The 49,487-nt window shown below is 65.8% G+C and carries 43 protein-coding genes, 1 tRNA gene and 1 pseudogene (1 of these 45 only partly in view); 25 read left to right on the plus strand and 20 right to left on the minus strand.

Translation table 11 applies throughout. The features are described from left to right. The 6 genes from ACFDR9_RS02265 to ACFDR9_RS02290 form a co-directional block, all read left to right on the plus strand. Nucleotides 1-1,142, plus strand: the 3' portion of a protein-coding gene (locus ACFDR9_RS02265; protein WP_409029908.1) for an NCS2 family permease. The gene continues 160 nt to the left of window position 1, outside the view; only the last 1,142 of its 1,302 coding nucleotides appear in the window; the start codon falls outside the window, past its left edge; it ends in the stop codon at nucleotides 1,140-1,142. A 307-nt stretch (nucleotides 1,143-1,449) separates the two neighbouring features. Further along, nucleotides 1,450-2,916 (plus strand): xanthine dehydrogenase small subunit, encoded by a 1,467-nt coding sequence (xdhA, locus tag ACFDR9_RS02270; RefSeq protein ID WP_017874642.1) that lies wholly within the window; start codon nucleotides 1,450-1,452, stop codon nucleotides 2,914-2,916. A 19-nt stretch (nucleotides 2,917-2,935) separates the two neighbouring features. Then, a complete protein-coding gene (gene xdhB, locus ACFDR9_RS02275; protein ID WP_409029909.1) occupies nucleotides 2,936-5,284 on the plus strand; it encodes a xanthine dehydrogenase molybdopterin binding subunit in 2,349 nt (782 codons plus the stop codon). 76 nt (nucleotides 5,285-5,360) lie between these two features. Then, nucleotides 5,361-5,834, plus strand: coding sequence for a heme-degrading domain-containing protein (locus ACFDR9_RS02280; protein ID WP_026132391.1), 474 nt, complete (start codon nucleotides 5,361-5,363; stop codon nucleotides 5,832-5,834). A gap of 618 nt (nucleotides 5,835-6,452) precedes the next feature. Further along, nucleotides 6,453-7,811 (plus strand): uracil-xanthine permease family protein, encoded by a 1,359-nt coding sequence (locus tag ACFDR9_RS02285; protein ID WP_409029910.1) that lies wholly within the window; start codon nucleotides 6,453-6,455, stop codon nucleotides 7,809-7,811. A gap of 114 nt (nucleotides 7,812-7,925) precedes the next feature. Continuing rightward, nucleotides 7,926-9,299: an 8-oxoguanine deaminase gene (locus ACFDR9_RS02290; protein WP_026132392.1), complete on the plus strand. Its 1,374-nt coding sequence runs from the start codon at nucleotides 7,926-7,928 to the stop codon at nucleotides 9,297-9,299. Nucleotides 9,300-9,316: 17 nt separating this feature from the next. Here ACFDR9_RS02290 and ACFDR9_RS02295 read toward each other — a convergent pair whose 3' ends face one another. Continuing rightward, nucleotides 9,317-9,478 carry a hypothetical protein gene (locus tag ACFDR9_RS02295; protein WP_409029911.1) on the minus strand — a complete coding sequence of 54 codons (162 nt, stop codon included), beginning with the start codon at nucleotides 9,476-9,478 and terminating at the stop codon, nucleotides 9,317-9,319. Nucleotides 9,479-9,646: 168 nt separating this feature from the next. Here ACFDR9_RS02295 and ACFDR9_RS02300 point away from each other — a divergent pair, with 168 nt between their 5' ends. The 4 genes from ACFDR9_RS02300 to ACFDR9_RS02315 all read left to right on the plus strand — a co-directional run bounded on the left by ACFDR9_RS02300 (nucleotide 9,647) and on the right by ACFDR9_RS02315 (nucleotide 14,416). Next, a complete protein-coding gene (locus ACFDR9_RS02300) occupies nucleotides 9,647-9,928 on the plus strand; it encodes an AbfB domain-containing protein (RefSeq protein ID WP_409029912.1) in 282 nt (93 codons plus the stop codon). Nucleotides 9,929-9,940: 12 nt separating this feature from the next. Then, the gene (locus ACFDR9_RS02305; protein WP_409029913.1) at nucleotides 9,941-12,193 is read left to right on the plus strand and encodes a family 43 glycosylhydrolase; all 2,253 of its coding nucleotides are present in this window, start codon (nucleotides 9,941-9,943) and stop codon (nucleotides 12,191-12,193) included. 79 nt (nucleotides 12,194-12,272) lie between these two features. After that, nucleotides 12,273-13,760: a family 43 glycosylhydrolase gene (locus ACFDR9_RS02310; RefSeq protein ID WP_409029914.1), complete on the plus strand. Its 1,488-nt coding sequence runs from the start codon at nucleotides 12,273-12,275 to the stop codon at nucleotides 13,758-13,760. Between the two features lie 62 nt (nucleotides 13,761-13,822). Continuing rightward, nucleotides 13,823-14,416 carry a hypothetical protein gene (locus ACFDR9_RS02315; RefSeq protein WP_409029915.1) on the plus strand — a complete coding sequence of 198 codons (594 nt, stop codon included), beginning with the start codon at nucleotides 13,823-13,825 and terminating at the stop codon, nucleotides 14,414-14,416. A 25-nt stretch (nucleotides 14,417-14,441) separates the two neighbouring features. Here ACFDR9_RS02315 and ACFDR9_RS02320 read toward each other — a convergent pair whose 3' ends face one another. The 4 genes from ACFDR9_RS02320 to uraH form a co-directional block, all read right to left on the minus strand. Next, complete coding sequence (locus ACFDR9_RS02320; protein WP_017874651.1) at nucleotides 14,442-15,152, minus strand: GntR family transcriptional regulator; 711 nt, start codon at nucleotides 15,150-15,152, stop codon at nucleotides 14,442-14,444. 138 nt (nucleotides 15,153-15,290) lie between these two features. After that, nucleotides 15,291-16,301, minus strand: coding sequence for a LysR family transcriptional regulator (locus tag ACFDR9_RS02325; protein WP_017874652.1), 1,011 nt, complete (start codon nucleotides 16,299-16,301; stop codon nucleotides 15,291-15,293). Between the two features lie 144 nt (nucleotides 16,302-16,445). Beyond that, nucleotides 16,446-17,744, minus strand: coding sequence for a urate hydroxylase PuuD (locus ACFDR9_RS02330; protein ID WP_409029916.1), 1,299 nt, complete (start codon nucleotides 17,742-17,744; stop codon nucleotides 16,446-16,448). Between the two features lie 49 nt (nucleotides 17,745-17,793). Further along, nucleotides 17,794-18,147, minus strand: a complete 354-nt coding sequence (gene uraH / locus ACFDR9_RS02335) for a hydroxyisourate hydrolase (protein ID WP_409029917.1) — start codon at nucleotides 18,145-18,147, stop codon at nucleotides 17,794-17,796. A gap of 224 nt (nucleotides 18,148-18,371) precedes the next feature. Between uraH and puuE the strand changes: the two genes are divergently transcribed. From puuE to ACFDR9_RS02355, 4 genes and pseudogenes are all read left to right on the plus strand, one after another. After that, entirely contained in the window at nucleotides 18,372-19,319 is a 948-nt protein-coding gene (puuE, locus tag ACFDR9_RS02340; RefSeq protein ID WP_409029918.1) for an allantoinase PuuE, read from the plus strand. Continuing rightward, nucleotides 19,316-19,834 (plus strand): 2-oxo-4-hydroxy-4-carboxy-5-ureidoimidazoline decarboxylase, encoded by a 519-nt coding sequence (gene uraD, locus ACFDR9_RS02345; protein WP_017874656.1) that lies wholly within the window; start codon nucleotides 19,316-19,318, stop codon nucleotides 19,832-19,834. Before puuE ends, uraD begins: the two co-directional genes overlap by 4 nt. 277 nt (nucleotides 19,835-20,111) lie before the next feature. Continuing rightward, nucleotides 20,112-21,310, plus strand: a pseudogene (locus tag ACFDR9_RS02350) (ABC transporter substrate-binding protein). A 363-nt stretch (nucleotides 21,311-21,673) separates the two neighbouring features. Then, complete coding sequence (locus tag ACFDR9_RS02355; RefSeq protein ID WP_409029919.1) at nucleotides 21,674-23,131, plus strand: TonB C-terminal domain-containing protein; 1,458 nt, start codon at nucleotides 21,674-21,676, stop codon at nucleotides 23,129-23,131. An 80-nt stretch (nucleotides 23,132-23,211) separates the two neighbouring features. Here the strand turns inward: ACFDR9_RS02355 and ACFDR9_RS02360 are convergent, their stop codons facing one another. After that, the gene (locus ACFDR9_RS02360) at nucleotides 23,212-23,658 is read right to left on the minus strand and encodes a GNAT family N-acetyltransferase (protein WP_409029920.1); all 447 of its coding nucleotides are present in this window, start codon (nucleotides 23,656-23,658) and stop codon (nucleotides 23,212-23,214) included. A 116-nt stretch (nucleotides 23,659-23,774) separates the two neighbouring features. Between ACFDR9_RS02360 and ACFDR9_RS02365 the strand changes: the two genes are divergently transcribed. After that, on the plus strand, nucleotides 23,775-25,208 hold the full coding sequence (locus tag ACFDR9_RS02365) for a PLP-dependent aminotransferase family protein (protein ID WP_409029921.1): 1,434 nt from the start codon (nucleotides 23,775-23,777) through the stop codon (nucleotides 25,206-25,208). 287 nt (nucleotides 25,209-25,495) lie between these two features. Here ACFDR9_RS02365 and ACFDR9_RS02370 read toward each other — a convergent pair whose 3' ends face one another. The 6 genes from ACFDR9_RS02370 to gcl form a co-directional block, all read right to left on the minus strand. Further along, nucleotides 25,496-26,422, minus strand: a complete 927-nt coding sequence (locus ACFDR9_RS02370) for an urea transporter (RefSeq protein WP_409029922.1) — start codon at nucleotides 26,420-26,422, stop codon at nucleotides 25,496-25,498. Further along, complete coding sequence (gene pyk / locus ACFDR9_RS02375) at nucleotides 26,400-27,851, minus strand: pyruvate kinase (RefSeq protein WP_017874664.1); 1,452 nt, start codon at nucleotides 27,849-27,851, stop codon at nucleotides 26,400-26,402. The genes ACFDR9_RS02370 and pyk overlap by 23 nt, the downstream gene beginning before the upstream one ends. Nucleotides 27,852-27,990: 139 nt before the next feature. Continuing rightward, nucleotides 27,991-29,259, minus strand: coding sequence for a glycerate kinase (locus ACFDR9_RS02380; RefSeq protein WP_409029923.1), 1,269 nt, complete (start codon nucleotides 29,257-29,259; stop codon nucleotides 27,991-27,993). An 88-nt stretch (nucleotides 29,260-29,347) separates the two neighbouring features. Beyond that, nucleotides 29,348-30,235 carry a 2-hydroxy-3-oxopropionate reductase gene (locus ACFDR9_RS02385; RefSeq protein WP_017874666.1) on the minus strand — a complete coding sequence of 296 codons (888 nt, stop codon included), beginning with the start codon at nucleotides 30,233-30,235 and terminating at the stop codon, nucleotides 29,348-29,350. A 41-nt stretch (nucleotides 30,236-30,276) separates the two neighbouring features. Further along, nucleotides 30,277-31,056, minus strand: coding sequence for a hydroxypyruvate isomerase (gene hyi / locus ACFDR9_RS02390; protein ID WP_017874667.1), 780 nt, complete (start codon nucleotides 31,054-31,056; stop codon nucleotides 30,277-30,279). Between the two features lie 14 nt (nucleotides 31,057-31,070). Beyond that, nucleotides 31,071-32,846 carry a glyoxylate carboligase gene (gcl, locus tag ACFDR9_RS02395; RefSeq protein WP_026132393.1) on the minus strand — a complete coding sequence of 592 codons (1,776 nt, stop codon included), beginning with the start codon at nucleotides 32,844-32,846 and terminating at the stop codon, nucleotides 31,071-31,073. A gap of 133 nt (nucleotides 32,847-32,979) precedes the next feature. Here gcl and ACFDR9_RS02400 point away from each other — a divergent pair, with 133 nt between their 5' ends. Further along, the gene (locus ACFDR9_RS02400; protein ID WP_017874669.1) at nucleotides 32,980-33,885 is read left to right on the plus strand and encodes a LysR family transcriptional regulator; all 906 of its coding nucleotides are present in this window, start codon (nucleotides 32,980-32,982) and stop codon (nucleotides 33,883-33,885) included. Nucleotides 33,886-34,034: 149 nt separating this feature from the next. Here ACFDR9_RS02400 and ACFDR9_RS02405 read toward each other — a convergent pair whose 3' ends face one another. Continuing rightward, nucleotides 34,035-34,517, minus strand: coding sequence for a GNAT family N-acetyltransferase (locus tag ACFDR9_RS02405; protein ID WP_409029924.1), 483 nt, complete (start codon nucleotides 34,515-34,517; stop codon nucleotides 34,035-34,037). Between the two features lie 232 nt (nucleotides 34,518-34,749). Between ACFDR9_RS02405 and ACFDR9_RS02410 the strand changes: the two genes are divergently transcribed. Beyond that, nucleotides 34,750-34,825: transfer RNA gene (locus ACFDR9_RS02410), tRNA-Asn, on the plus strand. Between the two features lie 74 nt (nucleotides 34,826-34,899). Here ACFDR9_RS02410 and ACFDR9_RS02415 read toward each other — a convergent pair. From ACFDR9_RS02415 to ACFDR9_RS02425, 3 genes are all read right to left on the minus strand, one after another. Next, nucleotides 34,900-35,289, minus strand: coding sequence for a hypothetical protein (locus ACFDR9_RS02415; RefSeq protein WP_409029925.1), 390 nt, complete (start codon nucleotides 35,287-35,289; stop codon nucleotides 34,900-34,902). Nucleotides 35,290-35,539: 250 nt separating this feature from the next. After that, nucleotides 35,540-36,094 carry a DUF1993 family protein gene (locus ACFDR9_RS02420; RefSeq protein ID WP_409029926.1) on the minus strand — a complete coding sequence of 185 codons (555 nt, stop codon included), beginning with the start codon at nucleotides 36,092-36,094 and terminating at the stop codon, nucleotides 35,540-35,542. A 128-nt stretch (nucleotides 36,095-36,222) separates the two neighbouring features. Continuing rightward, on the minus strand, nucleotides 36,223-36,717 hold the full coding sequence (locus ACFDR9_RS02425) for a hypothetical protein (RefSeq protein WP_409029927.1): 495 nt from the start codon (nucleotides 36,715-36,717) through the stop codon (nucleotides 36,223-36,225). A 525-nt stretch (nucleotides 36,718-37,242) separates the two neighbouring features. On the opposite strand from ACFDR9_RS02425, the gene ACFDR9_RS02430 reads away from it, so the two are divergent. The 8 genes from ACFDR9_RS02430 to ACFDR9_RS02465 all read left to right on the plus strand — a co-directional run bounded on the left by ACFDR9_RS02430 (nucleotide 37,243) and on the right by ACFDR9_RS02465 (nucleotide 43,791). After that, nucleotides 37,243-37,824 (plus strand): hypothetical protein, encoded by a 582-nt coding sequence (locus ACFDR9_RS02430; RefSeq protein WP_409029928.1) that lies wholly within the window; start codon nucleotides 37,243-37,245, stop codon nucleotides 37,822-37,824. Between the two features lie 58 nt (nucleotides 37,825-37,882). Continuing rightward, complete coding sequence (gene tssB / locus ACFDR9_RS02435; protein ID WP_409029929.1) at nucleotides 37,883-38,392, plus strand: type VI secretion system contractile sheath small subunit; 510 nt, start codon at nucleotides 37,883-37,885, stop codon at nucleotides 38,390-38,392. A gap of 1 nt (nucleotide 38,393) precedes the next feature. Beyond that, nucleotides 38,394-39,863 carry a type VI secretion system contractile sheath large subunit gene (tssC, locus tag ACFDR9_RS02440; protein ID WP_409029930.1) on the plus strand — a complete coding sequence of 490 codons (1,470 nt, stop codon included), beginning with the start codon at nucleotides 38,394-38,396 and terminating at the stop codon, nucleotides 39,861-39,863. A 28-nt stretch (nucleotides 39,864-39,891) separates the two neighbouring features. Continuing rightward, nucleotides 39,892-40,383, plus strand: a complete 492-nt coding sequence (locus ACFDR9_RS02445) for a type VI secretion system tube protein Hcp (protein ID WP_017874676.1) — start codon at nucleotides 39,892-39,894, stop codon at nucleotides 40,381-40,383. Nucleotides 40,384-40,532: 149 nt separating this feature from the next. Further along, a complete protein-coding gene (locus ACFDR9_RS02450) occupies nucleotides 40,533-41,300 on the plus strand; it encodes a substrate-binding periplasmic protein (RefSeq protein WP_409029931.1) in 768 nt (255 codons plus the stop codon). An 84-nt stretch (nucleotides 41,301-41,384) separates the two neighbouring features. Continuing rightward, nucleotides 41,385-41,897 carry a lipocalin family protein gene (locus ACFDR9_RS02455; RefSeq protein WP_017874678.1) on the plus strand — a complete coding sequence of 171 codons (513 nt, stop codon included), beginning with the start codon at nucleotides 41,385-41,387 and terminating at the stop codon, nucleotides 41,895-41,897. Between the two features lie 4 nt (nucleotides 41,898-41,901). Next, nucleotides 41,902-42,528, plus strand: coding sequence for a tRNA-uridine aminocarboxypropyltransferase (locus tag ACFDR9_RS02460; protein WP_409029932.1), 627 nt, complete (start codon nucleotides 41,902-41,904; stop codon nucleotides 42,526-42,528). 75 nt (nucleotides 42,529-42,603) lie between these two features. Then, on the plus strand, nucleotides 42,604-43,791 hold the full coding sequence (locus tag ACFDR9_RS02465) for a PA0069 family radical SAM protein (RefSeq protein WP_409029933.1): 1,188 nt from the start codon (nucleotides 42,604-42,606) through the stop codon (nucleotides 43,789-43,791). 176 nt (nucleotides 43,792-43,967) lie between these two features. Here the strand turns inward: ACFDR9_RS02465 and ACFDR9_RS02470 are convergent, their stop codons facing one another. The 4 genes from ACFDR9_RS02470 to ACFDR9_RS02485 all read right to left on the minus strand — a co-directional run. Continuing rightward, nucleotides 43,968-44,582: a gamma-glutamylcyclotransferase gene (locus ACFDR9_RS02470; protein WP_409029934.1), complete on the minus strand. Its 615-nt coding sequence runs from the start codon at nucleotides 44,580-44,582 to the stop codon at nucleotides 43,968-43,970. Between the two features lie 121 nt (nucleotides 44,583-44,703). Continuing rightward, on the minus strand, nucleotides 44,704-46,770 hold the full coding sequence (locus tag ACFDR9_RS02475) for a TonB-dependent receptor (RefSeq protein ID WP_409029935.1): 2,067 nt from the start codon (nucleotides 46,768-46,770) through the stop codon (nucleotides 44,704-44,706). A gap of 199 nt (nucleotides 46,771-46,969) precedes the next feature. Then, complete coding sequence (locus ACFDR9_RS02480; protein WP_409029936.1) at nucleotides 46,970-48,868, minus strand: IucA/IucC family protein; 1,899 nt, start codon at nucleotides 48,866-48,868, stop codon at nucleotides 46,970-46,972. Then, the coding region (locus ACFDR9_RS02485; protein WP_409029937.1) for an MFS transporter at nucleotides 48,865-49,487 on the minus strand (623 nt) is incomplete at its 5' end. The genes ACFDR9_RS02480 and ACFDR9_RS02485, both read right to left, overlap by 4 nt.

Genomic DNA, 49,487 nt, shown 5'->3' on the forward strand with positions numbered 1-49,487 from the left:
TCGCGACCTGCCTGGCGGCGGCGATCGGCACGCTGATCATGGGTCTGTACGCAAACTATCCGATCGCGCTGGCCCCCGGCATGGGCCTGAACGCTTACTTCGCCTACGCGGTCGTCATCGGCATGGGCATTCCGTGGCAGGTTGCGCTGGGTTCCGTGTTCATTTCCGGTTGCCTGTTCATCATCGTCAGCGTCTTCAAGATTCGCGAAATGATCATCGACGCCATCCCGCAATCGTTGCGCACGGCGATCACCGTGGGTATCGGCTTGTATCTGGCGATTATCTCCCTGAAAAGCGCCGGCATCGTCGTCGGCAACCCGTCGACGCTGATCACGCTGGGCAACCTGCACGCCCCGGCGCCGGTATTGGCCATCATCGGCTTCTTCATCATCGTCGCGCTGGACCGCCTGAAAGTGCGCGGCGCGATCCTGATCGGCATCCTGACCGTCACCGTCGCGAGCTTCCTGTTTGGCGGAAACAAATTCATGGGCGTGGTCTCGGCGCCGCCGTCGATCAGCCCAACGCTGTTCCAGCTCGACATCATGGGCGCGCTGTCGATGGGTATTCTGAACGTCGTGCTGGTGTTCTTCCTGGTCGAACTGTTCGACGCCACCGGCACCCTGATGGGCGTGGCCAACCGCGCCGGCTTGCTCAAAGACGGCAAAATGGAGCGCCTCAACAAGTCCTTGCTGGCGGACAGCACCGCGATCGTCGCCGGCTCCTTCCTCGGCACTTCCAGCACCACCGCCTACATCGAAAGCGCGGCCGGCGTGCAAGTGGGCGGGCGCACCGGCTTGACGGCCGTTGCCGTGGCCGTGCTGTTCCTGGCCTGCCTGTTCTTCTCGCCGCTGGCCGGCACCGTGCCGTCCTACGCCACCGCGCCCGCGCTGTTCTACGTGGCCTGCCTGATGTTGCGCGAACTGGTGGAAATCGACTGGGAAGACTCGACCGAAAGCGTGCCGGCGGCCGTTACCGCGCTGATCATGCCGTTCACCTACTCGATCGCCAACGGCGTCGCGTTCGGCTTCATCACCTACGTCGTGCTGAAAGTACTGACTGGCCGCGTCAAGCAAGTGTCGGCGCTGGCCGCCATCATCTCCGGCGTCTTCATGTTCAAGTTCATCTACCTCGCCGGTCACTAAGACCGCGTCAAAGCGGGGCCGTCTCCGTCGGAGCCGGCCCCGCCCATCAAAGCCGGCGTCGCGCCGGCGCAAAAAACAACAACGGCGCAACTACGCGGCTAGCCCCCCGGGGGTCTGGCCGCGTAGTTGCGCCGTTTGTTTAAAACGTGCCCCCTTGTACCCCCGCATTGATACCCAGAATCATAATTCGCATATGGCGCTGCCTGGCGCGGATGGTAATCTGAAAGTGTCAGGAGCTGTAGTGCAAAGGCGCGCCGGGCCGCGCGATATGCAGCAGTCTCTATAAAAAATACACGATGGAGATTTCATGTCAGAACCAATCCGCTTTTTCTACCAAGGCAGCACCCACAGCGTCGAGAACGCCTCGCCCACGCGCACCGTGCTGCAGCATCTGCGCGAGGACTTGCATTGCACCGGCACCAAGGAAGGCTGCGCCGAGGGCGATTGCGGCGCCTGCACGGTCGTCATCGGCGAATTGCAGGACGGCGAAGTGCGCATGAAGTCCGTCAACGCCTGTATCCAGATGCTGCCCACGCTGGACGGCAAGGCGCTGTTCACGGTGGAAGACTTGAAGAACCAGCAAACCCTGCACCCGGTGCAGCAGGCCATCGTCGAGTGCCACGGCTCCCAGTGCGGCTTTTGCACGCCGGGTTTCGTGATGTCGCTGTGGGACCTGTACCTGAAGCACGAAGACGACGACAACATTCCCGAACGTAAGCAAATCGACGAGGCCCTGTCCGGCAATCTGTGCCGCTGCACCGGCTACCGTCCCCTCATCCAGGCGGCGCAACGCATGTGCGAATTACCCAAACAACGCTTCGACCGCGACGCCATGACGTCGGCGCTGCGCGCGATCGAACGCAAGGAATCGTTTTCCTACACCCACGACGGCCAGAGCTTCCACGCGCCGCGCACGCTGGCCGAATTGCTGGCGCTGCGCGCCGCCCGGCCGCAGGCGGTCATCCTGGCCGGCTCGACCGACGTCGGCCTGTGGGTCACCAAGCAAATGCGCGAGCTGGTCGACGTGATCTACCTGGGCCAGGTGGCCGAGCTGAAACGCATGGGCAACATCGACGGCATGCTGGAAGTGGGCGCCGGCGTCAGCCTGAACGACGCCTACGGCGCGATTGCCGCCTTGTACCCGGAGCAATTGACCGACATGTGGAAACGCTTCGCCTCGCTGCCGATCCGCAACGCCGGCACCTTGGGCGGCAACGTCGCCAACGGCTCGCCGATCGGCGATTCGATGCCGTGGTTGATCGCGCTCGGCGCCGAGGTGGTGCTGAACGGCGTGCGCGGGCGCCGCGTGCTGCCGCTGGAAAAACTCTACCTGGCGTACCAGAAAAAAGACATGCAGCCGGACGAGATCGTCGAGGCGGTGCGCGTGCCCCTGCCGGCCGAGCAATTGATTTTCCGCACCTACAAGCTGGCCAAGCGCTTCGACCAGGACATCTCCGCCGTCTGCGCCGCGTTCTCGGCCACGCTGGACGGCAACACGGTGCGCGACGTGCGCATCGCCTTCGGCGGCATGGCCGCCACGCCGAAGCGCGCCGACCACGCCGAGGCGGCGCTGGAGGGCAAGGTCTGGGACGAGGCCGCCGTCGAGGCCGCCATGGAGTTGATGACGCGCGACTACGCGCCGCTGTCCGACATGCGCGCCTCGGGAGAATACCGTATGACGACGGCGCAAAACCTGCTGCGCCGCTTCTGGCTGGAAACCCGGCCGGACGCGCCGTTGCCGGCGTCCGCCACCAACGCCTTTGCCCACGCTTGAGCACGCCAGGAGACATGATATGAACAAACAAACCGAAGCTTTCCTGCTGACGCCGACGGCGCCGATCAACTGGACCGAAGTGGGCAAGTCGCACCCGCACGAGTCGGCCGTGCTGCACGTGCTGGGCGAGGCCACCTACACCGACGACGTGCCCGAATTGCAAGGCACGCTGCACGCGGCGCTGGGCCTGTCGCAAAAGGCGCACGCGCGCATCGTCTCGATGCATTTCGACGCCGTGCTGGCCGCTTCCGGCGTGGTCGCGGTCTACACCGCCGCCGACATCCCCGGCGCCAACGAGTGCGGCCCGATCATCCACGACGACCCGATCCTGGCCGACGGCCTGGTCGAGTACGTCGGCCAGCCGATGTTCATCGTCGTCGCCGCCTCGCACGACCAGGCCCGCCGCGCGGCGCGCAAGGTCGAGGTGGTGTACGAGGAATTGCCGGCCATACTGACGCCGTTGGAGGCGAAGGCGGCGCAGTCCTTCGTGCTGCCGCCGATGTCGCTGAAACGCGGCGACGCCCGCCGCGCCCTCGACGCCGCGCCGCACAAGCTCGCCGGCCAGCTGAACGTCGGCGGCCAGGAGCAGTTTTACCTGGAAGGGCAGATCTCCTACGCCATTCCGAAAGAGGACCAGGGCATGCACGTGCTGTGCTCGACCCAGCACCCGAGCGAGATGCAGCACATCGTCGCGCACACGCTGGGCGTGCATTCGCACAAGGTGCAGGTCGAATGCCGGCGCATGGGCGGCGGCTTCGGCGGCAAGGAGTCGCAGTCCGGCCTGTGGGCCGCTTGCGCGTCCATCGCCGCGGCGGCGCTGAAGCGCCCGGTCAAGCTGCGCGCCGACCGCGACGACGACATGATGGTCACCGGCAAGCGCCACGAATTCCACTACGACTACGAGGTCGGCTACGACGACAACGGCCTGATCCTGGGCGCGAAAGTGGAAATGGTGTCGCGCGCCGGCTTCTCGGCCGACCTGTCCGGCCCGGTGGCGACGCGCGCCGTCTGCCACTTCGACAACACCTACTACCTGTCCGACGTCGATATCAAGGCCATGTGCGGCAAGACCAACACCCAGTCGAACACCGCCTTCCGCGGCTTCGGCGGGCCGCAGGGCGCCATCGCCATCGAATACATCGTCGATGAAATCGCCCGCACGCTGGGCCGCGACGCGCTCGACATCCGCAAGGTGAATTTCTACGGCCGCAACGACGCCGAGGGCCGCAACGTCACGCAATACGGCCAGAAAGTGGTCGACAACGTCATCCACGAACTGGTCGCCGAGCTGGAGGAGAGCGGCCAATACCGCGCCCGCCGCGAGGCCGTCGAGGCCTTCAACGCCACCAGCCCGGTGCTGAAGAAGGGCCTGGCGCTGACGCCGCACAAATTCGGCATCGCCTTCAACGTCACCCATTTGAACCAGGCCGGCGCGCTGGTCCACGTCTACGTCGACGGCTCGGTGCTGGTCAACCACGGCGGCACCGAAATGGGGCAGGGCATCAACACCAAGGTGATGCAGGTGGTCGCGCACGAACTGGGCGTGGCGCTGCATTCGGTGCGCGTCACCGCCACCGACACCAGCAAGGTCGCCAACACCTCGGCCACGGCGGCGTCCACCGGCGCCGACTTGAACGGCAAGGCGGCGCAGGACGCGGCGCGGCAAATCCGCGAGCGCCTGGCGGCGTTCGCCGCCACCACCTACGGCGGCGCGGCCGGCGACGTGGTCTTCACAGACCAGCGCGTCGAGGTCAACGGCGTCACCGTGACCTTCGCCGACCTGGTCGGGAAAGCCTACCTGGCGCGGGTGCAACTGTGGTCCGACGGCTTCTACGCCACGCCGAACCTGCACTGGGACCGCGACACCATGACCGGCAACCCGTTCTCCTACTTCGCCTACGGCGCGGCGGTGTCCGAGGTCATCGTCGACACGCTGACGGGCGAATGGCGCCTGCTGCGCGCCGACGCGCTGTACGACGCCGGCAACTCGCTCAACCCGGCCATCGACGTCGGCCAGGTAGAGGGCGCGTTCATCCAGGGCATGGGCTGGCTGACCACCGAGGAACTGTGGTGGAACAAGGCCGGCAAGCTGATGACGCACGCGCCGTCGACCTACAAGATCCCGGCCATTTCGGACTGCCCGGAGGACTTCCGCGTCAAGCTGTTCAAGAACCGCAACGTCGCCGACAGCATCCACCGCTCGAAGGCGGTGGGCGAGCCGCCGCTGCTGCTGCCGTTCTCGGTGTTCTTCGCCATCCGCGACGCGGTCGCCAGCGTCGCCGGCGGCAAGGTCAACCCGCCGCTGCAGGCGCCCGCCACCAGCGAGGCGATCCTCAAGGCCGTGCGCGCGCTGACGCATCCACGTTAAGCCCCCCCGGGCCAGCGGCTTCGCGCTTTTCTTTATTCGGTACAATGCCCTTTTGGGCGGCGAATCGGAGAAGTGAATGGGCATGGACTACGACAAGCTGCTGGCAAGCTTGCTGGAACACGAGGAAAGATTGCAGTTCGACAGCTTCAGCAACGACAGCGCGCTGGACATTGGCACGCGCCTGGTTGCGGCGGTACGGGGCAGGGGACAAGCCGTTGCGGTTGACATTAGCCGCAACGGCCAGCAGTTGTTCCAGCACGCGATGGACGGGACGACGCCGGACAACGCGGACTGGATACGCCGCAAGAACAACGTGGTCCAGCGCTTCGCCCACAGCTCCTTCTATATGGGCAACTACTATCTGAGCCGGGGCCTGAGCTTCAGCGCCCACACCGGCCTCGACCCCTTGCACTACGCCGCCCACGGCGGCGCCTTCCCCTTGCTACTCAGGGGAACCGGCATGGTCGGCACCATCAGCATTTCCGGCCTGCCGCAGGCCGAGGACCACGAGATCGTCACGACGGTGCTGGCGGGCTTTCTTTTCCGCTGACCCGGCGCCGCAAATGCCGTTAAATTGGCGGGCCGATACGTCCAAAAAACCACGGGCAATGAGCCGGGGTCCGACCTCCAGGTCCGCCCCCAGGATTGCGCCCGTGGTTTGCGCGCGCATGCGCCGTTGAGCCGGCACCTCTCCCCGCCGCCGCCGCGGCGCGCATTCCATACTTTTAATACGCAAATGCTGTATACAAAATCGGTTGACAATCCATTGCTGAATGGGCATCATCGTTCGTGTTGGAACCAAGTTTTTCCGGTTCGGCAATACTAACGACGTCGACGCCAGAAGCGACGCAGCAGTGCTCACACTCACTTGGAGAGAGACTATATGCGTCCCATGCTAGCCATCGCCGTGCCTGCAACGCCTGCTTCGCGCCCCGCGCCGGACCACGTCCGCGAGGCGCCGCCTCCGCACTATCCATCATCCCTTCTTACCGCTCTGCAGCGTGACACCGTGCGGCCATCCACCGCGCGCGCCCATGCACAACGTCGACAAGCAATCCTTGCCGCGCAGTCTTAACACCATCCCGATTTGCGCGCGGCCTGGGCAAGCCGAGCGAGTAGTTCAGTAGTAAGCGCCGCCTAAATACAATAAAAGATGGAGACAATTAACATGAATAACTTGCTGTTCCAGGTCGAGGATCGTCCTCCACTGCTGACCTCCCTCCTGTTGGCCGCCCAGCACATGCTGGCCGCCCTCGGTGGCATCATCGCCGTGCCGCTGGTCGTGGGCGCCGCCCTCAAACTGCCGGCCGATCAAATCATCGCCCTGATCAACGCCGCGCTGCTCGGCTCGGGCGTGGTCACCTTCCTGCAGTGCAAAGGCGTCGGCCCGGTCGGCATCCGCCTGCCGTGCGTGATGGGTACCAGCTTCGCCTTCGTCGGCGCGGCCATCAGCGTCGGCATCGAACACGGCGTGCCGGGTATTATGGGATCGTCGCTGGCCGGCTCGCTGGTCATGATCATCGGTAGCCGCTTCATGCCGGTGATCCGCAAACTGTTCCCGCACGCCGTCACCGGCGTCGTCGTGACGATGATCGGCCTGTCGTTGACGCCGGTGGCGATCGACTGGGCGGCCGGCGGCGTGCCGCGCGGCAGCGTCGGCTACGGCTCCCCCGCCAGCCTGGGCGTTGCGCTGTTCGTCCTCGTGACGGTGATCGCGCTGGTGCAATTCGGCAAGGGCATCATTTCCGCCGCCGCCGTGGTGATCGGCATGTCGATCGGCTACGCCGTCTGCCTGGCCATGGGCCTGGTCAATTTCGCGCCGGTGCACAGTGCGCAGATCTTCGCCGTGCCGCAGCCGCTGGCCTACGGCATGAGCTTCCCGATTGGCGGCATCGTCGCCATGGGCATCGCCTTCCTGGTGACGATGGTCGAAACCACCGGCGCCTTCATGGCGCTGGGCGCGGCCACCAACACCAAAATCCGCGGCAGCAGCCTGGCCCGCGGTATCCTGTGCGACGGCGTCGGTTCGGCCTTCACCGCCGTGATGTCGAGCCCTCCGGTGTCGACCTTCGCGCAAAACGTCGGCATCATTTCGCTGACCGGCGTGGCCAGCCGCCATGTCGTCGCCCTGACCGGCGTCATGTTGTTCATGGCCGGCCTGTTTCCGGTGCTGGGCGCGGTCGTCGTGACGATTCCGAAGCCTGTCATCGGCGGCGCCGGCTTGATGATGTTCGCGATGATCATCTCGGCCGGCATCCAGTTGCTCAGCAACGTAGAGCACAACAAGCGCAACGGCATCATCATCGCCGTCTCGATCGGTTGCGGCCTGGCCGTGTCGGTGCGCCCTGAACTGCTGGGCCAACTGCCGGCCTTCGTCAAGGAGATCTTCGGTTCCGGCATTACCGTCGGCGCCCTGGTCGCCATTGCCTTGAACCTGGTGCTGCCGGAGCGTCCGGTCGAAGCCGTCGAAGAGGACGAGGACGCGCCGCCGCAAGCGTTTGTGACCAAGGAGCTGGAGACGGTGTAAACTAGCGGCAACCGCGGCGCGGATCTTTCCCGCCGCGGTTTTTTTCACATTGTTTCCGCAGTGCGCGTGCATTGTTTCCGCAGTGTTTTTTCATTCTTTACCATCTACACAAAAATGACTAAAACTCTCTTGATCAAAAACGCGCGCGTGCTTGTCACCATGGACGACGAGCGCCGCGAAATCGTCGACGGCGCCGTCTTCATCCAAGGCAACGTGATCGCGCAGGTGGGCGCCTCCGCCGACCTGCCGCGAGAGGCCGACGAGGTCATCGACGCGCGCAACCACGTCGTCATGCCGGGCCTGATCAACACCCACCACCATATGTACCAGAGCCTGACGCGGGTGATTCCAACGGCGCAAAACGGTGAATTGTTCAATTGGCTGAGCAACCTGTATCCGATCTGGGCCAACCTCAGCGCCGACATGGTGCGCGTTTCCAGCCTGACCGCGATGTCGGAGCTGATCCTGTCGGGCTGCACCACCAGCAGCGACCACCTGTACATTTACCCGAACGACTGCACGCTGGACGACAGTATCGCGGCGGCGCGGCAGATCGGCATGCGCTTCCACGCGGCGCGCGGCTCGATGAGCGTGGGCCAGTCGAAGGGCGGCCTGCCGCCGGACTGCGTGGTCGAGGAGGAGGGCGCGATCTTACGCGACACCCAGCGCCTGATCGAGACCTACCACGACGCCGGCCGCTACGCCATGCAACGCATCGTGGTGGCGCCGTGCTCGCCGTTTTCGGTCTCGCGCGACTTGATGAAGGAGTCGGCGGCGATGGCGCGCAGCTTTGGCGTGTCGCTGCACACGCACTTGGCGGAGAACGCCAACGACATCGCCTACAGCCGCGAAAAATTCAAGATGACGCCGGCCGAATACGCCGAGGACTGCGGCTGGGTCGGCCACGACGTCTGGCACGCCCACTGCGTCCAGCTCGACGACGACGGCATCTACATGTTCGGCCGCACCGGCACCGGCATCGCCCACTGCCCGTGCTCGAACATGCGGCTGGCCTCCGGCATCGCGCCGATCCGCAAGATGCTCGACCTGGGCGTGTCGGTCGGCTTGGGGGTGGACGGCTGCGCCTCGAACGACTCCGGCCATATGCTCGGCGAAGTGCGCCAGGCGATGCTGCTGCAGCGGGTCGGCTTCGGGCCGGACGCGATGACGGCGCGCCAGGCGCTGGAAGTGGCCACGCTGGGCGGCGCCAAGGTGCTCAACCGCGACGACATCGGCGCGCTCAAGCCGGGCATGGCGGCCGACATCGTCATGTTCAAACTGGACCAGATCGGCTTCGCCGGCGCGCTGCACGACCCGGTGGCGGCGCTGGTGTTCTGCACGCCGTCGAACGTCTCGTACAGCATCATCAACGGCAAAGTGGTGGTGCGCGACGGCGTGCTGGGCACCGTCGACCTGCCGCTCGTCATCGAGCGCCACAACGAACTGGCGCGCGAACTGGCGCTGGCCGCCGGCGTCAAACCCAGCTAACACGGCGCGGCGTTCGCTCAAGACTGCCGCCGCAATAAAAAACCGGATGCGTAAGTCCGGGTCGACCTCCAACGGTCCGGCCCCGGCTTCACGCCGCCGGTTTTTTTTGTTTTCGGCGCGCGCACGCCGAAACCGATATGCAAATAGGCATCGGCCTGTCCAAATAATTGATTGGCCATATTTTCCTGTAAAAGTTAGCATCGTCCACCATTGAGATCTTGTGGGGACGGGTCAAGTTAGCTTGAAAAAGAATCCATCACTTCCCATAATTACTTAATGGTGCGCGGCAATAATTCATACTAATAATAAATAATGAATTTGACTGTTCATTAAGCATGGAGACGAAGATGAGGCAAGCGGTAGCAAAAGTTCTGCCATGGGTATGCGCATCCATATCCGCCTGTGTCGCCAATTCAAGTTGGGCGCGTGGGCCCCTGCGCCATTCCAACTTCAACCTAGTGCTGAACAAAAACGACGCCACCAGCGGATTCAAGGCGGACGCCACCTTCCACAAAGTGGCTGGCCTGGCCGACGGGGCGTGGAGTTCGTTCAAGTCGTATGACTTTCCGAACTGGTACATCCGCCATGCAAACCAGGCGCTGTGCATGGCCCGGCATATCCACCCATAACGGAGACTTTCCATGACAATTTTTACACTCGCCCGGCGGGCGGTGGCCCTTCTTTTGCCCGTCACTTTGTTGTGGGGCGCGTCTGCGGGCGTTCAGGCCGAAATTCAGGGGCCGGCCAATGCCCTGGGCTTTCGCAATGCCAACCTGCTGCACCGCGCCGACCCCTGGGTCTACAAACACACCGACGGCTATTACTATTACATGTCGACGGTGCCGGAATTCGACCGGCTCGAATTGCGCAAGTCGCGCACGCTGAGCGGCGTCGGTAGCGCCGCGCCGCTGGTGATCTGGAACAAGCACGCCAGTGGCATCATGGGCGCCAATATCTGGGCGCCGGAAATCCATTTCATCAACAACAAGTGGTACGTGTATTTCACGGCGGGTGAATCGGGCAACGCCTTTAACGTGCGCTTGTATGCGCTGGAAAACAGTTCCGCCGACCCAAGCGCCGGCGCCTGGACCGAGGCCGGGCGCATTCACACCGCGTGGGACAGTTTTACGCTCGACGCGACCAGCTTCATGCACAACAACCTGCAATACCTGGTGTTTGCGCAAAAAGACCCCAACATCGCCGGCAACTCGAACCTGTATATCGCCCGCATGACCGACCCGCTGCACGTCGACACCGGCACCCAGGTCATGCTGACCAAGCCGGTGCTGAGCTGGGAGCAACAAGGGCCGTGGGTCAACGAAGCCCCGGAGGTCATCAAGCGCAACGGCAAGGTCTTCATTGCCTATTCCGCCAGCTCGTGCGACCCGCGCTACGTGATGGGCATGCTGAGCGCCGCCGATACCAGTAACTTGCTGTCGGCCGCCTCCTGGTCCAAGTCGGCGACGCCGGTGTTCCAGTCCAATCCGACGGCGAACGCCTACGGCCCCGGCCACAACGCCTTCGCGCAGTCGCCGGACGGTAGCGAAGACTACATCATTTACCACGCCTATTCCGACGCCACGGTGAATACCTGTTTCGGCGACCAGCGCAGCATGCGCATGCAGAAAATCGGCTGGAACACCGACGGTTCGCCCAACCTCGGCAAGCCGGTCTCGGCCGGCACCGTCCTGCCGCCGCCCTCGGGCGACAACCGCTTCGAAGCCGAGTATGCGGCACTCGGCGGCCAGGCCACTGTGATGTCGTACGCGAATGCGTCGCGGGGCAAGGATGTCGGCAACCTCAACGACGCCAACAGCTATGTGCGCTTCGACAACGTGAACGTGCCGGTGGCCGGCGCCTATGCCGTGTCGATGCGTTACGCCACCGGCGCCGGCGCGGCGGCCTCGCACAAGCTCAGCGTCAACGGCGGCGCCGCCACCGTCGTCAACTATCCGGCCAGCGCCGGCTGGGGCAGCTTTGCCACGGCGGTGGCCCATGTCAACCTGAACGCCGGCGCCAACGCGCTCACGCTGAGCTTTAACGCCGGCGTCGCCGAAGTCGATTACGTCCAGGTCGATCCGATCCGCTATGAAGCCGAGGCGGCAAGCATCGTCAACGGCGGCGCGGTGAACGAGGCGTCGGCGTCGAACGGGGCGAAGGTTGGCAACCTCAACCTCGCCGGCAGCTATGTACAGTTCAACGTCAACGTTCCCACGGCCGGCACCTACACGCTGGCGGCGCGCTACGACAACGGCTCGGCGGCCAACAGCACCCATGCGGTCACGCTGAACGGCGGCGCGACGGCCTACACGCTGAATTATCCGTATTACGCCGGCGACACCTGGGCCAGCTACCGCACCACCTCGGTCGACGTGCCGCTCAACGCCGGCAACAACGCGGTGCGCGTGGCCAAGGGAATCGGCTTTGCCGAACTGGACCGGATCGAAGTGCGGGCAACGCTTCGCCACAACACCAAGTACCGCCTGACCAACCGCAGCAGCGGCAAGGTGCTCGACAACGCCGACTTCGGTACGGCCGACGGCAACAACGTCCAGCAGTGGGAGGACCTGGGCAATACCGCACAGCGCTGGTTTGCCTACGACGTAGGCAATGGCTACTGGGAACTGGTCAACCAGGCCGGCGCCAAGGCGCTTCAGGTGGCCGGCAACGCGACGGCCGACGGCGCCAACGTCGACATTGCCACCTACACCGGAGCGGCGAACCAGCAATGGAAACCCGTGTATGTCGGCGATGGCAGCTACAAGTTGATCGCCCGCCACAGCGGCAAGGCGCTGGACCTGGAGTCGGCGCTGCCGGCCAACGGCACGAATGTGCGGCAGTGGCCGGATAACGGCTTGGATGCGCAAAAATGGGTGTTGGAACAGGCGCCTTAAGCGCTAAAAGTCATATCGGACAGTTTGTTAAATAGGGCCGTGCGTCACGCAGGCGGCCCAGCATAAAGGAGACGTAACCATGGCTGTTTCTGTTGTTCGCAAAGGTTTTCTGGCGTTGTCGGCGCTCGCTTGCCTGTTCCCGATAGCGCCGCTGGCACAGGCCGCGTCGAGCACCTTCATCAATCCCGTCGGACCGGCGGGCGCGTCGTCGGCCGACCCCTTCTTGATGCGCCACACCGATGGCGCTTACTATTATGTCTTTACCTCGTGGGACAAATTGGAGATCACCAAGGCGTCGTCGCTGAGCGGTATCGGCGCCGGCAAGCGGGTCACGGCTTGGACGCCGCCGGCCGGCCCTTGCTATGGCATAAACTGTAATACGCAGTGGATCTGGGCGCCCGAGCTGAACTTCATTAACGGCAAGTGGTATCTGTATTTTTCCGCGGGCGACAACAACCATGTGAACCACCGGATCTGGGTGATTTCCAACGCCAGCGCCGATCCCACCACCGGCACCTGGAGCGCGCCGGTCAAGGTGGCCGACGCCAACGACAAATGGGCGATCGACCAGACGGTAATGAACATTAACGGCCAGCTGTACATGGCCTGGTCCGGCATGGGCGGGGCGAACGACGCCGCGCCGCAAGTGATCCGTATTGCCAAGATGGGCAGCCCGACCTCGCTCATCGGCGCCGGTACGGTGGTCAGCACGCCGACCTATGGCTGGGAAACCTCCGGCGCCCCCGTCAACGAGGGGCCGCAATTCCTCCTCCACGGCGGCAAGGTGCTGATGAGTTTTTCCGCCAGCTACTGCAATACCGATGACTACAAGCTGGGCACGCTGAGCGCCAACCTCGGCGCCGACCTGACGCTGGCGTCCAACTGGAGCAAGTCCGCCACGCCGATTCTGGAAAAGGGCGCCGGGGCGTTCGGTCCCGGCCACAACAGTTTTGTGAAGTCGCCGGACGGCACCGAGGACTGGGTCGTCTACCACGCCAACCCGGCGACGGGGCAGGGATGCGGCTTGTCGCGCACCACGCGGATTCAAAAGATCACCTGGAATGGCGACACGCCGGTAATCGGCGCGCCGAGCGTGCCCGGTACGCCGGTCGCGCGTCCCGCCGGGGAAGGCAACGCGACGATTCTTTATCGCCTGCGTAACGAGGCCAGCGGCAAGGTCATGAGTATCGACCGTTTGGCCAACCCGGCGAACGGCGCGGCGATCTGGCAGTGGGCCAATTTGAACAATTCGGATCAACTCTGGACGCTCGACCCGGCCGGAAGTGGATTCGTACAGTTCACGTCTAGCTTCAACGGCAATGTCGCCGATGTCTATAACTTCGGCACCGCGCCGGGCGTGCCCGTCAAATCCTATCCAGCCATCGGCGCCAGCAACCAGCAATGGCAGTTGCTACCAACGACGTCGGAGTATTTTTCCGTCAAAAACCGCCATAGCGGGCTGATGCTGGATAACAAGGACGGCAGCACCGCCGATGGTGGCGTGATCCAGCAATGGACCGGCAACGGCCTGGCTCCCCAACGTTGGTTGCTTGAACGCGCGAACTAAAACAGTATGGCGCGGCTTGTCTTTCGGCGAAGACAAGCCGCGTATCAGCCGGGAGGGTTGGGATGTCTATGATTAAATGCGGGTGGGCCGGAGTGGCGGCGATCGCCGCGGTCGTGCTGGGCTATTACACCGTCGGTGAAACCAGTGCGCCCTCAAGCGTCGCTGCGGCGCCAGCCGCCATGGCGCAAACGGTCAACTTCGGGGACGGCGGCCAGGCCGGCTGCGCCGCAGTTATACATGCGAGCCCGTTTGCGCGCGACAAAGCCAACTGCATCGCCGACGCCGCGCCGGCGCTGGTGGCGGAAAACGGCGACGCCAGGGAGTTGCACGCCAAAGTGAACCAGCTGCCGTCTTGCCAGGGACCTCAGCAAATAAACAATTTAACGCCGGCGTGCGTCAAGTTGAACGCCGGCGCGGCAAGCCTTGTCAGGCAGCTCGAAGCGCTGGTCGAGCAGGGCGACGCGGAGGCGAGGATGGCATTGTCCGACGTGGTGCGGCGCCAGCTAGGCACAAGGACGGCAAGCGGCGAGTATCTCGATGAGATTGAACGCGCCGAGGCGGTCTTGTTACGCATCGCCGCCAGCGGCGGTGTCGAATCCGAGAAGCGGATTGCCCGTCCCGGAAGCGCCGCGGCTGGACCGCGCTTCGCGAACTAGCGCGCCGGCCGGACCGGCGCCGTCCTTACATCAGCAGCGCCGACACCAAGTCTTTTTTGCCTTCGCTGGCGCGGCCGTCGAACTGCAGCGCCGCCTCGACGTGGCTCAGGTGGTGCAGCATCAGGTGCGCCGCCTTGTCGGCGTCGCCGGCCTTGGCCGCTTCGAGGAAGTCGGTGTGCTCGTCGGACGAGCAGACCGCGTCGCGGTCCGACTGGTACAGCATGGTGATCAGCGAGCTGCGTCCGACCAGTTCGCGTACGATTTCCTTTAGCACCTGGTTGCCGACGACGTCGGCCAGCAGCACGTGGAAGTCGCCCAGCAGCTGCGAACGCACCTTCGTGCTATCGCTGGAGAGCGCATTGCGTTCGGCCTTCAGGTGCCGTTCCAGCATCTTGTAGTCGGCCGGCTTGGCCTTGGCGACGAATTCGCGCGCCAGCGCCGTTTCAATAATGCGCCGCGCGGCGAAGATGTCGCGCGACTCGGTTTCGCTGGGCTGGCTGACGAAGGCGCCCTTGTCGGGGATGATGTTGATCAGCTTGTCTTTCGACAGGATCAGCAACGCCGCGCGGATCTTGGTCCGGCTGACCGAGTACAAGCGGCACAGCGCCTCTTCGCGCAGCTTGGTGCCGGGCGGCAGCTTGCGCGCCGCGATGGCCTCGGCGATGTCGTGGGCGATCTCGTTCGAACTGTCGCCTGTGCTCTGCTTTTCTTCGCTTGCTGCGTTGATGTTGGCCATAGAAATAGGACGATAAACCTTTGATGGATGGGCTGCCTCGGCTGACTGCTGTTTCCCAGCCGGCGCGGAACCCGGAAACGATGTCGTCATGATACATGGGCAACCATATATTTACTATGCCGCCGCCCGGCGCGCCGCTTAGCGTGGCACCGTTACATCGTTGGCCGTGCCGCCCAGCACCTCGTACGGGTTCTTGCCCATCACTTCGCGCGAGGCGTCGGCCACCAGCTTGCGCAACCACTGCACCTCGGGCGCGCTGTGCGAGCGTTCGTGCCACAGCATGAAAAAGCGCATTTTCGGCATCGGCATGGGCATCGGCAGCACCGCGATCGGCCACTGGCGGCCGAAGTGCATGGCGAAGCAGTGGCTGGTGGTGAAGATCAGGTCGGTTTTCGCCAGCACGTAGGGCACCATGCCGAAGTAGGGAATGGTCATCTTGATCTGCCGCTTCATGCCTTGCTCGGCCAGCGCGCTGTCGATGATGCTGCGGTGGCCCATCATGTAGGGAGTCGGCGCCAGGTGCGCCATGTCCAGGTAGTACTTCAGCGACAGGCCCTTCTTGACGACCGGGTGCTCGCTGTTGAGCATGCACACCAGTTCGTCCTCGAACAGGTGCGCCAGGTGCAGGTGCTGCGGCTGCTCGGGCCAGTTGCCGATGACGATGTCGAGTTCGCCGCTTTCCAGCGCCGACGAGTAGTCGAAGCCGGCGTTGAGCGAGTGGATCACCAGGCCGGCGTGCGGCGCGCGCGCGCGCACCGTTTCCATGATCAGCGGGATCAGCAGCACGCTCAGGTAGTCCGGCGCGCCCAGGTGGAACACGCGCTGGGTCAGCGCCGGCGTGAAGTCGGGCGCCGGGTTGGCGATGCTTTCCATCACGCCCAGGCCCTGTTTGGCCAGCAGCAGCAATTCCTCGCCGCGCTCGGTCGGCGTCATGCCGCTTTTGCCGCCGACCAGGATCGGGTCGCCGGTGATGTCGCGCAGGCGGCGCAGCATGTTGCTCACCGCCGGCTGCGACTTGCCCAGCTTGAGCGCGGTGCGCGTGACGCTGCGTTCGGTCAGCAGCGTGTGCAGCACCCGCAGCAGGTTGGTGTCGAGGTGGTCGTTCTGGCGCGGGGCGGTAGAGCGTTGGGGGGAGGGCAGGATAGGCATGGATGCTTTCGGCGGGCCGTATGGGTGAGGCGGGGTGGCGCAGGCTTTGCAACAAAACCAAGGGCGTAAGCCCGGGGTCGGACCGGAAGGTCCGACCCCGGTTTGGCGCCGCCGGTGTGCTGTCAGCCGGCGGCGCGCGGGCGTTTACTTCGAGCCGGCGTCATGCCATTTGGCGATGATGTCGCGTTCCTGGTCCGTGATCTTGGTCAGGTTGCCGAGCGGCATGGCCTTTTGCAGCACCACCTGCTGGTAGATCAGCTGGGCGCTGGCCTTGGTCTGCTCCGCGGTCTCGAACATCAGACCCTTGGCGGCGGTCGGCATCAAGGTCGGCTTGGCGGAGTGGCACTGGATGCAGCGCGCCGTCATGACTTGCTGCACCGCGTCGATGCCGCCGGCCGGCGCGTCGGCCACGACCACGGCGCCGGCCTCGGTCGGGGTCGACGCTTCGGTCGCGGCCGCGCTCGACGCGTTGGCGGCGGCGGTTGGCGCTGCCACGGCGGCGGCCGGGGCGGCGTGCTGCTCGGCCGGCACGACGACGCCGGGCGGCGCGATCCAGGCGATCACGGCCACCAGCAGGGCGATCGCGGCGGTCGGGAACACCAGGTTGTTGACGCCCTTGTGGCGCATGATGAAGAACTGGCGGATCAGTACGCCGGCCACCATGATCGCCACCAGCACCGCCCAGTTGTACTTGTGGCTGTAGGTCATGCTGTAGTGGTTCGACAGCATCGCCAGCAGCACCGGCAGGGTGAAATAGGTGTTGTGCACGCTGCGCTGTTTGGCGCGCTGGCCGTGGATCGGGTCGACCGGCTCGCCGGCTTTCATCGAGGCGACGGTGGTGCGCTGGCCGGGAATGATCCAGAAAAACACGTTGGCGCTCATGATGCTGGCGACCATGGCGCCGACGATCAGGAAGGCGGCGCGGCCGGAGAACAGGTGGCAGGCCGCGTACGCCGCGCCGACCACCAGCAGCACCACCAGCACCGCCAGCAGTTTTTCCTGTTTGCGCAGGACGCGGCAGGCGCTGTCATACACCAGCCAGCCGCCGACCAGGAAGGCCAGCGCCAGGCTCACGGCGGTGGCCGGGCTGAGGTCGGCCACGCTCGGGTCGATCAGGAATACCTTCGGGTTGAACAGGTAGAGCACCGAGAACAGCGCAAAGCCCGACAGCCAGGTGCTGTACGACTCCCAGTAAAACCAGTGCAGGTCGTTGGGCAGGTCACGCGGCGCGCCCAGGTATTTTTGCGGGTTGTAGAAGCCGCCGCCGTGGACGGCCCACAGCTCGCCGCCAACGCCTTTTTCCTTCAGTTCCGCGTCTTTCGGCGCGCGCAGGCTGTTGTCCAGCCAGACGAAGTAAAACGATGATCCAATCCACGCGATGGCGACGATCACATGTAACCAACGCAGCAGCAGGTTGGCCCAATCCAGTAAATAACCTTCCATTTGTCTCTCTCTATTCTATGTGTTGTGTAAAAACGGTGCGCCGGGCGTCTCAGCTGCCGCGGTAGGTCGAGTAGCTCCACGGGCTGACGGTCAGCGGCACGTGGTAGTGGGCGCCGGCGTCGGCCACGCCGAAGCGCAGCGTAATGACGTCGAGGAAGTTCGGCTGCGGCAGCTCGACGCCGAGGGCGGCGAAGTAGGGGCCGATGTGGAACTCCAGCTCGTAGACGCCCACTTGCAGCGCGTCGCCCTCGAGCAGCGGACCGCCGCAACGGCCGTCCTGGTTGGTTTTGGTGCTGCACAGCTGCGTGCGGACGTTGTCGTTGATACGGTGCAGGTAAATCTGCACGTCGCTGCCCGGCCTGCCGTGCGCAGTGTCCAGAACGTGGGTGGTTAAACGGCCCATATGGTCTCCAAGGTGAGGGAGGCGCGTGACGCCTCGAAGTGGGAAGCCGCGCGGCGCCGGAAAGACCGGTTGCCGACAGCTCCTATATTCAATAGTTGTATACAATAAGTGTTGACAATATTAGGCGGCGTAGGCATCCTTGTCAACCTGGAATTGAGAGTTTCAATCAGGACGGCGCGGAAAATCCCGCCTTCAACCACACGGCAGCGAGCGACCTTCACCCCATGCAGAATTCACCGATTTATCCGCGCGACCTGGTCGGCTACGGCCGCGACGTCCCGCACGCCCGCTGGCCGGGCCAGGCCCGCATCGCGGTCCAGTTTGTCCTTAACTACGAGGAGGGCGGCGAAAGCTGCGTGCTGCACGGCGACGCCGGCTCCGAGCAATTCCTCTCCGAGATCGTCGGCGCCGCCGCGTACGAGGCGCGCCACATGTCGATGGAGTCGATGTACGAATACGGCTCGCGCGCCGGGGTCTGGCGCATCCTGCGCGAGTTCGAGCGGCGCGCCCTGCCGTTGACGGTGTTCGGCGTGGCGATGGCCTTGCAGCGCCACCCGGAGCTGACGGCGGCCTTCGTCGAGCTGGGCCACGAAATCGCCTGCCACGGCTGGCGCTGGATCCACTACCAGAACATGGACCGCGCCACCGAGCGCGAACACCTGCGCGCCGCCGTCGAGATTTTGCGCGACCTGACCGGCAGCGCGCCGTTGGGCTGGTACACCGGGCGCGATTCGCCGAACACGCGCGAACTGGTCGTCGAGCACGGCGGCTTCGCCTACGACTCCGACTACTACGGCGACGACCTGCCGTTCTGGACCGAGGTGGCGACGCCGCATGGCGCGGCGCAGGCGCACCTGGTGGTGCCGTACACGCTGGACTGCAACGACATGCGCTTCGCCACCGCGCAGGGCTTCAACACCGGCGAGCATTTTTACCAATATTTGAAGGACAGCTTCGACGTGCTGTACGCCGAGGGCGACCCGCGGGGGCAGGACGCGCCGAAGATGCTGTCGGTCGGCATGCACTGCCGGCTGCTGGGGCGGCCCGGCCGCTTCCGCGCGCTGCAGCGCTTCCTCGACTACGTGCAGGCGCACGACAAGGTGTGGATTTGCCGCCGCGTCGACATCGCCCAGCACTGGATTACCCACCACCCTCACCGGAAACCAGCATGACGACAAACTACTCCATGGCCGCGCTCAACAACATGAGCGTCGACGAATTCACCGCCGCGCTGGGCGCGATCTACGAGCACTCGCCGTGGGTGGCGCGGCGCGCCGCCGCGCAGCGCCCGTTCGCCGACCTGGGCGTGCTGCGCGATACGATGGCCGGCGTGGTGCGCAGCGCCACCGAGGCCGAGCGCCTGAAACTGATCCAGGCCCACCCGGAGTTGGCGGGGCAGGCGGCGGTGCGCGGCGAGTTGACGGAGGAGTCGACCCGCGAGCAAAAGGGCGCCGGGCTGGACCTGTGCAACGCCGACGAATACGACCGGCTGCACACGCTGAACCGGCGGTACAACGAGAAGTTCGGCTTTCCCTTCGTGGTCGCCGTCAAGGGCCACGACCGCCACAGCATCCTGGCGCTGTTCGCCGCGCGCCTGGAGAACGCGCCCGCCGACGAGGCGCGCGAGTGCATCGACCAGATCGTCAAGATCGGCGGCTTCCGCCTGGCCGCGACGGTGGCCTGCTAATACCGCCAGTTCAGCGTTCGTCGGTCGGATTAGCGTAACGTGTAAGCCGACGCCGGGCCGCCGCCGACGCCAGTCGGGTTACGCCCTGGTGGGCTAACCCGACTACGAAAATCCTCCATTTAGAGGATTTAGGGGAATTGAGGGGATTCATTCGGTTTTTTCGTATTTTTGAGTCTGTCAGACTCAAAACGGATAATTTTACTAGTCCATAAGGCACTGTAATTTCTTGCGCCGCGCAGCATACTGTTCGCACCCTTTAGCTCTGCTGCGAACACCCATGCTGACCATTTATAGCGACAAGCACCGCCTCCACCATGGCACCGAACTGAAAGACGGCGTCCTCCAACCCAGCGTCGAAATGCCGCGCCGGGCCGACACCGTGCTGGCGCGCATCGGCGCGGTCGGCCTTGGCGCCGTGGTCGGGCCGGCCGACTACGCGTCGTCCCTGTACAGCCCGGCGCACACGCCGCGTTACATTCGTTTCCTGGAAAACGCCTGGGCCGACTGGCTGGCCGTCGGGCGCAGGCACGACGCGCTGCCGCTGATCTGGCCGGTGCGCGACTTGCGCGCCGACGTCGAACCCGAGCACATCGACGGCAAGCCGGGCTTCTATTCGATGGGCGCCGGCGTGCCGATCACCGGCGGCACCTGGGAGGCGGTGCGCAGCAGCGCCAACCTGGCGCTGACCGGCGCGCGGGCGCTGGCCGACGGCGCGCGCGGCGCCTTCGCGCTGTGCCGCCCGCCGGGCCACCACGCCGCCGCCGAATACATGGGCGGCTACTGCTATCTGAACAACGCGGCGATTGCCGCGCAGGACCTGGTCCGCCGCGGCGCCAAACGGGTGGCCGTCATCGACGAGCGCACCGCCTACGGCCAGGGCGTGGCCGACGAGTTCAGCAAGAGCGCCAAGGGCGCCGGCGTGAAGGTGGTCGCGACCCAGTTCACCAACGACAAGGCGACCAACTTCAACGCCATCCAGCGATCAAGGCGAAAAAGCCGGACCTGGTGTTCGTCGGCGGCATGGACGCCGTCGCCGGGCCGATGCTGCGGCAAATGAAGCAACTCGGCATGAATCTGCCGTTCATGGGCGGCGACGGCATTTGTTCGGAGGGCATGGCGGCGCTGGCCGGCGAGGCGATGGCCAACGACCTGCTCATTTGCGCCGAGGCCGGCGGCGTCGAGGATGCCGGCCGCAAGGGCATCGACGACTTCAACGAGGCGTACAAGAAGAAATACGGCATCGAGGCGCAGACCTATTCGCCGTACGCCTACGACGCCGTGATGACGATGGTCGAGGCGATGCAAAAAGCCGGCTCCTGGCAAGCGGAGAAATACCTGCCCGAGCTGGCGAAAATCCACCGCAAGGGCGTGACCGGCGACATCGCCTTCGACGCCAGGGGCGACATGCAACAGGGCACGTTGACGCTGTACACCTACAAACAGGGCAAGCGCCAATTGCTGGCCGTCACAAAATAGGCGTCGCCAGTATTGCCCGGCGCGCCGCCGGGCAGCCTTAGCCGGGCACCGGCAGCCGGCTCGACGACTTTGTTGCAGCAGGCGCAGGACGGTGCGGTCGGTGTCGTCCAGCTCGGGTTTGTGTTTTTTTTCCACTCATTATTTTTCACTGTCTGGTTGCGTGCTCGCCGCGGCGGCCCGCCGATCTGATCATCGAAGCGCGCGGCGCTGGGGCGGTGTCGATGCTTGAACTTTCGTCGCCCGCCGCTCCGGCCGGTTTGATATTTGGCAGGGAGGAGCGGGGCGATTCCAGCTACGCTTCGATAGCGCCAACGCCGTAGTGGGGGGCGCATTCCGTGTGCACCACCGATAGGGGAAACGCCCATGCCGAGCGCGATCGACTTTCCGCGCCGCCTCCACCTGGAGGACGGCATCGACGCGCGCGCGGTCCGGCGCGCGCTCAGGCGCGCCTATGCGCGCGAGCTGAAACTGATCGGCCACGACAACGCCGTTGCCGAATTCCACCAATTGCGCGAAGCCTACGACGCGGCCATGCTGTGGGTCGAACAGTACCGCGCCGCGCCGCCACCGCCGCCGTTTGGCGCCGGGCTTGCCGGCCTCGATCCGCGGCAAGCCGGCGCCGCCGTGCTGGAGCAATTGCTGTCCGCCGGCGGCGCGATTGCCGCCTGGGCCACGCCGGACGACGCCGGCTTGTGGCAGGCCGAGTTGCGGCGTAGCCTGGCCGACGAGCGCCTGTTGAACATTCACGCGCGCACCTTGTTTGAAAGCTTGCTCGCCGACTTGCTGGCCGCCGGCTGGCGGCCGGGCCACGAGGGCCTGTTCAACGCGGCCACTTTGGATTTCGGATGGCAGCACGACCGCCGCAGGCTGGCGGCGCTGGGCGACGCCGGCGTCTTGCTGAACCGGGCCATCGATGAAAAATACCTGTTCGACTTCCAGGCGGAGCCGGTGCGCGAGGCGCAGCGCGTTGTGCTGGCGCGGCTGCGCGGCGAGACGGCGCCGAGCCACGCCGAACTGGTGCGCTACCTGCCCGGCGCGGAAACCCTGGCGTTGCGCTTTCCGCATTGGCTGCGATTGCTTGCGCCGACGTCGGCGCTGCCGCGGTGGCGCTTGCTGGAGCGGCAGGTGCCGTCGTGGAAGCGCTGGTGTTATCGGCGGCTGTACCGCCTGACCGGAACGGAGGGCGTGCCGGCGCAGCGCGCCAGGGCGTCGTTTCCGGCGCTGTACGTGGTCGTCGCCATTGCCATTCTGGTCAGCGCGCTGGACGCGACCTTGCCGCCGCGCGCGGTGCCGACCGTGGCGTTTCCGCGCCACGGTCCGGTACAGTCGCCGCGCTACACGTCGCCGCCGTTTGTACCGCTCAGCGGCGAGCTGCTCGGCCGCATCAAGGACAAGATTCGCTACGCGCCGCCGGCGAACGCGCCCGGCACCGGCGTCGTCGCGTATGAAGTGGATTTAAAACTGGACGGTACCCTGTTCCGCCTGCGCAAAACGCAGGCTTCGCGCTACCTCGCCTTCGACCACGCGGTCGCCGCCGCGATCCGCGCGGCGCAGCCGTTCCCGGCCGAAGCCGAGCGCCGCCTGTCGGGTAAGTTCTGGTGGGGCAGGGCCCCCGACGCGGTGCGCCGGACATCCGCGCCCGGGCGCAAAAGCGCGCCGCCGCCCGCCGCCAGTGCGCCCGCGCCGTCAGGCGAGCTGGCGCAGGCGGCCGGCGTCGTGCTGGTGCCGGAAGCGGCCATCGCCATGCCGGCGCCGGAAGCGGCCGCCGTCGTGCCGATGCCGCGGGCGCCCGTCGACGCCGGTCCGCTTGAGGGGCGTTAAAGCCGCGCTCGTATCTACCGCGCCGCCGCCGCGGCGACAGCGTAATCCGACCGACGAAAATGGGTTGCCGCCGGCGCGTCCTAGAAAACCTTGCGGTAGTGGACGAACCCGGTTTTTTCGCCGATCTGGTTGTACAAGGTCATCGCGGTGTGGTTGGTTTCATGCGTTAGCCAGTACACCTTGGCGCAGCCCAGCTCGCGCGCTTCGCGGTAGACGTGTTCGATGAGCGCTTCGCCGACGCGCTGGCGCCGTGCCGACGGGCTCACGAACAGGTCTTGCAGATACATGGTGTTGGCCGTGGACCAAGAGGTGCGGTGCTCGATGAAATGCACCAGGCCGACCGCGACGCCGTCGATTTCGGCCAGCGCCGCGTGCATCGGTTCGTTTCCGTCCAGCAGGCGGCGGAAGGTCGTTTGCGTCGTCTCGTCGGGCAAGCTGGCTTCGTAGAAAACCAGGTAGCCGTCCCACAGCGTTTTCCAGCTGGCGTAATCGGCGGCGGTGAGGGCGCGAACGGTTGTTGCAGTCATCAAGTGTGCTCCTGTTGTGGCGTAATTGGTCGTGGATGGATGAAACGCCCCCAGTATTACCGTGCAGTGGCCCTGTTACAATATCCAATTGATGGAATTTTTGGATATCCAATTACATGTTGCCGGTTCCCGAGCTTGACTTTGCCCTGTTGCTGCAGCGCGACAGCGATACGACGCTGACGGCGCAACTGATCGCCGAGCTGCGCGGCCGGGCCATGGCCGGCGCGCTGGTGGCCGGCCTGCGCTTGCCGTCCAGTCGGCGCCTGGCCGAGCAACTGGGCGTGTCGCGCACGGTGACGCAGGCGGCCTACGAACAGTTGGCGGCGGAGGGCTTGCTGGAATCGGTGCGCGGCGCCGGCAGCTTTATCGCCAACGACCTGGTGGCCAAGCGGGCGCAGCCCCCGGGCGCGCCGGCCCGGTGGCGCGCCGGCGGCGCCGCGCCGGCGCCGGCCCCGATCGATTTCAAACCGGGCAACACGGACATCGGCTTCCTCCAGGGCGACGCCTGGCGGCGCTGCTGGCGCCAGGCCTTGCGCGCCGGGATGAGCGGCAAGTACGCCGATCCGCGCGGCGACATCGCCTTGCGCGGCGCCATTTGCGCCTACCTGGCGCGCTCGCGCGGCTTTGCCTGCGACGCCGGCGACGTCTTCATCACCGGCAGTTCGGCCGACGCCCTGGACCTCGTTTGCGGCGCCGTGATGGCCCGCGGCGGCGCGGCGATGATGGAGGAGCCGGGCTATCCGCGCGCCCGCGCCGTCGTCGCCAGCCACGGGCTGCGGCTGTGCGACGTCGGCGTCGACCGCGACGGCCTGCGCGTGGACGGTCTGCCGCGGGCGGCCGGCTCGCCGTGCATGGTGTACGTCACGCCGTCGCACCAATACCCGCTGGGCCACCGCATGTCGCTGGGCCGGCGCCAGGCGCTGCTCGATTGGGCCGGCCCGGCGGGTGGTTACGTCGTCGAGGACGACTACGACAGCGAGTTCCGCTTCGACGCGCTGCCGCTGCCGGCGCTGCGCAGCCTGGACGCGCAGCGCGTCATTTACATCGGCACCTTTTCCAAGGTGCTGACGCCGGAGATGCGGCTGGCCTACGTGGTGGTGCCGGCGGCGTTGCGCGAGCAGTTCATGGCGCGCCGGCTGATCCGCGGCGACCAGCCGGCGGCGATGCTGCAGGCGGCGGTGGCCGCCTTCGTCGACGCCGGCGAGCTGGAAAAGCACATCTGGCGCATGCGCCGCGTCTACGCCGGCAAGCGCGCGGCGTTGATGGCGAACCTGCGGCGCTTCGGCCTGCACGCCGACGTGCTCGGCACGGAGGCGGGCCTGCACACGGTGCTGGGCCTGGCCGACGGCGACGACGTGCCGGCCATCGTCGCCGCCTTGGCCGGCAAGGGCGTCCGCGTGGTGCCGCTGTCGCACTACTGCCGGGGCGCGCGCAAGCTGCCCGGCCTGGTGCTGGGCTATGGCGCCCTGAGCGTGGCCGAGATCGAGGCCGGCGTCAACCACATCGCCGCCGTCCTGCGGCAATGCCGGCAAGCCCGCATTCCAGGGTGACCAGGCCGAACACCGTGAGCCGCGTTCCCGCCTTGTTCCCCGGCGCGCCGGCCCTGGCCGGCGTCTTCAGGGCGGCGTATTCGGCGGCCAATATGGCGTCCTAGTCGTTCACCGGGGCGCCGGTGTTGACGCCGGCTGCGGCGGCGCCGCTGCGAGGCTGCGCCAGTAGTCGCGCTCTATCCTGACCAGGTCGACCTCCCGGGCCGCCTCGTCGAAGGCCCGCCGCCGCCTCAAGCCCTCCGCCGTGTGCCGGAAGCAAACGTGCACCGCGCGTTCCCCGAACAGATCTACGCAGGCTTCACTGTGATTTTTGTAGATGTTCGCGGCCGGGACAAGTACAGCGTGACCCAGGTCGCCAGCACGAAGGGCAGCGTGAAGTAGGGCAGGCCGAGCTTGCCAAGCGCGAGGCTGAAGGCGATTGCGCCCAGGCCGCCGAGCACGCGCGCGGCCCGGCCGCGCCGCTGCGCGCGCAGGCCCAGCACGGCCAGTACGCAGTTCACGCCCATGCCGGTGGCCTGCGCGGCGCTGCCGGCCTGCGGCCACAATTGGCCCAGCGTGAGCAGATACCAGGCCAGCGCGGCCGCCGCCATGGCCCAGGCGCCGTAGCGCCAGTCGTGCTGGCTGAGCGCCGCCAGCAGCAGCGCGCCGAGCGCAAGCGAGTCGATGAAGTTGATCTGGCCGATGACGCAGAAGGCGTAGCCGGCCAAGCCGCGGCCGCCGCCGCAACCAGCGCCGGCGGGCTGCGCCTGCAAGCCGGCGGCCGGGCCGAGCGCGGCCGCCGCCAGCATCAGCAGCACGAAGGGGGCGGTCAGCGCCGGCGCGCCGCCGCGGCGCAGGAACAGGTGGGTCGCGGCGGCGGTGGCGACGGCGCCGCCGGCGATCCACGCCAGCAGCGCCGGCGTCGGCTGGTACAGCGCGGCCAGCGCCGCGCCGCCGAGGGCGCCGTTGTAGGAGTACAGGCCTTGTTCGATGTCGGCGCCGGGCCGGCGCGCCGCGCAGGCGGCGGCGATGGCGCCGGCCGCGCCCAGCAGGCAGCCGAGCGCCATCGCCGGGCTGCTCAGCCACAGGCACAGCATCAGCGCGGCACCGCTCAGCGGCGCCTGCTGGAAGTAGACCTGGGCGACGCTGGCCAGCAGCGCCGTCGGCAGGCGCGGCGCCGCCGCGGGCGCGGCGCCGGCCCGCGCCAGGCTGTTAGCCCCAGTGCGCAGGGACATTCGCGCCCTCTTGCGGCCAGACTTCGGCGATGCGCAGCAGGTTGGTGGTGCCGGGTTGGCCGAACGGCATGCCGGCGGCGATGGCGACCTGGTCGCCGGCCTTGGCGAAGGCTTCCTTGAGCGCGGTGCGGCAGGCAACCGAGACCATTTCGTCGACGTTGTGGACGTCGCTGCCGACGGTCGAGTGGACGCCCCAGACCAGCGCCAGGCGGCGCGCGGTGGCGATTTTCGGCGTGATGCTGAGGATCGGCGCGGACGGCCGCTCGCGCGCGGCGCGCAGGCTGGTGTGGCCCGAGGTGGTGTAGGTGACGGTGGCGACCGCGCCGACGATCTGCGTCACGCTGCGCAGCGCCGCGCAGATGGCGTCGCCCTTGTTCGACAGCGGCGGCACGTGCTGGGCGTCGATGATGTCGCGGTAGAGCGGGTCTTTTTCGACTTCGTTGATGATGCGGTTCATCATCGTCACCGCCTCCACCGGGTAGGCGCCGCTGGCCGATTCGGCCGACAGCATGACGGCGTCGGCGCCGTCGTAGATGGCGCTGGCGACGTCGGACGCCTCGGCGCGGGTCGGCACCGGCGCGGTGATCATCGATTCGAGCATCTGCGTGGCGATGACGACCGGCACGCCGTGCGCGCGGCAGCTGCGCAGGATGCGCTTTTGCGCGCCCGGCACCTGCTCCGGCGGCAGTTCCACCCCGAGGTCGCCGCGCGCGACCATGACCGCGTCGGAGGCTTGCACGATGGCGTCGAGTTGCAGCAGCGCCGCCGGTTTTTCCAGCTTCGAGAGCACGCCGGCGCGCTGGCCGATCAGCGCGCGCGCCTCGATCACGTCTTCCGGGCGCTGGACGAACGACAGCGCGATCCAGTCGGCGCCCATGTCGAGCGCGAAGGCCAGGTCGCGCCGGTCTTTCACCGTCAGCGCCGGGATCGGCAGCACCGCGTCGGGCACGTTGACGCCCTTGCGGTCGGACAGTACGCCGCCGTTGACGACGCGGGTGCGGATGCTGCCGGCGTCGCTGTCGAGCACTTGCAGGCGCAGCTTGCCGTCGTCCAGCAGCAGCGACTGGCCGGCCGTGATGACGGCGAACAGTTCCGGGTGCGGCAGGCAGATGCGCTGCTGGTTGCCGGGCGCGGGGTCGTTGTCGAGGGTGAACTCGTCGTCCGTCTTCAGGGTGATTTTGCCGTCCTCGAACTGGCCGATGCGCAGTTTCGGACCCTGCATGTCGGCCAGCACGGCGATCGGCCGGCCGACCGCGCGTTCGATGTCGCGCACGATGTTGTAGCGGGCCTGGTGGTCGGCGTGGGTGCCGTGGCTGAAATTGAAACGGAAGACGTCGGCACCGGCTTCGAACAGGGCCAGGATGGTGGCGCGGTCGGAACTGGCGGGGCCTAGGGTGGCGACGATTTTTGCTTGGCGGAGACGGCGCATGGTGGTTTTTCGATCTTGAAGAGGGTGGGGCGGGGTGCTAAGTTGGCGCGATGTCGTAGGTCGGGTAAGCCGGCACGCGCCGCTACGGACCAGGTCGGATTACGCTAGGCTCATCCGACCTACGACACGCCAAGGCGATTTACAAAATCAGGATGGCGCGGAAGTCGTTGACGTTGGTGCGGGTCGGGCCGCTGACGATCAGGTCGTCGAGCGCCAGGAAGAAGCCGTAGCCGTCGTTGTTCTCCAGCATATTTTTGGCGCGGATGCCCTGGCGTTCGGCGCGCTGCACCGAGTCCGGGCCGTACAGCGCGCCGGCGTTGTCTTCGGAGCCGTCGATGCCGTCGGTGTCGCAGGCCAGCGCGTAGATGTCCGGGTGGCCGTCCAGCGCCACCGCGAGGCTGAGCAGGAACTCGGCGTTGCGTCCGCCGCGGCCGCTGCCGCGCACGGTGACGGTGGTCTCGCCGCCCGACAGCACCAGGCAGGGCCGCGTGAACGGCTGGCCGCGGCCGTGGATTTGTTTGGCCAGCGCGGCGTGCACGATGGCGACGTCGCGTGCTTCGCCTTCGATGCCGTCGGACAGGATGTGGGCGGTGACGCCGGCCGCGCGCGCGGTCTGCGCGGCCGCCTCCAGCGCGTCCTGGGCGATGGCGATGATGTGCTGCTCGTTGCGGGCGAAGCGCGGGTCGTCGGAACCCGGGGTGGCGCCGGCGTCGCTCTTCAGGTGTTCTTCGATGTTGGCGGGCACCGCGATGGCGTATTTGTTGAGGATCGCCAGCGCCTGCTCGCAGGTGGTGTCGTCGGGCAGCGTCGGACCGCTGGCGATGGTGCCGGCGTCGTCGCCCGGCACGTCGGAGATCAGCAGCGTGACCACGCGGGCCGGCGCGCACGCCAGGCCGAGGCGGCCGCCCTTGATGGCCGACAGGTGCTTGCGCACGCAATTCATTTCGCTGATGGCGGCGCCGCTTTTCAGCAGCGCCTTGTTGATCGCCTGCTTCTGCGCCAGCGTGATGCCGGGCGCCGGCAGCGCCAGCAGCGAGGAGCCGCCGCCGGTGATCAGGCAGATCACCAGGTCGTTTTCGCTCAGGCCCTGGACCATGTCGAGGATGCGCTGCGCGGCCGCCTGGCCGGCTTCGTCCGGCACCGGATGGGACGCCTCGACCACCTCGATGCGCTTGCAGTCGGCGCCGTGGCCGTAGCGCGTTACGACCAGGCCGCTCAATTCGCCCTGCCAGTTGTCCTCGACAACCTTGGCCATGGCGGCCGCGCCCTTGCCGGCGCCGATGACCAGCGTGCGGCCGTTGACCGGCGGTGTTGGCAGGAAGGCGGGCAGGCACTTGGCGGCGCTGACGGCGTCGACGGCGCTGTCGTAGACGCTGCGTAAAAATTGTTTTGGATTGGTGGGTGTCATTGGATGTCTCTCGGTTCTGGTTGCGCACGGGGCGCGGGTCGGGTTGGACCGCGGGTCGTCGCCCGACCCGCGGTTCTACCCTCTGCCGTTACGCTTCGGCGATTTGGTGGTTCGACATGATTTCGATCGCCCGGCACAGCGCCGAGTGGTCCATGCCGCCCAGGCCGTGGGCGGCGCAGGAGTTCATCAGTTCCTGCGCGGTGGCGGTGTTCGGCAGCGAGATGCCGAGCGTCTTGGCGCCTTGCAGGGCCAGGTTCAAATCCTTCTGGTGCAGCTCGATGCGGAAGCCCGGGTTGAAGGTGCGCTTGACCATGCGCTCGCCGTGCACTTCCAGGATGCGCGAGGCGGCGAAACCGCCCATCAGCGCCTGGCGCACCTTGGCCGGGTCGGCGCCGGCCTTGGAGGCGAACAGCAGCGCTTCGGCGACGGCCTGGATGTTCAGCGCGACGATGATCTGGTTGGCCACCTTGGTGGTCTGGCCGTCGCCGTTGGCGCCGACCAGGGTGATGTTCTTGCCCATCAGTTCGAACAGCGGCAGCGCCTTGTCGAACGCCGCCTGCGGGCCGCCGACCATGATCGTCAGCGAGGCCGCCTTGGCGCCCACTTCGCCGCCGGAAACCGGGGCGTCGAGGTAGTCGCATTTGAGGGCGTTGATGCGCTTGGCGAATTCCTTGGTGGCCATCGGCGAGATCGAGCTCATGTCGATGACGATCTTGCCTTCGGTGAGGCCGGCGGCGACGCCGTTCTCGCCGAACAGCACGGCGTCGACGTGCGGCGTGTCGGGCACCATGACGATGATGATGTCGGCGCGTTTCGCCACTTCGGCGCCGGAGGTGCAGACGGTGGCGCCGCCTTCGATCAGGCTGAAGGGCGGGTTCTTCTGGTCGAACAGGTACAGTTTATGGTCGCCGCGCTGCAGGTTTTCCGCCATTGGGGCGCCCATGATGCCGAGACCGATAAAGCCAATTTTTGCCATGATAATTCTCCTGAATATTGATGTGAAATTAAACGCCGCGTTTAGAGACCGTGCGCGGCGCGCCAGCCCAGACCGTCGACGGTGCCGGCGCGCGGTTTGTATTCGCAGCCGATCCAGCCCTGGTAGCCGATCTCGTCGAGCAGCGTGAACAGGAAGCGGTAGTTGATTTCGCCGGTGCCCGGTTCGAAGCGGCCCGGATTGTCGGCCAGTTGCACGTGGCCGATGCTGGCCAGGTTGGCCTTGATCGTGTTGGCCAGTTCGCCCTCCATCCTTTGCATGTGGTAGATGTCGTACTGCACAAAGATGTTGTCCGAACCGGTGGCGGCGATCAGCTCCAGCGCCTGCGCCGTGCCCGACAGGAAGAAGCCGGGGATGTCGAAGGTGTTGATCGGCTCGACCAGCAGGCGGATGCCGGCCTGCTTCAGTTTGCCGGCGGCGTAGGCCAGGTTGGCGACCAGGGTCGCCTGCGCCTGTTCGCGGCTGACGCCCGGCGGCAGGATGCCGACCAGGCAGTTGACCTGCTTGACGCGCAGCGCGGTGGCGTAGGCGATCGCGCTGTCGACGCCTTCCTTGAATTCCTCGACCCGGTCCGGGTGGCAGGCGATGCCGCGCTCGCCGCGTTCCCAGTTGCCGGCCGGCAGGTTGTGCAGCACCAGCTCGAGGCGGTGGGTTTCCAGCTGGGCGGCGATGTCCGCGGCCGGATAAGCGTAGGGGAAGAGGAACTCCACGCCCTTGAAGCCGGCTTTCGCGGCCGCCTCGAAGCGCTCCATGAAGGGCACTTCGTTGAACAGCATGGTCAGATTGGCTGCCAGTTTTGTCATGACGCTTCCTTCAATTAATCGAGCAGGGAGATGGCGGTGGGGGCGTCCAGCTTGTCCTTGGCCAGGTCTTCGAATTCGTTGATGTTGTTGATCTCGGTGCCCATCGAGATATTCGTCACGCGTTCCAGGATGATCTCGACGATCACCGGCACGCTGTGCAGCTTGGCCAGGGCGCGCGCCTCTTGCAGCGCCGGCAGGATGCCTTCCGGCGTGGTCACGCGGATCGCCTTGCAACCGAGGCCTTCGGCGACGGCGACGTGGTCGACGCCATAGCCGTTCAACTCGGGCGCGTTGATGTTCTCGAACGCCAGTTGCACGCAGAAGTCCATGTCGAAGCCGCGCTGCGACTGGCGGATCAGGCCCAGGTAGGAGTTGTTGACGACCACCTGGATGTACGGCAGCTTGAATTGCGCGCCGACGGCCAGTTCCTCGATCATGAACTGGAAGTCGTAGTCGCCCGAAATGCCGACCACTTCGCGGCTCGGATCGGCGGCGACGACGCCCAGCGCGGCGGGAATGGTCCAGCCCAGCGGGCCGGCCTGGCCGCAGTTGATCCAGTTGCGCGGCTCGTAGACGTGCAGGAACTGCGCGGCGGCGATCTGCGACAGGCCGATGGTGGTGACGTAGCGGGTGCTGCGGCCGAACACCTTGTTCATTTCCTCGTAGACGCGCTGCGGTTTGACCGGCACGTTTTCAAAGTGGGTGCGGCGTTGCAGCGTGCGCTTGCGTTCCTGGCATTCGGCGACCCAGGCGCTGCGGTCCTTCAGCTTGCCGGCGGCCTTCCATTCCTTGGCCACTTCGATGAACAGTTTCAGCGCCAAGCCGGCGTCGGAGACGATGCCGTAGTCGGGGCCGAAGACGCGGCCGATCTGCGTCGGTTCGATGTCGATGTGGACGAACTTGCGGTCCTTGGTGAACACTTCGACCGAGCCGGTGTGGCGGTTGGCCCAGCGGTTGCCGATGCCCATCGCGAAGTCGGACGCCAGCATCGTGGCGTTGCCGTAGCGGTGGCTGGTTTGCAGGCCGACCATGCCGACCATCAAAGGGTGGTCGTCGGGGATCGTGCCCCAGCCCATCAGCGTCGGGATCACCGGCACGCCGGTGAGTTCGGCGAATTCAACCAGGTATTCGGAGGCGTTGGCGTTGATGATGCCGCCGCCGGCGGTCAGCAATGGACGCTCGGCCTCGTTCAGCATCGTCAGGGCTTTTTCGATCTGGGCGCGGCTGGCGGCCGGCTTGTAGATCGGCAGCGGTTCGTAGGTGTCCGGGTCGAATTCGATTTCGCCCATCTGCACGTCGAACGGCAGGTCGATCAGCACCGGGCCGGGACGGCCGGAGCGCATCAGGTGGCAGGCTTGCTGGAACACGCGCGGCACCAGCGCCGGTTCGCGCACGGTGACGGCCCATTTGGTGACCGGCTTGGCGATCGACTCGATGTCGACGGCCTGGAAATCCTCTTTGTACAGACGGGCGCGCGGCGCCTGGCCGGTGATGCAAAGGATAGGGATGGAATCGGCCTGGGCCGAGTACAGGCCGGTGATCATGTCGGTGCCGGCCGGGCCGGAGGTGCCGATGCAGATGCCGATATTGCCGGCGGCGGCGCGGGTGTAACCCTCGGCCATGTGGGCGGCGCCTTCGACGTGGCGCGCCAGGATGTGCTTCAGGGTGCCGCGTTTTTTCATCGCCGCGTAGAACGGGTTGATCGCCGCGCCCGGAATGCCGAACGCCTGGGTCATGCCTTCTTTTTCAAGGACGTAAATTGCTGCTTCTGCCGCCGTCATTTTTGCCATGGTGGTATCTCCTGTTGTGAATGCTTTTCGATGAAATACATCGTAAGGCGAAACTTATAGTTTGATAAGGGGACAAAAAATCGTATTATTCGATACCTGATGTATTGAATGGAAATGCGGGGAGCGCCGGAAAATGGACAAACTAAAGCAGATAGAAGCCTTCGTCGACGTGATCGAGCACGGCAGCCTGGCGCGCGCGGCGCTGGGGCAAAACATCACGCCGGTAATGCTGGGGCGGCGCATCGACGCGCTGGAAAAGCGCCTCGGCGTGAAGCTGATGCACCGCACCACGCGGCACCTGCGGCTGACCGAGGAGGGCACGGTGTTCCTCGACCACTGCAAGACTTTGCTGAGCGATTTGGACAGCGCCGAGAAGATTATTTCCGAGGGGCGGCACAAGGCCACCGGGCATTTGGTGGTGTCGGCGCCGGCCGCGTACGGGCGCGCGCACGTGGCGCCGCACGCGCCGGCGTTCCTGGCCGAACATCCGGACGTGAAGATTTCGTTCAACCTGACCGACCGGGTGGTCGACCTGGTGCGCGAGGGTTACGACGTGAGCATCCGCATCGGCGGCGCGATCGACCCCAGCTTCGTCGCCATCAAGCTGGCGACCAACCGGCGGGTGGTGTGCGCGACGCCGGACTACCTGCGCCGCAAGGGCATTCCGCAGACGCTGGACGACCTGGAACAGCACAACTGCCTGGCCTTCAACCTGCAGGGCGGGCAGCAGCGCGGCTGGTACTTCCAGCAGAACGGCAAGCCGGTGACGATGCGGGTCGAGGGCGACCTCGATTGCAACGACGGCGAGTTGCTGCACCGCTGGGCCAGCGAGGGCCTGGGCCTGGCGTGGCGCTCGACCTGGGAGATCCAGTCGCAACTGGCGTCGGGCGAGTTGATCACCGTGCTCGACGACTTCGCGCTGCCCGACTACAACATCATGGCGGTGTACCCGCAGCAGCGCCACCTGCCGGCCAAGGTGCGCTTTTTCGTCGAGCGGCTAAAGATGATTTATGCGCGGCCGGGGTATTGGATACGCTGATTGCTTGCGCCGGCAGTTGATCTTCACCCATCCAATTCGCTTGGTGGCCTGGCCGATGTGGACTGGACTGGACGAGCTGGGAGGACAAAGCGCAGCGCCGGTTGCGAGCGCGCCGGCTCACCCGTGCTTAGCTTAAACCGCTGCGGCGCCTACGCGGCGCTCCAGCTCATCTCTTGCTGGACTTCATCGGCGGCGCCGGCCTGGAAGCCCAGCGCCAAATACAGGCGGCGCGCGCGCTGGTTGGCTTTGCTGACGTTGAGCAGCAGCGGCAATTGCCGTGCGGCGGCCCACGCTTGCAGCGCCGACAACACGGTTTTCCCCACTCCCTGGTTTTGCGCCGCCGGCCAGATGGCGATGTCGACGATGCGCGCGCTGCGGCTATCGCGCTCCAGGACCAGGCGGCCGATGCGCTCGCCGTGCCGCTCCAGCACCATGTATTCGGCTTCAGGGTGCATATTGCGGAAGCCGTGCGCCTGCATTTGTTGCTGCATTTTGATCAATTGCCCGACGAACTCGGGGTCGGTATCCTTTTGCTTCAGGTCGCCCCGGGTGGAGTCGTACAGCGCGTCGAGGAAGGCGTGGTCGTCTTCGCGCACGGGGCGCAGCAAAAGTGGGGCGGGCAGTGGATACACGGGGCCTCCGGACAAAAAGGTTGGCTGAACGCCATTTTGGCGGTTTTGGTATGCTGCCTCGGTTTCGCCCGACTTGCAATCAAATTCATCGGGAAGCGCGCGATCGGTTTTGCTCTTGAGATATCGTGCGCTGTTTTCCTCGGGCGCGGCGGCGGACGGACGGCGGCTATATTTCGTTGCATCAACATGGTCTGGACAAGTCAACTATCGACGTATATAATATGGCCTCTTTTCCCTGATAGCTCAGTTGGTAGAGCGACGGACTGTTAATCCGCAGGTCCCTGGTTCGAGTCCAGGTCGGGGAGCCAGAACACGTAGCAAGAAAAAAGCACCCGCGAGAAATCGGGGTGCTTTTTTTTTCGTCCCTACGCCGCGTCAACGCTCAGGGATCGACGAAGACGTCGAAGCGCACGTTCAGCGGGCTGCTCCATGAAATATCGACCCAGGCGAAGAAGCCGCCGTTGAACGGGGCGACGTTGTAGACCGCCATGCGGGCCGCGCCGATGAAGCGGTGCTGCGCGTCGGTGCTGTACTCGCTGATGTTGAGCAACACGCGCGAATTGGCGAGGACCCTGGTGTTGTTGAAGCGCACCGCGCGATGCACGCCGTTCGCCCGCCAGGTGTAGTAGGTGGTGAAGGCCGCGCCGCTCAGCTCGAGCGATTGCTCGCCCGCGCCTTCCACCATGGCGTCCGGCCCCTTCATGATCAGCGGCAGGTCGGTGACGATTTCGGCCAGGTTGCTCCCGGTCCGATGCTCTTTTTTCATGTCCATGATATTGCCTCCCTGTGGTGCGGCCCGCGTGTCGTCGGATGCCTGACGCCCCATCCTGGTCGCGTGGCCGATGGGGCTTGCCATACTTCGAATTAACAAAGTAATAATTTATTCTAGGGCGGGAAACGGCGAATAGACAGGCTGGACGGCGGGATTGTTGCCGCTGGTTTGTGCTAAAGCAAACTCGGCTTACACTAACTTTCCGGCGGTAATCGAATGCCGCCGCAATGGTTGCGGCGGCCGTGCGCCGTCAGGCGCGCGGATAGTCGTGGAAGCCGTCGAAGTCCTGCTTGCCGAGCCTGGCGCCGAGATGGCGCAGGATGGCGTAGGCGCTCGTCAGGTGGAAGAAGAAGTTCGGCAGCGCATAGTGTTGCAGGAAGGTCTGGCCGTCCAGCTCCAGCATGGCCTGGCCGGCCTGCGAGTGCAGGATGCGCGTTTCGCTGCCCTCGAACAGGGCTGGCGCCAGCGCCCGCAGGTGCGCCTCGCTGCGGGCGATGCGGGCGCGCAGGCCGGTGAAACCGGTTTCGTCCGGGCCGTGGTCGAGCTTGGCGGTGCCGCTGAGCAGCGCGCAGGTGCGCAGCGCGAAATCGTCCGTTGTCTGCACTTGGCTGAGAAAATGGTTCATGTCCGGCGCCAGGCGGGTGTGCAGCAGCGTTGCCGGGCCGGTGTCGGCGGCCGCGGCGTGGTCGGCCGCCAGTTGCACCAGCGCCGACAATTGGCGCAGGTAGCGCGTGAAAACCGGAACGCTGGATTGGTACATGGAGAGCGGCATAGGAAGGTCGTCGTTGGGGTTGGAATGCCGCATTGTACATTCTTGCACATTCGCCAACGTGGCAGGCGCGGCGGCGGCGCTGGCGCTGCCGCCACGCGATCGCGGACGACGCCATGGCCGGCTAATCGTTGCACGGCGGCAGTCGTTGCGCTAAACCGCGGTCAGTCGTCCTGGCCTTTGACGTGGGCGAGCAGGGCGGCCAGCAAGGTCACGTCCCTGTCGGTTTCCGGCGCGGCGCCTGGCCGCGGCGACTTCGCCGTGTACGCCGGCGCGGCGGCCTCGGCGTTGGCGGCGAGCGCGCGCGGCACTGCTATCGGCGCCGGCATCGGCACAACGAGGTCATTGATGGTCGCCGCCATCGCCGGCACGTGCGGCGCCTCCGCTGGCAGCAGCGGGGCCGGCGCGGCGGCGATGTGCGGCGCGTCGGCGCTCGCCGGCACGCCGGCGGGGTGATAGGCCAGCCATCCCAGCAGGCCCAGCAGCATTACGGCGGCAAGTGCCAGCGCCCCGCCGCGGCCATGGTCGCGCGCGGCGACGGCGGCGGTATGCACGAAGCCATGCTCCATGCTGGCCAAAATCCGGCAGTAGTCGGCCGGGTCCGGCGCCGCTTTGCCGAGCAGGTTCGGTGGGCGGGATGTCGATTTGGTCGGTTGCAAAATATCACCTCCAGATGTGATCTAGCGTTTCACGCGGACGCGCCGCAGACCCGGCGCGTCATGAGCGCAACGCCGCCTTGTGCTGGTTGCCGCGCGGCGCGACACGCTGGCCCCAGCCGCGCTGGCGGCCTTGCCGGGGGCGCAGATAGTGGCCTCCGCCCCGCACTACCTTCGGTGGTACACCCATAGTTACTCCGTCAAAAACGTCATGCGCTTGTGGAAACGCTGCGCGGTGCTGTCATTTAAACGGAGTTGTCCACGGCGTTACTTGCGAATGCGCAAGTTTATTCTTGTCGATAGGAATCATTGCGAGGCTTGCGCGCACGCAGTCTGCGCTGCGTCAGCTTAACTGATGAAAACCGCTGAGTATTGGCGGAACTACTGCATTGCTGATTCACCGCAACGGGCCGCCTAACGCCACGGTTAAGATTGCTTTCAACATGCAAATGTTTCCACGAGGCAGTTTTACTGCGCCGCTGGATGCTTGGTTTTGATCTGCCTTTTCCACCACATGGGATATCCAATATGAAACTCCACACCCTGTTACCCGGCTTGGCCAGCATGCTGTTGCTGGCGGCCTGCGCCGCCACCGACGGCGCGCGCCCGGCGCCGGCGGCGACGCTTGAACACACGCTGGGCGAGGCCGACGCGGCCGCCAAATCGGGCCAGTACGACAAGGCGCAGGCGCTGCTGAAAGGTGCCGGCAACACCTTCCCGGCCGACAAGGGGCCGTGGTTGCAACTGGCCCAGATGAAGTTCGAACGTACCAACTACGGCGACGCGATCAGCAACGCCCTCGAGGCGCTGCAACGCGATCCGGAGGACAAGCTGGCCAACAGCATTGTCGCCGCCAGCGGGCTGCGCCTGTCGACCAAGGCGCTGACCGACCTGACCCGGCAGAACAACCTGAACGGCTCGCTGCGCTCCGAGGCGCAGGAGTTGTCCAAGCTGCTGCGCACCAGCCTGGGCGAGGACGTGCAGGCGCCGCAGCTGGGTAGCGGCACGGCGGGCCGGCGCCAGGCTGCGGTTAAGAGGGCGGGTGCCGCAGCGGCCAAGTCGTCGGCGCAGGGCAGCGGCGTTGACCCGTTCGGCGGCCTGGGCAAATAGCCCCGGCAAGCGCCCGGCTGGCGGTGGGCAAACTACATACGTTATGAATGGAGATGTCATGGCAAAAGGTGAAAGTGTGCAGAAGCGGCTGCAACAGGTGCGCCCGCCGCGGGTGCAGATGACGTACGACGTGGAGGTGGGCGACACCACCGAAAACAAGGAGCTGCCCTTCGTGGTCGGGGTGGTCGGCGACTTCGGCGGCAATCCCGCGCTGGAGAGGAAGCGCCTGCGGGAGCGCGGCTTCGTCGCCGTCGACCAAGACAATTTCGACGAGGTGTTGGCCGCGGTCGCGCCGGCGGCCGCCTTCCGGGTGGCGAATCTGCTCGGCGCCGGCGACGGCGGCGTCGAGGTCGACCTGCGCTTCCGGGCGATGGCCGATTTCCGCCCCGAGGCGGTGGTGCGCCAGGTCGCGCCGCTGCGCAAACTGCAAGAGGCGCGCACCAAGCTGGCCGACCTGCGCAACAAGCTGGCCGGCAACGACAAGCTCGAGGACCTGCTCGGCGAGGTCTTGGGCAACACCGCCAGCCTGGCCGCGCTACAGGCGAACTCAGCGAAACGGGAGGATTGATATGTCGGCCCAAGCGAACACGGCGGTGGCGGCGCCGGACTTGCTCGACCACGTCGTCGAGCAGAGCAAGGTGGCCAGGTCGGGCGTCGAGCACGCCCGCGCCAAGGACATCATTTCCGAACTGGTCAGCCAGGTCATGGACGGCACCGTGGTGGTGTCGGACAACTTGGCCGCGAGCATCGACGCCCGCATGGCCGAGCTGGACCGCCTGATCTCCAGCCAGCTCAGCGCCATCATGCACGCGCCCGAGTTCCAGACGCTGGAAAGCAGTTGGACCGGCCTGCATTACCTGGTGAAGAACACGCCGACCGGCCAGAACCTGAAGATCAAGATGCTCAACGCCACCAAGAAGGAGCTCGTCAAGGACTTCCAGAGCGCGCTGGAGTTCGACCAGTCGACCATGTTCAAGCAAGTCTACGAGGAGGAGTTCGGCACCTTCGGCGGCGCCCCGTTCGGCGCGCTGCTGGGCGACTTCGAGATCACCCGCCAGCCCGAAGACATGTATTTCATCGAGCAAATGTCGCACGTCGCGGCCGCCTCGCACGCGCCGTTCATTACGTCGGCGGCGCCGGAGTTGTTCGGCCTGGAGACGTATAGCGACCTGGGCAAGCCGCGCGACTTGGCGAAGGTGTTCGACACCGTCGAGTACGGCAAGTGGAAAGCCTTCCGCCAGTCCGAGGATTCACGCTATGTCGGCTTGACGCTGCCGCGCTTCCTCGGCCGCCTGCCGTTCAACCCGAAGGACGGCGCCACCACCGAGGGCTTCAACTTCGTCGAGGACGTCGACGGCAGCGACCACCACAAATACCTGTGGTGCAACGCCGCCTACGCCTTCGGCACCCGGCTGACGCGCGCCTTCGACGACTTCGGCTGGTGCGCGGCGATCCGCGGCGTCGAAGGCGGCGGCCTGGTCGACGACCTGCCAACCCACACCTTCAAGACCGACGAGGGCGAGGTGGCGCTGAAGTGTCCGACCGAGGTGGCCATCACCGACCGCCGCGAGAAGGAATTGAGCGACCTCGGCTTCATTTCGCTGGTGCACTGCAAAAACACCTCCTACGCGGCGTTTTTCGGCGCGCAGTCGGCCCAGAAGGCGAAGAAATACAGTTCCGAATCGGCCAACGCCAACGCCGTGCTGTCGTCGCAACTGCAATACATCTTCGCCGTCTCGCGCATCGCCCACTACATGAAGGCGATGATGCGCGACAAGATCGGCAGCTTCACCGCCGCCTCGAACGTCGAAGACTTCCTGAACCGCTGGCTGACGCAGTACGTGCTGCTCGACGACAACGCCAGCCAGCAGCAGAAGGCCCAGTTCCCGCTGCGCGAAGCCTCGGTGCAAGTGTCGGAAGTGCCGGGCCGCCCCGGCGTGTACCGCGCCGTGTCCTTCCTGCGCCCGCATTTCCAGCTCGACGAACTCTCCGTTTCCCTCCGTTTGGTCGCGGAGTTGCCGCAGTCGACCAAGACCTAACTTCTTTAACATCTACCGAGGAACTATTATGGCAATTGACGTCTACCTGCAAATCGATGGCATCAAAGGCGAATCCACCGACGCCACCCACAAAGACTGGATCGAGTGCCAGTCGGTGGCGTGGAAAGTGTCGCAGCCGAAGTCGGCCACCGCGTCGACCGGCGGCGGCCACACCGCCGAGCGTTGCGAACACAGCGACATTTCGTTCGACAAGCTATCCGACCTGGCTTCGCCCATGCTGCTACAGACCTGTTCGGCCGGCAAGACGATCCCGCGCGCGCGCTTCGAGTTCATGCGCGCCGACGGCCAGGGCGAGCGCATCAAATACTTTGAGATCGAGATCGAAAACGTGCTGATCGGCTCGATCAGTCCAAGCGTCAGCGAGGGCGACATCCTGTCCGAGAGCGTCGGCATCAAGTTTTCCATGGTGAAGTGGAAGTACACGCAGCAAAAAGTAACCGGCGGCGCCGGCGGCAACACCTCGGGCGGTTGGAACCTGGCCACCAACAGGGTCGCCTAAGCGAACGGACCGTCGTTGTCGCATGCCCCGTCGGCGCGCAGTCGTGCTACCCTAGGGCCATGAAGACTTGCTCATCGACAGCGATCGTCCGCTCCACGCCCGTTGTGGCGCGCCCTGCGCGCCGGCTTTGGCCGGCGCTGTGGCTGCTGTTGGGCGCGCTCGCGTGGCGCCCGGCGGCGGCCACGCCGGTCGGCCTGGCCATCTACGCCGACGACAACTATCCGCCTTACTCCTACGTTGAAAACGGCCAGCTGACCGGCGTCTACACGCTGATCGTGCAAAAGGCGCTGGCCCACCTGCCCGAGTACCAGGTGCAACTGGTGCCGGTGCCATGGAAGCGCGGCGTGCTGATGCTGGAAAAGGGCGAGGCCTTCGCGCTGTACCCGCCGTATTTCCGGCCCGAGGAACGGCGCAACGTGAAGTACTCGGAGCCTATATTGACCGAGCAACTAGCGGTGTTTTGCAACGCCGACGTGGTCGCCAAACGCAGCCTGAAAAACTGGCCGGCCGACTACTTCGGGCTGCGCATCGGCCTGAACGCCGGCTTCCTGATCGGCGGCAAGCCCTTCGACGACGCCGTCAAGGCCGGCCAGCTGCGCGTTGACGCCGCCCAGGGCAGCCGCGCCAACCTGCTCAAGCTGATGCTCGGGCGCACCGACTGCTATGTCAACGACCGCCTGTCGATCCAGTGGGAAGTCGAGCGCATCAAGAAGGCCGGCCTGATGACGCCGTCCTCGCTGGCTTTGAGCGAAACGGCCGAACTGAGCGCCGAGCAGGGTTATCTCGGCTATACCACACTCGAACCGGCACAATACCCGTACCGCGACGACTTCATCGCGAAATTCAACACGGTCATCCGCGAGATGAAACGCAACGGCGAGATCAAGGAGCTGGTCGCGCGCTTCCTGCTGAAATAAGGCGGCCGCGCAGCGGCGCCGCGCGCGCCTGCGCTACAATGCGCGTCGCCAGTTCCGGCCGTGACCGTTCGCAAGGGATGCACAATGAAGAAAATGCTGCCGCTTCTGGCGCTGCTGCTGACGGGTTGCGTCGGCCGGCCCGACAATATCTATCCGGTTGGCCAGTTCGACAGCGCCAGATACCTGGGTAAATGGTATGAAATCGCGCGCCTGGACCACTCGTTCGAACGCGGACTGAGCCAGGTCAGCGCCGAATACAGCCTGCGCGACGACGGCGGCTTGAAAGTCGTCAATCGCGGCTACAAGGGCGCCGATAAGCAATGGAAAGAGGCCGTCGGCAAAGCTTATTTCGTCGGCGCGCCGGACCAGGGCTACCTGAAGGTGTCGTTCTTCGGGCCGTTCTACGGTTCCTACATCGTTTTCGACCTCGACGAGAAAGACTACCGCTATTCGATGATCAGCGGGCCGGACAAATCCTACTTCTGGTTGCTCTCGCGCAGCCCGACCATGGACCCGGCCACCCAAGCCCGCTTGCTGGCCAAGGCCCAGGCGCTCGGTTTCGATACGAGCAAATTGATCCACGTCGCGCACAACTGACGCGATGAGCACCGACACCGGCACCGGCGCCAGGCGTCCCAGCTGCGCCGTCTGCCTGCGCCCGCAACAAACCTGCATCTGCCGGTGGATCGCCCCGGTGCCGCACGCGCTCGAGGTGCTGATCCTGCAACATCCGCTGGAAGTGGCGAACGCCAAGGGCAGCGCGCGCCTGCTGCATCTGAGCCTGCCGGGCAGCAAACTGATCGTCGGCGAAACCTTCGCGCCGGCCGCACTGGCGCCGCTGCTGGAGGGCAAACGCAGTGTGCTGCTGTATCCCGACACCGCCGGCGACCATTCGCTGGGGATCCCGGCGCCGCCGCCGTTCGACCCCGGCTGGGCGGACCAGGCGGCGTCGCTGTGCCTGGTGGTGCTCGACGGCACCTGGCGCAAAAGCCGCAAGATGCTCTACCTCAACCCTCTGCTGCAACAACTGCCGCGCCTGCCCCTGCGCGACACGCCGCCGTCGCACTACCTGATCCGCAAGGCGCACGCGCCGGACCAGCTGTCGACGTTGGAAGCGACCTGCTACGCCTTGATGCAACTGGAAGACGACCGGCGCCGTTTCCAGCCGCTGATCGACGCCTTCGACGGCTTTGTGGCCCAGCAATTGCGCTACGTCACGACAGCGTGAAGTGAACGCGAGGCTTGATATTGTGCCGTCACTGGCATAATATACTGTATAAATATACAGCATCAAGGGCGCGCAATGCCAGACCACAATGAACAGGAAGAAGGGCAGGTCATGCTGCCGCCGCAGCCGCTGAAAGCCAAAAAAGGGCGCGGCGCGGTGTCGAACCTGCAGGGACGCTACGAAGTGCACGGGCGCGAGGATTTCGACGACGGCTGGAGCGACGGCGACGAGGACGGCGGTGAGGACGCCGACGGCGCCGCGCCGGCGTGGAAAACCCACGTTACCGACGAGCAGGCCAGAACCATCCTCAGCCGCAACGCCTCGCCCGACATCCCGTTCAACGTCTCGCTCAACCCCTACCGGGGCTGCGAACACGGTTGCATCTATTGCTTCGCCCGCCCGACCCACAGCTACCTGGGCCTGTCGCCGGGACTCGACTTCGAAAGCAAAATCTTCGCCAAAGTAAACGCGCCCGAACTGCTGCGGCGCGAACTGGCCAAGGCGTCCTACGTGCCCGAACCGATTGCGCTGGGCGTCAACACCGACGCCTACCAGCCCTGCGAGCGCGAGCTTAAGCTGACCCGGCGCGTGCTGGAAGTGCTGCACGAATGCGAACACCCGGTGGCGCTGATCACCAAATCGGCGCTGATCGAGCGCGACATCGACCTGCTGGCGGCGATGGCGGCGAAGCGCCAGGCGGCGGTCGCCATCACCGTGACCACGCTCGACCCGGCCATCGCGCGCACGCTCGAGCCGCGCGCGGCGGCGCCGGCGCGGCGCCTGCGCACCATCCGCGCGCTGACCGAGGCCGGCATTCCGGTCGGCGTCAGTATCGCCCCGGTGATTCCCTTCGTCACCGAGCCGGAGATCGAACGCCTGCTCGAAGCGGTCTGCGAGGCCGGCGCGCTGCACGCCCACTACGTGGTGCTGCGCCTGCCGTGGGAAGTGAACCCCTTGTTCCAGCAGTGGCTACAGGCGCACTTTCCGGACCGGGCCCAGCGCGTGATGAACCGCGTGCGCGACATGCGCGGCGGCAAGGACTACGACAGCAGCTTCGCCAGCCGCATGCACGGCGAGGGCGTGTGGGCGGACCTGATCCGGCAGCGCTTCGAGAAGGCGGTCAAGCGGCTCGGCCTGAACAGCGCCAGGGGCAGCCGCTTCAAGCTGCTCGACGCCTCGCAATTCAAGCGCCCGCTGGCGGTGCCGCCGCTGGGCGCCAGGGCCAAGGGGAAGTCGGAAGGGCAGCTCGACCTGTTCGGCTAAACAACACCGTGCGCAACCGCCCCGGAGCGAACCTGCGGTTCAGCAATGGTATCGTTGCCGGATAAAACAGAAGGGTGGCTCCTGGCCGAAGGCGGCCAGTGAGCAGTATTGCGCGGGACTCCATGGCATATGGCAGTCACGTGCGGCGTTGACCGCGGCGGTGACGCGGTGTCGGCCTATACAGTCTTCATATCGCTGGCATCGGATGCGGCCAACTGCGCCAGATGTTCCTCGATGGCGAACACGTGCGGATCGTCCTTGCCCAGCTCGCGCAGCGCCATGGCCAGGTGGATCAGATACTCGCTGTTCGGGCCGCTCGGTCCGCTTGAGCGGGCAATGTGGTGGGCGATGTCGAGTTCGGAGGCGGCGCCGAGGAAAGCCTCGTTGTCATCGGTGGCGATGTAGACCAGGCCCTCGACTTGGCCGCCCTCCTCGAAGGCGATGGCGGTGGTCAGGCGCAAATAGCCGTTCTTTTCGCGGTAGTCGAGATGGACGAACACCTCCGGCGCGACCAGATAGGCCATGCCGTGGCACACGGCGCCGTCCGCCGGCACGATGGTGGCGACCCGGCCCGGCGCCGCCTCGGTGCCGCGGTGGTCGTGCGAGCCTTGCCAGAAGCGCCGCGTCCAGTTGGCGATGCTGGCGGGGCGCCGCTCGATGAAGGGGAAGTCGGCCTTGTAGATCAGCGAGCCGTAGCCGAACAGCCACACGCTGTGGTGGCCGTCGAACTGGTCCATCAGTTTGTTGGCGGCGATGGTGTTGGCGCCGACGCGGGTTTTGTTGCTGCTCATGGTGTGCGCATGGTTTAACTGCCCCGCTACAGTAGCGGTGGGGCAATTATATAGTGCGACTGGGGAATCGGCGCCGCTTGGACGCCGCGGGCCAGGCCCGCGGCATGCGCTGGCGCAATGCTTAGAAGCGGCTGGTCAAGGTCAGGTTGACGCTGCGCGGCGCGCCCGGTTGGATCTGCACGTTGTTGTTCGCCGATTCGTAGTAGCGGGTGTTGCCGATGTTGCTCACCTTGAGCTTCAGGTCGTAGCTTTTCTGGTGGTAGTTGAACGCGGCGTCAAGCCGCGCGTGGCCCGGCAGGCGCACGGCGTTGTCGGTCAGCGCATATTGGTCGCCGCTGGCGAGCACGCCGACGCCGACGCTGTACACGTCCGTCAGCGCCTGGTCGAGCCAGACGCTGGCGCGGTTGCGCGGCGTCATTTCGGCGCGGTTGCCGCTTTTCACGTCGTGCGAAGCGACGATGCGCGCGTCGTTGTAGGTGTACGAGGCATTCACGCGGCCGCCTTGCCACAGCGTGCCCTGCAATTCCACTTCCACGCCCTGGTTGCGCTGCTTGCCCACCTGCAGCCGGCGCAGGCCGGCGGGATCGCTCGGGTCCAACGTCAACTGGTTGCGCTGTTCGATGCGGAACAGCGCGACGGTGGTGAACAGGCGCTTGCCCATCCAGTCGCGCTTGTAGCCGATTTCCTGCAGGTCGGTTTGCAGGGGTTTCACCTGCGCCAGCGGCGTATTGCCCGAGTATAAAAGATCGCCGCCGCCCGGTTGGAAGGAGCGGCTCAGGTTGACATACCAGGACTGGTTTTCCTGCGGCTGATACACCAGGCCGAGGCGCGGCGACGACACCTTGTCGTCGCGTTCGGCCACCGCGTTGTTCTTCAGGCGGTTAGTTTGTTCTTGCTGGAAGCGGTCGAAACGCACGCCGAGCAGGGCCTTCCACTGCGCGCCGAGGTTGATCTGGTCTTGCAGGTACAACGCTTGCGTCTTGGCGACAAACAGGTTGTTGAACGCCACCGGCAGGCTCTTGAAGTCCGGCGCCGCCAGCAGTTGTTGCGGCGCGTACTGGTTGACCGGGTAGCCGATGCCGGTCTGGCCGGTGAAGACGTCGCGCTCTTGCTTTGCCAGTTCGAGTCCGGCCAGTATCGTGTGGTTCTGCAGCGCGATGGTCAGCTCGGTCTGGTTGATCAGATTGCGCTGTTCCTGCGGGAAGTAGGTGACCTGGCGCGACACGGTGCCGTTGGCGTTGACGCGGCGGTTGCGGGTGTTGACGCCTTCGAGGTCGGCGTGGCTGTACTGCAAGGTGTTGCTCAGCTTGATCGTATCGTTGACGCGGTGCTCCAGCGCGGCCTTGACCATTTCGGTATCGGTTTTGGTGTAGTCGAATTTTTCGCCGTAGAAAGTGTTCGGCGCCACGTTCAGCGGGCGCCCGTTGAGCGAGGGCACGCCGCGGTCCGGCGTGCGGTCTTCGCGCTGCACCTCCGCCTGCAGCAACAGGTTGCTGCCCGAGCCGAGCTTGAAGGCGAGCGACGGCGCGATCAGCTTGCGCTCGTGGCGCACCACGTCGCGGTAACTGTCGCCGGCGTCGTAGACGCCGATCAGGCGCGCGTTGACGCCGTCGGCGAGGGCGCCGCCGACGTCGACGCTGACGCGGCGTTCGCGCTCCGAACCCAGCGTCGCGCTCACTTCGCTGTCCTGCCTGGCTTGCGGCTTCTTGCTGACGCGGTTGACCAGGCCGCCGGCCGAGCCGCGCCCGTACAGGGCCGCCGCCGCGCCCTTGATCACTTCGATCTGCTCGGTCGTGGCCAGGTCGCGCGTAGACAGGTTGTCGTCGCGCACGCCGTCCAGGCTGGCGTCGCGCAGCGAGTAGAAACCACGGATGTAGAATTCGTCGCGCCGGCCTTCGCCTTGCCCGGCCACCACGCTACTGACATATTCAAGCGCGTCCTTGCTGCTCAGGGCGCCGCGCCGGCGCAGCGCGTCCTGGGTGACGACGCTGACCGACTGCGGCGTTTCCAGCAGGCTGGTGTTGGTCTTGGTCGCGCCTTTGACCAGCGCGTCGCCGCCCTCGGCCTGCGCCTTGACCTCGACTTGCGGCATGGTCTGCGGCGCTTCGGCGTGGGCCGCGGCGGTGAAAAAGAACAGCGCGGAAATCAGCGCTGGCATGGTTTTGAGCTGGAGGCAATGATTCGTCATGGATGGCTTGAAAAGGCTGAGTTTTTGAAGTGGCGATGTGAAATAAAGCGGAGGCTGGCAAAGCCACCTCCGTCGGGTTTTTATTGCTGGAAAATGGTAATTGGCCGATGCCGAGTATAACCGCGGCGCCGGTGAATATCAATGATAATGATAATGATTCGCAATAATTGTTTCGCCGTGACACATGGCGCCGCTGTTGTCAGTTCGCCGCGGCCGGTGCGCCGTTGACCACGCCAAGCGGATGGTACAGCGGCAGATAACTGGCTTGGCGATCGGCCTGGCGCAGGAAGCGCGTCAGCAGATTGCCTTTGGCCGGCAGCGGCTCGCCCGCCAACAAACCCTGGATGCGGCGGTTGGCCTCGGGACTTGGAAATTGCAACAGGTAGTTTTGCAAGGTGTGGCGCAGCACTCCCCACAGTTCCAGATACAGCGCGTGGTTGCCGTTGGAAATGGTGGCGACGACCTCGCACAGGTTGTTGACGAACAGGCAGTAGCCGATCCGCGTCCAGGCCCGCTCGTCGCTGCAGCACAGCTGCTCCAGCGTGGCGGGATCGAGGCCCAAGGCGCGCGCAAGCGCGTGCGCCTTGGGCGCCAGCCGGGTCAGTTCCAGGTCGCGCAGCACGATATGGCTGGGCGCGCCGTCGGGGTCCAGTCCGACCACGGTGTTTTGCATGTGCGGCTCGAAAGCGACGCCTTTTTCAAACAGCAGGTACAGGATCGGATAGACGGCCGCGTCGGCATAGCGGGCGAACCACAGGCGGGCGGCGCGCTCCAGCGGGTGGCCGTGGTGCAGCGCGAAACGCTCGATCAGGGCGAACACCTGCTGCCGGCCGTGTTCGCCGTTGCCAAACAGCGCCGCGCACATGACGGGGTTGACGCCGTCGCGTATCAGCTTGCCCAGGCCTTCGCGCACCACCAGCCCGAAACCGTTTTCCAGCTCCCTGTGCCGTTCGCCGTGGCCGCCCGGAATGGCCACGGTCAGGAAGGCGCGCTCCTCGAGTACGTGGAAGCGCGGGAAATGGCCCTGCATCTCGGCCTTCATGGCGCGGTACAGGCGGGTGCCGGTCAGGGCGCTCTCGAGCTCGTGGCGCGCATTGGTGCGCACGCAATTGGTGATGCGCATGCTCAGCGACAGTTTCAGGAAACAGTCGGCGCTTTCGGCCAGCAGCGTGCGGATCGACGCGGTCGGATGGAAGGGCAGGCCGTGGGCGCCGAGGTCGCGCACCAGCCCGTCGCGCATGGCGGCGGCGATGGTGTCCTGCCGCGCCAGCCAATCGGCCTGCCAGGGGTGCAGCGGCACGATCACGCAGCCGGCGTCGGCGTGTAGGCCGTGCGCGCTCAACTGGTCCAGCAGTTCGCTCGCCGGCACCTGGTCCAGGCTGTCGCTGACGATCCACTCGCGCGGAACCTGGAAGTGGCGCAGCGTCAGGCGCGCCTGGTGCTCGGGCGAGTAATGGCGTTGTTCGTCGGGCGACCAGTCGGAGCGGCTTTTCGGCGCCGGGTGGAAGGGGTGGCCGGTCAGTAGGCTTTGTTCGCTGTCGATGTAGGCTTGCAGCGGCGAGACCGGCGCGCCGGGCCGGCGCGGCGCCGGCAGGCGGGCCAGCAAGTCGCGCATAGTGGCGATGCTGTCGCCGATCTGCTGCAGCAGTTCGGCGTTGAAGTCGGTGTTGGCGCGCGCCGACAAGTCTTCGATGATCAGGCGCGCCAGCGCTTCCCAGCCCGCCGCGCGCCATGCCCCCTGGCCGCGCTGGACGAACACCTCGGTGGTGTAGTCGAAGTTGCCGGTGGCCGAGACGTGCAGCACGCCGACGCGCAGGCGGCTGTCGACGCGCGGCAGGGCGATGTCGAGCACCTGGCCCTGGTAGTCGGCCGGCGTCGGCAGGCGCTCGGCCGCGTGGGCGGCCGGCAGCACCGCCAGCGTGTGTTCTTGCATCGCCACCTCGCGGGCGTAGCAATTGACGAGCAGCCGGCAATGCTGTTCCTCGGCGAACTGGGGCGACCGGTAGCCGCGCTGGCGCCGCTGGCCGGCCGGTGTCATGGCGCCCGAGGCGGCGCGTTCGATATGTTGCCGATGCGTCGGCGAGAGCGGAGAATTCATCTCATTTTCCAATTCATAAATATAAATAGCATTCCCAGCAGTGCGCAGCCCAGCCACATCGGCGCGGCGTAGCCGAGCGGCGCCACCAGCACGCTGGCCAGCAGGCCGGCGGCGACGGCGCCCCATTTGTTGGCGCCCTCGAGCTTGCCGAAATGGCTGCCCGCCTGCGTGGCGACGGTGGTGGCGGCGGCCAGGGTATTGATGGACAGGTAGGCGCCGGTCATGCCGACGCCCATCAGCAGGCGGCCGCCGACCAGCCAGGCCAGATCGTCGGCGACGAGCTGCAGCAGCAGCCCGGCGCAGGTCAGCGCGGCGTAGCGCGCCAGGCTGGCGCGGGCGTTGCCAAAGCCCAGCGTGCGGCCGATCGGCCAGGCCAGCAGCAGGAACAGCGCGTGCGGCAAACCGAACAACAGTCCCGCCGTGGCCGCGCCGACGCCGAGCCGTTCGCCCAGGTCGATGACGAAATACGGGTAGGACAGCACGGTGCCGACCGTAAACATGGCTTGCAACTGATACAGGGTGGCGGGGGCGACGCCGCAGTCGGCGCCGCAACAGGCTTCCAGCGCCCCCTCCCGCCTGCTCCGTCCACCCCCCCCCCCCCCCACTGCGGCCCCATGCA

The organism is Janthinobacterium sp. CG_23.3 (assembly GCF_046115965.1).
Lineage (GTDB): Bacteria > Pseudomonadota > Gammaproteobacteria > Burkholderiales > Burkholderiaceae_D > Janthinobacterium.

What these genes read in the sequence shown, in the direction of transcription:
- ACFDR9_RS02365 (WP_409029921.1), top strand. Translation starts at nt 23,775, where the DNA reads ATGTTGCCGGTTCCCGAGCTTGACTTTGCCCTGTTGCTGCAGCGCGAC.
- ACFDR9_RS02305 (WP_409029913.1), top strand. Translation starts at nt 9,941, where the DNA reads ATGACAATTTTTACACTCGCCCGGCGGGCGGTGGCCCTTCTTTTGCCC.
- ACFDR9_RS02325 (WP_017874652.1), bottom strand. Translation starts at nt 16,301, where the DNA reads ATGCCTATCCTGCCCTCCCCCCAACGCTCTACCGCCCCGCGCCAGAAC.
- ACFDR9_RS02280 (WP_026132391.1), top strand. Translation starts at nt 5,361, where the DNA reads ATGGGCATGGACTACGACAAGCTGCTGGCAAGCTTGCTGGAACACGAG.
- ACFDR9_RS02290 (WP_026132392.1), top strand. Translation starts at nt 7,926, where the DNA reads ATGACTAAAACTCTCTTGATCAAAAACGCGCGCGTGCTTGTCACCATG.
- ACFDR9_RS02460 (WP_409029932.1), top strand. Translation starts at nt 41,902, where the DNA reads ATGAGCACCGACACCGGCACCGGCGCCAGGCGTCCCAGCTGCGCCGTC.
- ACFDR9_RS02445 (WP_017874676.1), top strand. Translation starts at nt 39,892, where the DNA reads ATGGCAATTGACGTCTACCTGCAAATCGATGGCATCAAAGGCGAATCC.
- gcl (WP_026132393.1), bottom strand. Translation starts at nt 32,846, where the DNA reads ATGGCAAAAATGACGGCGGCAGAAGCAGCAATTTACGTCCTTGAAAAA.
- ACFDR9_RS02330 (WP_409029916.1), bottom strand. Translation starts at nt 17,744, where the DNA reads ATGGAAGGTTATTTACTGGATTGGGCCAACCTGCTGCTGCGTTGGTTA.
- puuE (WP_409029918.1), top strand. Translation starts at nt 18,372, where the DNA reads ATGCAGAATTCACCGATTTATCCGCGCGACCTGGTCGGCTACGGCCGC.
- ACFDR9_RS02430 (WP_409029928.1), top strand. Translation starts at nt 37,243, where the DNA reads ATGAAACTCCACACCCTGTTACCCGGCTTGGCCAGCATGCTGTTGCTG.
- ACFDR9_RS02465 (WP_409029933.1), top strand. Translation starts at nt 42,604, where the DNA reads ATGCCAGACCACAATGAACAGGAAGAAGGGCAGGTCATGCTGCCGCCG.
- tssB (WP_409029929.1), top strand. Translation starts at nt 37,883, where the DNA reads ATGGCAAAAGGTGAAAGTGTGCAGAAGCGGCTGCAACAGGTGCGCCCG.
- ACFDR9_RS02320 (WP_017874651.1), bottom strand. Translation starts at nt 15,152, where the DNA reads ATGGCCAACATCAACGCAGCAAGCGAAGAAAAGCAGAGCACAGGCGAC.
- tssC (WP_409029930.1), top strand. Translation starts at nt 38,394, where the DNA reads ATGTCGGCCCAAGCGAACACGGCGGTGGCGGCGCCGGACTTGCTCGAC.
- ACFDR9_RS02310 (WP_409029914.1), top strand. Translation starts at nt 12,273, where the DNA reads ATGGCTGTTTCTGTTGTTCGCAAAGGTTTTCTGGCGTTGTCGGCGCTC.
- ACFDR9_RS02470 (WP_409029934.1), bottom strand. Translation starts at nt 44,582, where the DNA reads ATGAGCAGCAACAAAACCCGCGTCGGCGCCAACACCATCGCCGCCAAC.
- xdhA (WP_017874642.1), top strand. Translation starts at nt 1,450, where the DNA reads ATGTCAGAACCAATCCGCTTTTTCTACCAAGGCAGCACCCACAGCGTC.
- ACFDR9_RS02370 (WP_409029922.1), bottom strand. Translation starts at nt 26,422, where the DNA reads ATGTCCCTGCGCACTGGGGCTAACAGCCTGGCGCGGGCCGGCGCCGCG.
- uraD (WP_017874656.1), top strand. Translation starts at nt 19,316, where the DNA reads ATGACGACAAACTACTCCATGGCCGCGCTCAACAACATGAGCGTCGAC.
- hyi (WP_017874667.1), bottom strand. Translation starts at nt 31,056, where the DNA reads ATGACAAAACTGGCAGCCAATCTGACCATGCTGTTCAACGAAGTGCCC.
- xdhB (WP_409029909.1), top strand. Translation starts at nt 2,936, where the DNA reads ATGAACAAACAAACCGAAGCTTTCCTGCTGACGCCGACGGCGCCGATC.
- ACFDR9_RS02360 (WP_409029920.1), bottom strand. Translation starts at nt 23,658, where the DNA reads ATGACTGCAACAACCGTTCGCGCCCTCACCGCCGCCGATTACGCCAGC.
- ACFDR9_RS02300 (WP_409029912.1), top strand. Translation starts at nt 9,647, where the DNA reads ATGAGGCAAGCGGTAGCAAAAGTTCTGCCATGGGTATGCGCATCCATA.
- ACFDR9_RS02455 (WP_017874678.1), top strand. Translation starts at nt 41,385, where the DNA reads ATGAAGAAAATGCTGCCGCTTCTGGCGCTGCTGCTGACGGGTTGCGTC.
- ACFDR9_RS02400 (WP_017874669.1), top strand. Translation starts at nt 32,980, where the DNA reads ATGGACAAACTAAAGCAGATAGAAGCCTTCGTCGACGTGATCGAGCAC.
- ACFDR9_RS02315 (WP_409029915.1), top strand. Translation starts at nt 13,823, where the DNA reads ATGTCTATGATTAAATGCGGGTGGGCCGGAGTGGCGGCGATCGCCGCG.
- ACFDR9_RS02415 (WP_409029925.1), bottom strand. Translation starts at nt 35,289, where the DNA reads ATGGACATGAAAAAAGAGCATCGGACCGGGAGCAACCTGGCCGAAATC.
- ACFDR9_RS02480 (WP_409029936.1), bottom strand. Translation starts at nt 48,868, where the DNA reads ATGAATTCTCCGCTCTCGCCGACGCATCGGCAACATATCGAACGCGCC.
- ACFDR9_RS02295 (WP_409029911.1), bottom strand. Translation starts at nt 9,478, where the DNA reads ATGGCCAATCAATTATTTGGACAGGCCGATGCCTATTTGCATATCGGT.
- pyk (WP_017874664.1), bottom strand. Translation starts at nt 27,851, where the DNA reads ATGCGCCGTCTCCGCCAAGCAAAAATCGTCGCCACCCTAGGCCCCGCC.
- ACFDR9_RS02420 (WP_409029926.1), bottom strand. Translation starts at nt 36,094, where the DNA reads ATGCGGCATTCCAACCCCAACGACGACCTTCCTATGCCGCTCTCCATG.
- ACFDR9_RS02475 (WP_409029935.1), bottom strand. Translation starts at nt 46,770, where the DNA reads ATGACGAATCATTGCCTCCAGCTCAAAACCATGCCAGCGCTGATTTCC.
- ACFDR9_RS02285 (WP_409029910.1), top strand. Translation starts at nt 6,453, where the DNA reads ATGAATAACTTGCTGTTCCAGGTCGAGGATCGTCCTCCACTGCTGACC.
- ACFDR9_RS02380 (WP_409029923.1), bottom strand. Translation starts at nt 29,259, where the DNA reads ATGACACCCACCAATCCAAAACAATTTTTACGCAGCGTCTACGACAGC.
- uraH (WP_409029917.1), bottom strand. Translation starts at nt 18,147, where the DNA reads ATGGGCCGTTTAACCACCCACGTTCTGGACACTGCGCACGGCAGGCCG.
- ACFDR9_RS02385 (WP_017874666.1), bottom strand. Translation starts at nt 30,235, where the DNA reads ATGGCAAAAATTGGCTTTATCGGTCTCGGCATCATGGGCGCCCCAATG.
- ACFDR9_RS02355 (WP_409029919.1), top strand. Translation starts at nt 21,674, where the DNA reads ATGCCGAGCGCGATCGACTTTCCGCGCCGCCTCCACCTGGAGGACGGC.